This is a genomic window from Allobosea sp. NPDC055332 (assembly GCF_053645455.1).
The window spans coordinates 1,141,632-1,199,302 of sequence record NZ_JBSHMO010000002.1; the positions used below are offsets into that span (position 1 = coordinate 1,141,632).

Annotated in this window: 47 protein-coding genes (1 of these 47 only partly in view); 17 read left to right on the forward strand and 30 right to left on the reverse strand. The window is 66.8% G+C overall.

Features of this window, described 5'->3' with window-relative positions:
- Nucleotides 1–114: 114 nt before the first annotated feature.
- Nucleotides 115–1,128 carry a TRAP transporter substrate-binding protein gene (locus ACWIGM_RS14125; protein ID WP_454026553.1) on the reverse strand — a complete coding sequence of 338 codons (1,014 nt, stop codon included), beginning with the start codon at nt 1,126–1,128 and terminating at the stop codon, nt 115–117.
- Between the two features lie 160 nt (nt 1,129–1,288).
- On the reverse strand, nt 1,289–3,199 hold the full coding sequence (locus ACWIGM_RS14130) for a TRAP transporter large permease subunit (protein ID WP_454026554.1): 1,911 nt from the start codon (nt 3,197–3,199) through the stop codon (nt 1,289–1,291).
- Between the two features lie 178 nt (nt 3,200–3,377).
- Between ACWIGM_RS14130 and ACWIGM_RS14135 the strand changes: the two genes are divergently transcribed.
- From ACWIGM_RS14135 to ACWIGM_RS14145, 3 genes are read left to right on the forward strand one after another with little or no spacing between them, the layout of a single operon-like run.
- Entirely contained in the window at nt 3,378–4,241 is an 864-nt protein-coding gene (locus ACWIGM_RS14135; protein WP_454026555.1) for an IclR family transcriptional regulator, read from the forward strand.
- Entirely contained in the window at nt 4,238–5,878 is a 1,641-nt protein-coding gene (locus ACWIGM_RS14140) for an acyl-CoA synthetase (protein ID WP_454026556.1), read from the forward strand. The genes ACWIGM_RS14135 and ACWIGM_RS14140 overlap by 4 nt, the downstream gene beginning before the upstream one ends.
- A complete protein-coding gene (locus ACWIGM_RS14145) occupies nt 5,875–6,732 on the forward strand; it encodes a PCC domain-containing protein (protein WP_454026557.1) in 858 nt (285 codons plus the stop codon). Before ACWIGM_RS14140 ends, ACWIGM_RS14145 begins: the two co-directional genes overlap by 4 nt.
- A 12-nt stretch (nt 6,733–6,744) precedes the next feature.
- Here the strand turns inward: ACWIGM_RS14145 and ACWIGM_RS14150 are convergent, their stop codons facing one another.
- Together ACWIGM_RS14150 and ACWIGM_RS14155 are read right to left on the reverse strand one after the other, a co-directional pair.
- Nucleotides 6,745–11,838: an autotransporter domain-containing protein gene (locus tag ACWIGM_RS14150; protein WP_454026558.1), complete on the reverse strand. Its 5,094-nt coding sequence runs from the start codon at nt 11,836–11,838 to the stop codon at nt 6,745–6,747.
- Between the two features lie 830 nt (nt 11,839–12,668).
- Complete coding sequence (locus tag ACWIGM_RS14155) at nt 12,669–14,288, reverse strand: GMC family oxidoreductase (protein ID WP_454026559.1); 1,620 nt, start codon at nt 14,286–14,288, stop codon at nt 12,669–12,671.
- A 603-nt stretch (nt 14,289–14,891) separates the two neighbouring features.
- Here ACWIGM_RS14155 and ACWIGM_RS14160 point away from each other — a divergent pair.
- The 4 genes from ACWIGM_RS14160 (at nt 14,892) to ACWIGM_RS14175 (ending at nt 17,689) form a co-directional block, all read left to right on the forward strand.
- The gene (locus ACWIGM_RS14160; RefSeq protein WP_454026560.1) at nt 14,892–15,209 is read left to right on the forward strand and encodes a hypothetical protein; all 318 of its coding nucleotides are present in this window, start codon (nt 14,892–14,894) and stop codon (nt 15,207–15,209) included.
- Nucleotides 15,210–15,360: 151 nt separating this feature from the next.
- Nucleotides 15,361–16,416 (forward strand): hypothetical protein, encoded by a 1,056-nt coding sequence (locus tag ACWIGM_RS14165; RefSeq protein WP_454026561.1) that lies wholly within the window; start codon nt 15,361–15,363, stop codon nt 16,414–16,416.
- An 11-nt stretch (nt 16,417–16,427) separates the two neighbouring features.
- On the forward strand, nt 16,428–17,120 hold the full coding sequence (locus tag ACWIGM_RS14170) for a C39 family peptidase (protein ID WP_454026562.1): 693 nt from the start codon (nt 16,428–16,430) through the stop codon (nt 17,118–17,120).
- A gap of 8 nt (nt 17,121–17,128) precedes the next feature.
- Nucleotides 17,129–17,689, forward strand: a complete 561-nt coding sequence (locus ACWIGM_RS14175; protein ID WP_454026563.1) for a hypothetical protein — start codon at nt 17,129–17,131, stop codon at nt 17,687–17,689.
- Between the two features lie 94 nt (nt 17,690–17,783).
- Here ACWIGM_RS14175 and ACWIGM_RS14180 read toward each other — a convergent pair whose 3' ends face one another.
- The 12 genes from ACWIGM_RS14180 to ACWIGM_RS14235 form a co-directional block, all read right to left on the reverse strand.
- On the reverse strand, nt 17,784–18,653 hold the full coding sequence (locus ACWIGM_RS14180) for an amino acid ABC transporter substrate-binding protein (protein WP_454026564.1): 870 nt from the start codon (nt 18,651–18,653) through the stop codon (nt 17,784–17,786).
- A gap of 65 nt (nt 18,654–18,718) precedes the next feature.
- Nucleotides 18,719–19,789, reverse strand: coding sequence for an NAD/NADP octopine/nopaline dehydrogenase family protein (locus tag ACWIGM_RS14185; protein ID WP_454026565.1), 1,071 nt, complete (start codon nt 19,787–19,789; stop codon nt 18,719–18,721).
- 106 nt (nt 19,790–19,895) lie between these two features.
- Entirely contained in the window at nt 19,896–20,492 is a 597-nt protein-coding gene (locus tag ACWIGM_RS14190) for a helix-turn-helix domain-containing protein (protein ID WP_454026566.1), read from the reverse strand.
- A gap of 9 nt (nt 20,493–20,501) precedes the next feature.
- A complete protein-coding gene (locus ACWIGM_RS14195; protein WP_454026567.1) occupies nt 20,502–21,230 on the reverse strand; it encodes an amino acid ABC transporter ATP-binding protein in 729 nt (242 codons plus the stop codon).
- Entirely contained in the window at nt 21,227–21,883 is a 657-nt protein-coding gene (locus ACWIGM_RS14200) for an amino acid ABC transporter permease (protein WP_454026568.1), read from the reverse strand. The genes ACWIGM_RS14195 and ACWIGM_RS14200 overlap by 4 nt, the downstream gene beginning before the upstream one ends.
- Nucleotides 21,880–22,599 carry an amino acid ABC transporter permease gene (locus ACWIGM_RS14205; RefSeq protein ID WP_454026569.1) on the reverse strand — a complete coding sequence of 240 codons (720 nt, stop codon included), beginning with the start codon at nt 22,597–22,599 and terminating at the stop codon, nt 21,880–21,882. The genes ACWIGM_RS14200 and ACWIGM_RS14205 overlap by 4 nt, the downstream gene beginning before the upstream one ends.
- Before the next feature lie 269 nt (nt 22,600–22,868).
- Entirely contained in the window at nt 22,869–23,600 is a 732-nt protein-coding gene (locus ACWIGM_RS14210) for an amino acid ABC transporter ATP-binding protein (protein ID WP_454026998.1), read from the reverse strand.
- A gap of 52 nt (nt 23,601–23,652) precedes the next feature.
- Nucleotides 23,653–24,486: a transporter substrate-binding domain-containing protein gene (locus tag ACWIGM_RS14215; protein ID WP_454026999.1), complete on the reverse strand. Its 834-nt coding sequence runs from the start codon at nt 24,484–24,486 to the stop codon at nt 23,653–23,655.
- 67 nt (nt 24,487–24,553) lie between these two features.
- Nucleotides 24,554–25,195 (reverse strand): amino acid ABC transporter permease, encoded by a 642-nt coding sequence (locus ACWIGM_RS14220; protein WP_454026570.1) that lies wholly within the window; start codon nt 25,193–25,195, stop codon nt 24,554–24,556.
- An 8-nt stretch (nt 25,196–25,203) separates the two neighbouring features.
- Nucleotides 25,204–25,872 carry an amino acid ABC transporter permease gene (locus tag ACWIGM_RS14225; protein WP_454026571.1) on the reverse strand — a complete coding sequence of 223 codons (669 nt, stop codon included), beginning with the start codon at nt 25,870–25,872 and terminating at the stop codon, nt 25,204–25,206.
- Nucleotides 25,873–25,984: 112 nt separating this feature from the next.
- Complete coding sequence (locus ACWIGM_RS14230) at nt 25,985–27,070, reverse strand: Gfo/Idh/MocA family protein (protein WP_454026572.1); 1,086 nt, start codon at nt 27,068–27,070, stop codon at nt 25,985–25,987.
- Nucleotides 27,071–27,084: 14 nt separating this feature from the next.
- The gene (locus ACWIGM_RS14235) at nt 27,085–27,915 is read right to left on the reverse strand and encodes a sugar phosphate isomerase/epimerase family protein (RefSeq protein WP_454026573.1); all 831 of its coding nucleotides are present in this window, start codon (nt 27,913–27,915) and stop codon (nt 27,085–27,087) included.
- Between the two features lie 231 nt (nt 27,916–28,146).
- On the opposite strand from ACWIGM_RS14235, the gene ACWIGM_RS14240 reads away from it, so the two are divergent.
- Nucleotides 28,147–28,815, forward strand: coding sequence for a TetR/AcrR family transcriptional regulator (locus ACWIGM_RS14240; protein ID WP_454026574.1), 669 nt, complete (start codon nt 28,147–28,149; stop codon nt 28,813–28,815).
- On the opposite strand, the gene ACWIGM_RS14245 is transcribed toward ACWIGM_RS14240, so the two are convergent.
- Genes ACWIGM_RS14245 through ACWIGM_RS14270 form a run of 6 tightly spaced genes read right to left on the reverse strand, consistent with a single transcriptional unit; the run spans nt 28,812 to nt 33,903 of the window.
- Nucleotides 28,812–29,627, reverse strand: a complete 816-nt coding sequence (locus tag ACWIGM_RS14245; RefSeq protein ID WP_454026575.1) for a sugar phosphate isomerase/epimerase family protein — start codon at nt 29,625–29,627, stop codon at nt 28,812–28,814. The two genes, ACWIGM_RS14240 and ACWIGM_RS14245, sit on opposite strands and share 4 nt — an antisense overlap.
- Before the next feature lie 21 nt (nt 29,628–29,648).
- On the reverse strand, nt 29,649–30,494 hold the full coding sequence (locus ACWIGM_RS14250) for a shikimate dehydrogenase family protein (RefSeq protein ID WP_454026576.1): 846 nt from the start codon (nt 30,492–30,494) through the stop codon (nt 29,649–29,651).
- 29 nt (nt 30,495–30,523) lie between these two features.
- Nucleotides 30,524–31,207 (reverse strand): hypothetical protein, encoded by a 684-nt coding sequence (locus tag ACWIGM_RS14255; protein ID WP_454026577.1) that lies wholly within the window; start codon nt 31,205–31,207, stop codon nt 30,524–30,526.
- A 55-nt stretch (nt 31,208–31,262) separates the two neighbouring features.
- Nucleotides 31,263–32,138, reverse strand: a complete 876-nt coding sequence (locus tag ACWIGM_RS14260; protein WP_454026578.1) for an intradiol ring-cleavage dioxygenase — start codon at nt 32,136–32,138, stop codon at nt 31,263–31,265.
- Between the two features lie 44 nt (nt 32,139–32,182).
- Complete coding sequence (locus tag ACWIGM_RS14265; RefSeq protein WP_454026579.1) at nt 32,183–33,244, reverse strand: maleylacetate reductase; 1,062 nt, start codon at nt 33,242–33,244, stop codon at nt 32,183–32,185.
- A gap of 50 nt (nt 33,245–33,294) precedes the next feature.
- A complete protein-coding gene (locus ACWIGM_RS14270) occupies nt 33,295–33,903 on the reverse strand; it encodes a nuclear transport factor 2 family protein (RefSeq protein ID WP_454026580.1) in 609 nt (202 codons plus the stop codon).
- A gap of 73 nt (nt 33,904–33,976) precedes the next feature.
- Here ACWIGM_RS14270 and ACWIGM_RS14275 point away from each other — a divergent pair, with 73 nt between their 5' ends.
- From ACWIGM_RS14275 to ACWIGM_RS14310, 8 genes are all read left to right on the forward strand, one after another.
- Entirely contained in the window at nt 33,977–34,813 is an 837-nt protein-coding gene (locus tag ACWIGM_RS14275) for a sugar phosphate isomerase/epimerase family protein (RefSeq protein WP_454026581.1), read from the forward strand.
- The gene (locus ACWIGM_RS14280) at nt 34,791–35,630 is read left to right on the forward strand and encodes an IclR family transcriptional regulator (protein WP_454026582.1); all 840 of its coding nucleotides are present in this window, start codon (nt 34,791–34,793) and stop codon (nt 35,628–35,630) included. Before ACWIGM_RS14275 ends, ACWIGM_RS14280 begins: the two co-directional genes overlap by 23 nt.
- A gap of 315 nt (nt 35,631–35,945) precedes the next feature.
- Nucleotides 35,946–36,809, forward strand: a complete 864-nt coding sequence (locus ACWIGM_RS14285; protein WP_454026583.1) for a helix-turn-helix transcriptional regulator — start codon at nt 35,946–35,948, stop codon at nt 36,807–36,809.
- 153 nt (nt 36,810–36,962) lie between these two features.
- The gene (locus ACWIGM_RS14290; protein WP_454026584.1) at nt 36,963–39,140 is read left to right on the forward strand and encodes a TonB-dependent siderophore receptor; all 2,178 of its coding nucleotides are present in this window, start codon (nt 36,963–36,965) and stop codon (nt 39,138–39,140) included.
- Nucleotides 39,141–39,151: 11 nt separating this feature from the next.
- Complete coding sequence (locus ACWIGM_RS14295) at nt 39,152–40,009, forward strand: alpha/beta hydrolase (protein WP_454026585.1); 858 nt, start codon at nt 39,152–39,154, stop codon at nt 40,007–40,009.
- Nucleotides 40,006–41,145 carry an ABC transporter substrate-binding protein gene (locus ACWIGM_RS14300; protein WP_454026586.1) on the forward strand — a complete coding sequence of 380 codons (1,140 nt, stop codon included), beginning with the start codon at nt 40,006–40,008 and terminating at the stop codon, nt 41,143–41,145. Before ACWIGM_RS14295 ends, ACWIGM_RS14300 begins: the two co-directional genes overlap by 4 nt.
- A gap of 28 nt (nt 41,146–41,173) precedes the next feature.
- On the forward strand, nt 41,174–42,286 hold the full coding sequence (locus ACWIGM_RS14305) for a DUF2218 domain-containing protein (protein ID WP_454026587.1): 1,113 nt from the start codon (nt 41,174–41,176) through the stop codon (nt 42,284–42,286).
- 188 nt (nt 42,287–42,474) lie between these two features.
- Nucleotides 42,475–42,816 carry a hypothetical protein gene (locus tag ACWIGM_RS14310; protein WP_454026588.1) on the forward strand — a complete coding sequence of 114 codons (342 nt, stop codon included), beginning with the start codon at nt 42,475–42,477 and terminating at the stop codon, nt 42,814–42,816.
- 114 nt (nt 42,817–42,930) lie between these two features.
- On the opposite strand, the gene ACWIGM_RS14315 is transcribed toward ACWIGM_RS14310, so the two are convergent.
- The gene (locus tag ACWIGM_RS14315; protein WP_454026589.1) at nt 42,931–49,461 is read right to left on the reverse strand and encodes an autotransporter domain-containing protein; all 6,531 of its coding nucleotides are present in this window, start codon (nt 49,459–49,461) and stop codon (nt 42,931–42,933) included.
- Between the two features lie 216 nt (nt 49,462–49,677).
- Between ACWIGM_RS14315 and ACWIGM_RS14320 the strand changes: the two genes are divergently transcribed.
- Nucleotides 49,678–51,333 carry a tetratricopeptide repeat protein gene (locus tag ACWIGM_RS14320; protein WP_454026590.1) on the forward strand — a complete coding sequence of 552 codons (1,656 nt, stop codon included), beginning with the start codon at nt 49,678–49,680 and terminating at the stop codon, nt 51,331–51,333.
- A 351-nt stretch (nt 51,334–51,684) separates the two neighbouring features.
- On the opposite strand, the gene proX is transcribed toward ACWIGM_RS14320, so the two are convergent.
- The 7 genes from proX to ACWIGM_RS14355 all read right to left on the reverse strand — a co-directional run.
- Nucleotides 51,685–52,725 carry a glycine betaine/L-proline ABC transporter substrate-binding protein ProX gene (gene proX, locus ACWIGM_RS14325; RefSeq protein ID WP_454026591.1) on the reverse strand — a complete coding sequence of 347 codons (1,041 nt, stop codon included), beginning with the start codon at nt 52,723–52,725 and terminating at the stop codon, nt 51,685–51,687.
- Nucleotides 52,726–52,807: 82 nt separating this feature from the next.
- Entirely contained in the window at nt 52,808–53,755 is a 948-nt protein-coding gene (locus tag ACWIGM_RS14330) for an ABC transporter permease (protein WP_454026592.1), read from the reverse strand.
- Nucleotides 53,752–54,921, reverse strand: a complete 1,170-nt coding sequence (locus ACWIGM_RS14335) for a quaternary amine ABC transporter ATP-binding protein (RefSeq protein ID WP_454026593.1) — start codon at nt 54,919–54,921, stop codon at nt 53,752–53,754. Before ACWIGM_RS14335 ends, ACWIGM_RS14330 begins: the two co-directional genes overlap by 4 nt.
- Before the next feature lie 64 nt (nt 54,922–54,985).
- Nucleotides 54,986–55,300 carry an NIPSNAP family protein gene (locus ACWIGM_RS14340; RefSeq protein WP_454026594.1) on the reverse strand — a complete coding sequence of 105 codons (315 nt, stop codon included), beginning with the start codon at nt 55,298–55,300 and terminating at the stop codon, nt 54,986–54,988.
- A complete protein-coding gene (locus tag ACWIGM_RS14345; RefSeq protein ID WP_454026595.1) occupies nt 55,297–56,130 on the reverse strand; it encodes an alpha/beta fold hydrolase in 834 nt (277 codons plus the stop codon). The genes ACWIGM_RS14340 and ACWIGM_RS14345 overlap by 4 nt, the downstream gene beginning before the upstream one ends.
- 5 nt (nt 56,131–56,135) lie before the next feature.
- Nucleotides 56,136–57,221, reverse strand: coding sequence for an LLM class flavin-dependent oxidoreductase (locus tag ACWIGM_RS14350; RefSeq protein WP_454026596.1), 1,086 nt, complete (start codon nt 57,219–57,221; stop codon nt 56,136–56,138).
- 31 nt (nt 57,222–57,252) lie between these two features.
- Nucleotides 57,253–57,671 carry the final stretch of an aldehyde dehydrogenase gene (locus tag ACWIGM_RS14355; RefSeq protein ID WP_454026597.1) on the reverse strand. The gene runs 1,093 nt beyond the window's last position, so only the last 419 of its 1,512 coding nucleotides appear in the window; its start codon lies beyond the right edge, outside the window; the stop codon is at nt 57,253–57,255.

The following is a 57,671-nucleotide window of genomic DNA, read 5'->3' on the forward strand; positions in this document are numbered from 1 at the left end:
GAATAAGCTGATCTTTTTCAGCGAGCGGGGATTGGGCGCTATTTTGGGGTTGTTAAACTGTTGGGGCGCGCCCTTGGGGGCGCGCCGCAACGACTATCGGAACCGGTACTGCGATCAGGCCAGCTTGCCGCCGACCGCCTTCTCCAGGATCGCCCAGGCCTCGTCGCCGTACTTGCCCTTCCACTCGCCGTAGAAGCCGGCCTTCTGCAGCGTGGCGCGGAATTCGTCGGCCTTGGTCTGGTTGATGACCATGCCCTTCGAGGTCAGCTCCTCGCGCAGGCCGGCGTTGAGCTTGGCGACGTCGGCGCGCTCCAGCAGGGCTGCGGCGTCGATGTTCTTGGCGACGATCGTCCGCAGGTCCTGCGGCAGCCGATCCCAGGCGCGGCGGTTGGCCAGGAACCAGAAGCCGTCCCACATATGGTTGGTCAGCGAGAGGTACTTCTGCACCTCGAACAGCTTGGCGGTCGCGATGATCGCGAGCGGGTTCTCCTGGCCGTCGACGATCTTGGTCTGCAGGGCGGTGTAGACCTCGGCGAAGTTGATGCTGGCCGGGGCCGAGTCGAAGGCCTTGAACATCGAGGTCCAGAGCGGCGAGACCGGCACGCGGATCTTGAAGCCCTTGAGGTCGGCCGGGGAGTTGATCGGGCCCTTGGACGAGGTCATCTGGCGGAAGCCATTGTCCCAGATCTTGTCCATGACGTGCAGGTTCGCCTTGGCGATCTGGCCGCGGACGTAAGCCCCGAGCTCGCCGTCCATCGCCTTCCAGACGGAGTCATAGTCCGGGAAGGCGAAGCCGATGCCGCTGACCGAGGCGTTCGGCACCAGCGTCGACAGGATCAGCGGCGACAGCGTGAAGAACTCGACGCCGCCGGAGCGGACCTGGTTCAGCATGTCGGTGTCGGAGCCGAGCTGGTTGTTCGGGAAGATCTGGATGACGACCCGACCATTGGTCTCGGCCTTGATCTTCTCCATCGCCTCGGTGGCGCGGAGGTTCATCGGATGCGAGACCGGCAGGTTGTTGGCGTATTTGTAGGTGAATTCCGGCGTCTGCGCGCGGGCGATCGAGAAGGTGCCGATCGTGGCAGCGGCGGTGGCGCCCTGCAGGATCGTGCGGCGTGAGATCGACATGGTCTTTCCTCCAAGCATTCGTTGTTATCGGCGATCAGATTTCGTCGTCATTGCGAGCGAAGCGAAGCAATCCATAGGGTCTCGCGCAATCCTTCTGGATTGCTTCGTCGGCAGGGCCTCCTCGCAATGACGGCATGACAGAACATGTGCGCCATCGCGATCACAGGAACATCGTCGAGAAGGACGGGACATAGGCGATGATGGCGAGACCGGCGAGCAGTGCGAGCAGATAGGGCCAGATCGCGCCCATCGCCTCGTCCGGTTCGACATTGCCGATCTTGCAGGCGATGTAGAAGCCGATGCCGATCGGCGGCGTCATCAGGCCGATATTCATCGCGGTGACCACCACCATCGAATAGTGCACGTCGTTGATGCCGAGGCTCTTGGCGATCGGGAACATCAAGGGCGCCATCAGCACGATCGCCGGCAGGCCCTCGAGCACGCAGCCGAGGATCATGAAGACCACGACCGTCACCGCCATGAAGCTGATCCAGCCGCCGGGCAGATGCGACATCGCCGTGGCGAGGTCGCGGGCGAAGCCGGTCTGGGTCAGCGCCCAGGCCATGGCCGAGGCGGTGCCCAAAATCATCAGGATGGCGCCCGAGAGCGCCGCGGTCTCGACCAGCATGCCGTAGAAGGTGCGCCAGCTGATGCCGCCATAGAGGACGATGCCGACGATCAGCGCGTAGAGCACGGCGATGGTCGAGACCTCGGTCGCGGTGGCGACGCCGCCGCCCACCGCGCTGCGGATCAGGAAGGGCAGGACGAGCGCGGGTGCCGCGATCAGCGCCGTCTTCCAGATCGTCGCGAACGGGGCGCGGCGCACGCCCTTCAGCATCTCGCCGCGCGCCTTCCAGCGCGCCAGGATCGCGAGCACCAGCAACAGCACGGTCGCGACGACGAGGCCGTTGGTGAAGAGCCCGGCGATCGAGACGCCGGCGACAGAGCCGAGCACGATCAGCACGATCGAGGGCGGCACGGTCTCGGCCATGGCGGCGCCGGTCGAGAGCAGCGCGATCAGTTCCTTGGGCTGGTAGCCGCGCCGCTTCATCTCCGGGAAAAGCGCCGGCGCCACCGTCGCCATGTCGGAGACCTTGGAGCCGGAAATGCCCGAGACCAGGAAGAGCGAGCCGAGCAGCACATAGGACATGCCGGCGCGGACATGGCCCAAAAGCGAAGCCAGGAAGTCGACGATCGCCTTGCCCATGCCGGTGGAGTCGAGCACGCAGCCGAGCAATACGAAGATCGGAACCGAGAGCAGGATCAGGCTGGACATGCCCTCGTCCATGCGCCCGATCATCACGAAGATCGGCACGCTGGTGCTGAACGACAGGAAGCAGAGCGCCCCCAGTCCGAAGCAGAAGGCGATCGGCACGCCGGCGACGAGGCAGAGCCCGACGACACCGAGCAGGAAGATGGCGATGTTGACGTAGCCCAGCGTCTTGAACACCGGCGTCAGCAGGAAGAAGGCGGCGGCGACGAGGCCGATCACCGCCGCCGAGATCACGAGATCGCGCAGCGTGCAGGTTCTGACGGCGTATGTCAGCACCAGCGCCAGCATGGCGACGATGCCGAAGGCGATGGCGGAGACGCGCCAGCTCGAGGGAATGTTGAGCGCCGCCGAGGTGACGTAGGATTCCTCGATAACATAGTCGATGGCCGGCCAGGTCATCACCGCCAGGAAGGTCGCGACCGCGAGCAGGCCGAAGGCGTGGGCGAGGCCGCGCAGGCGCTCCGGCAGCATGCCGACGAAGAGCGTCAGGCGCAGGTGCTCGTTGCGGTCGATGGCGATGGCAGCGCCGAGCATGGCGAGCCAGAGGAAGCAGATCGAGGCAGCCTCGTCGATCCAGACCACCGGGATCGACAGGACATAGCGCGAGGTCACGCCGGCGAGCAGCAAGGTGACGATGGCGACGAGCAGGAAAGCGGCGATCATCTCGAGCGGACGCACCAGCGCCGAGCCGACACGCTTGGGGGTATGGTCGAGGCTCTCCAGGACCGCGGCGACGCCATCGCCAGCATTTGCGCTGGCATGCGCGCCGGCGGCTGCGCTCGTGCTCGTCTCGGCCATCAGGGCCGCTCCTCCCATCCGCCCGTTCTGCCGGCATCACCGATCCGACGGGTCCACATTATGGCGATTTTTCTCGCTCGTTCCGGCTGGAACATACACGGATCGCCTGCTGTTGCAATCGCCGCCAGCGCCATCTACACCTTTAAAGCAGATAAGAGGTCCGCATCATGGACCCTATATGGCAGAGGAAATGCAGCCCGAGATCATGCCGACGCCCGATCTGTCAGGCTCGCAGAGCGTCGACCGCGCCTTGCGATTGCTGGCGCTCGTCGGCCGCGAGAGCGCGTCGGGCCTGCCGCTCAGCGAGATCGTCGAGGAAAGCGGGCTGAACAAGCCGACCGTCCGGCGCCTGCTGCTGGCGCTGATGCGGGCCGGCCTGGTCGAGCAGGAGCCGCGCACAAGGCGCTACCATCTCGGCGAGGAGGCCTTCGTGCTCGGCCTGCTCTCGGGCCAGCGCCACGGCCTGCTCGACCTCGCCATGGCGAGCCTGCATGCGCTCTCGGACACGACGCAGGACACCAGCTTCTTCTCGATCCGGCGCGACCGCTTCGCCATCTGCCTGCATCGCGAGGAAGGCACCTGGCCGGTGCGCACCCACGCCCTCCAGGCCGGTGACCAGCACCCGCTCGGGGTCGGCGCCGGCTCGCTCGCCATGCTGGCGCTGATGCCGGACACCGAATCCAGCGCGATGATCGAGGCCAACCGCGCCGTGCTCGCGGCACGCTACCCGGCCTATTCGCCGGCCCAGCTGATCACCGACATCGCCCTGGCGCGTGCGCAGGGCTTCGCGCTCAACCCCGGCCGCATCGTAGCCAACTCCTGGGGCATCGGCGTCGCCGTGCGCTACCCCGACGGGCGCGTCGCCGGCGCGCTCAGCATTGCCGCGATCGATTCACGCATGCAGCCGCAGCGGCAGGAAGAACTTGGAGTGCTGCTGCGCCACGAAGCGCGGCAGGTCGAGACGCGGATCGCCAGCATGCTCGACCGGCGGCAGGGCAGGCCGGCGCAAGACGAGATCAGGACAGCGGAGACGACGCCATGACGACGAGCGCAGCGGGCGCCGGCCCGGCGGGCGGGTTGAAGCCCGTGACGACGCGGGTGATGAACCTCGCGCATTTCCTGACGCGCAATGCGCGCCGCTTCGCCGACCGGCCCGGGCTGATCTGGGGCGAGCGGCAATGGAGCTGGGGGCAGCTCGATGCGGCGACGCATGCGCTCTGCGCTGCGCTGGCCGCGCGCGGCATCGGCAAGGGCGACCGCATCCTCGTCCACTCGAAGAATTGCGACGAGATGTTCGTCTCGATGTTCGCCGCCTTCCGGCTCGGTGCCGTCTGGGTACCGACCAATTTCCGGCTGATGCCGGATGAGGTCGCCTGGCTCGCGACCTCCTCGGGCGCCAAGGGCTTTCTCTGCCATGGCGATTTCCCCGATCATGCCGCCGCCGTCGCCAGGGAGAGCAAGGCGCTCACGTTCACCTGGCGGATCGGCGCGGGCAGCTTCGGCGAGACGACGCTGACCGAGGCGATCGCCGCGCATCAGGGCGAGCGAGTTCCTGACGCCGTCGTCGACCGCGACGATCCCTGCTGGTTCTTCTTCACCTCCGGCACGACCGGCCGTTCCAAGGCGGCGGTGCTGACCCATGGCCAGATGGGCTTCGTCGTCACCAATCACCTCGCCGACCTAGTGCCGGGCTCGACGGAGCAGGACGCGTCGCTCGTGGTCGCGCCGCTCTCGCATGGCGCCGGCGTGCACCAGCTCGTGCTGTCGGCCCGCGGCGCGCCTTCGATCCTCTTGCCGACCGAGCGCTTCGATATCGACGAGGCCTTCCGGCTGATCGAAAAGCACCGGGTCACCAACATCTTCACCGTCCCGACCATCCTGAAGATGCTGGTCGAGCATCCGGCCGTCGACCAGCACGATCATTCCAGCCTGCGCCATGTCATCTATGCCGGCGCACCGATGTATCGCGAGGACCAGAAGACCGCGCTCGCCAAGCTCGGCAAGGTGCTGGTGCAGTATTTCGGTCTCGGCGAGGTCACCGGCAACATCACCGTGCTGCCGACTTATCTGCACGAGGAAGAGGATGGCCCGGCGGCGCGCATCGGCAGCTGCGGCGTCGAGCGCACCGGCATCCAGGTTTCGATCCAGAACGACGAGGGCACGGAGCTGAAGCCCTTCGAGACCGGCGAGATCTGCGTGATCGGCCCGGCGGTGTTCGCCGGCTATTACGAGAACCCCGAAGCCAACGCGAAATCCTTCCGCAATGGCTGGTTCCGCACCGGCGATCTCGGCCATATGGACGAGCAGGGCTTCGTCTACATCACCGGCCGCGCCTCCGACATGTACATCTCCGGCGGCTCGAACATCTATCCGCGAGAGATCGAGGAGAAGATCCTGACCCACCCGGCGATCGCGGAAGCCGCCGTGCTCGGCGTGCCCGATGCGGTCTGGGGCGAGATCGGCGTCGCGGTCTGCGTCGCCCGCAGCCCTGTCGACGAAAACGAGCTGGCGAGCTATCTCGCCGAGAAGATCCCGCGCTACAAGATGCCGAAGCGCTTCTTCTTCTTCGAGGAGCTGCCCAAGTCCGGCTATGGCAAGGTGCCCAAGCGCCTGGTGCGCGACGAACTGGAGAAGCGCGGCCTGCTCGACTTCGTCCGCGCGCCGGGAGCCTCGGCGTGAGGACGATCCAGCAGCCTGGCCCCGCCGAGCCGGAGCGTGTCCAATGGCTTGAGGCGCGCGGTCGCAAGCTCACGCTGGAGCTGAAGCCCGGCCTGCTGCTCGATGCGATCGCCGAGGCCTTCGCGGCGCAGGGCTTTTCCAGCGGCGTGCTGCGCCTGCCGGCCGGGCTCACCCTCGCCCCCTTCGCCTATGTCATGCCGGCGCTCTCGGCGACGCCCGAGCATGCCGCCTTCTACAGCGAGACCTTCCGGCCTGATGGCGTGACCCGGATCGAGACGGGAGCGCTGACCTTCGGCGAGCGCGACGGCGCGCCGTTCTTTCATGGCCACGCCCTCTGGCGCGAGGCCCATGGTCGGCATAATGGCGGCCATATCCTGCCGGACCAGAGCTTCCTGGCCGAAGCGATCAGCGTCGACGCGGTCGGGCTGGACGGCGCCGGTTTCGTCGCCGACCATGATCCGGAGACCAACTTCAAGCTGTTCATGCCGGCAGGGCAGCCGAGCACTGGTGCAGAGGCCGGCGGCCGGTTCTTCGTGCTGCGGCTACGGCCGAACCGCGACGTCTTCACCGCGCTGGAAGAATTCTGCGCCGAACGCGGAATTGCCCACGCCGTCATCCATGGTGGCGTCGGTTCGACCATCGGCGCGCGCTTCGTCGACGGCTGGACGATCGAAGCCTTCGCCACCGAGATCGCGATCACCGCCGGCCATATCGCGCCTGGCGCCGATGGCAGGCCGGAAGCGGCGCTCGCGATCGCGCTGGTCGACTATACCGGCGGGATGGCGCAGGGCGCCCTCAAGCGCGGCGACAATCCGGTGCTGATGACGCTGGAGCTGGTGCTGGAGGCGCAGTAGAGCGCCTCCCGTTCAGAACCTCATCTCGACCCTGCCCTTGAGGGCGTGATCGCGGGAGCGTTCGCCGATTGCCGCGGAGTAGGTCAGGCCGAGCGCCGTGGCCTGCGAGATGCGCCAGTCGAGGCCGGCCTCGGCGGTGAGCGCGTTGCGGTCGATCGGGGCGGCGAAGACCACGGCCGGGTTGGTGCCCAGCGCGAAGGCGGTGCGCGCCTGCGGGGTGAGCTCGCCGAAGCCATGGCGCCAGCCGAGCATGGCGCGCGCGAACAGCGGCATCGTCCCGAGCTGCGCCTCGGCGCGCAGGCCGAGCGTGGTGAAGCCGAGCGTCTGGTCGCTGGAGAGCACGCGCAAGGCCGCAGCCCCGCCCTGCTCGGTGCCGGCATCGGTCGAGACCCGGAGCAGCGCCAGCTGGGCGAAGGGCTCGAGCGCGAAGCCGCTGAAGGCAAAGCCATAGCCGAGCTCGGCGAAGCCCTGCAGAACCGAACCTGGACGCTGCAGGCGCAAGAGATCGCCGAAGCCGCGGATCGCGACCTGGCGGCGTATGTCGCTCTCGCTCCAGCTATAGGCCGCGCCGGCATCAAGCCTGAGCTGGCCGAAGCGGGCGCCGGCATAGAGCGCGGCATGGCCGCTTTCGAGCTTGCCGGTGGAGAGCCGGGCATCGAGATCGAAGCGCGACTGGCTGTAGCCGCCGGCGACGCCGACCTTCAGCGACGAGCCGGGCGCGTCATAGAGCATCAGGTCGGCGCCGAGCAGGGCGCCGCCACTGCGGCGGGAGAGGCTCGCGGCATTGCCGTCGGCATCGCTGTTGCCGGCGCTGCCGAAAGCCTCGCCCCAGAGCGTGTAGCGCGGCTGCGGAACCGGCGCCGGCATCACCACCGCGCCCTTGCGGCCGGGCAGGTCGGCGGTGAAGCCCGCTGCGACCTGCCCCGGAGCCTGCGTCAGCAGCGGCCCGCGCAGGCGGTTGAGAATGCTCTCGCGCACCAGCCGGCTCTCGTCGATCATCACCGAGACCGCCTGGGCATGCGCCTCGCCGGAGAGCAGGTCGAAGCCGGCCCTGGCCTCGGCCGCGGTCGCCGAGATCAGCGCGTCATAGACCGGGTTGCCGACCCCGAGCGCCTCGGCCGCATTGGCGATGAAGCCCTGGTTGCGCGTCGCCGCAACGTAGTTGCTGGACGTGCTGCCACCACCCGACGTACCGCCGCCACCACCGCCACCGCCACCGCCATCCGGGCCGAAGCCGGTGTCGTTGCGCGTCATGGTCAGCGTGACGTTGTTCGCGTCATAGCCGAGCGAGGGCGTCAGGAAGGCGAGGTTCGAGGTCACCGTGCTGAACCGGCCCGTCACCCCACCCGCGGCGGTCAGGATGGTGTAGTTCGTCGCTGCGGCGTAGTTGCCGCTCGCGGCCAGAACCTCGACCCTGCCGCCGGTGATGGTCGCCGAGCCCGAGGCGACGATCTTGTCGCCCTGGCCGGCGGCGTTGACTTCGACCTGGTAGGTCGAGCCGCTCGCGAACGAGACATTGCCGGAGACGGTGAGTGTACCGATCGAGTTGCCGGGCGCGACCGTCGCGCCGCTGCCAACGCTCACCGCCCCGACCGTGCCGGAGCCGCCGAGCGTGCCGCCGTCAAGCGTGACATTGCTCGTGATCGAGCCGTTCACCACCAGCTTGCCGGCCGTCACCTTCGTCGCGCCGGTATAGGTGCTGGTACCGGTCAGCGTCAGCGTGCCGCTGCCGCGCTTGGTGACGGTGCCAGTGCCGTCGATCGGCATGGCCAGCGTCGCCGTGTCGGTGAAGTCGGCGATGATCGCGCCATCGTTGAGGATCGCGCCGGCCGCGAGCGTGACCGAGCCGGCCTTCCCCCCGCTGCCGATATTGAGCGTGCCGAGCGACCCGATGCCGAGATCGCCGGAGGTGATGACGAGCGCGCCGCCATCGGCGACCGTGACCGAAGCAGCATCGGTCGAGCCCGAGCCGCCGATCCCCAGGCCGCCACCGCCGACCTTCCATTGCGAGCCCGTGCCGGTCACCAGCACCGAGGCAGTGGCACCGAAACCGCCGACGGCCGCGCCGGCGCCGCCATCCAAGGTCGCGCCAGCCGAGACCGTGACCGAAGCCGGAGCGAAAACGCCCATGACCAAGAGGTTGCCGGTCGTCACCAGCGTGCCGGCGCCGTCGATGCGGACGGTCGAAACCACGAAGAAGGTGGCGGGGCCGTTGTCGAGCCGGCTGCCCTCGCTGACCACCAGCGTGCCACCGACGACCTCGATATTGCTGGCGGCCGTCAGCGAGGCCCCCTGGTCGAGGACGAGCGTGCCGGCATCGACCTGGACGCCGCCGCCGAAGCTCAGCGAACCGCCGCGGATGATGAAGGAGCCGGTGCTGCAGCTGCAGATGCTGAGATCGCCGCCGAGCGTGCCGGTGCCGGTGACGATCTGTGTGCCGGAACCATCGAAGCCGAGCGAGCCATCGCCGAGGAAGGTTCCGGAGAAGGTGGCGGTCTGGTTGGTGGTCCCGGTGATCAGCGTCTCGTCGGTGCCGATCCGGACGAAGCCGGCGCCCGACAGCGAGCCGATCGTCGCGACGGTGCCGAAGCCGCCCGCCACTTCGAGCACGGCGCCGGACGCGACCGTGTAATCCGAATTCGCCGAGAAGCCGCCGGAGCTGCCGGCGATCAGGCGGCCACCGAGGACCTGTGTCTGCCCTGAGTAGTCGTTGTTGTTACCGGTCAGGACCGTGATGCCGGCGAGCTGGCGCACCGAGCCGGTGCCGGTGATCGTGGCGGAGAACCCATAGCCGACATCAGTATGGTTGAAGACGACCTTGCTCGCGCTGGTGTTCAGGGAGACGGTGTCGACGACGAGGGTGCCAGCCGTCGCAGCAGCACTGCCCTCGGCCGCGCCGATATTGATGGTACCGCCGGCACTGCCGCCGACGAGGCCGGCCTGCAGGACCGAGCTGGCGCCGGTGAGCTCGAACTTGCCGCCATCCGAGAGCGTCAGCGAGCCGGCATTGGAATGGCCGACATAGAGCTGCGTGCCGTTGCCGACCCATTGCGAGCCCGAGCCGGTGATCGTGACCGAGCTGTCGCCGCCAGCGCCGACGATGCCGACCGTGCCCCCGCCGCCGCCGGTCGTCACCGAGCCGCCATTCTCGATGCGCAGCGTGCCCGAGCCATGCTCGCCGACCCGCATCTGGCCGAAGGTCTCCCAGCTCGAGCCGGCGCCGGTGACGATCGCGGTCGCGCCGTTGCTGATATAGGCCTGCCCGCCGGCGCTGTTGCTGCCGAGCTTGCCGCCGCCCTCGATCCGCAGCGTGCCTTCGTTGACCCAGGTCCGGCCATTGTAGCCGGCCGAGCTGTCGCCGGTCAGCACGAGTGTGCCGGCGCCCTGCTTGATGAAACTTGCGCTGCCGCCGGTCGTAATCGAGCCGGTGAGTGTGAGCGTCGTCCCGGTATCGGTCTCGATCCGCCCGCCGCCATTGGCGAAGGCGATGTTGCGGTTGCTGGAAAAGCTCGCGGTCGTGCGCAGCACGGCATCGGCGCCGGTGCCCGCCCCGCCGACGATGGTCGTGTTGTTCAGCGTGATCGTGGTGCCGGCGGCGCCGAGATTGGCATCCGACGAGACCGAGACCGTACCTTGCGAAATCTGCGTCCCGCCGGTGAAAAAATTGGTGCCGGTCAGCGTCAGCGTGCCGCTTCCGGTTTTGACGATGCCGCCTGTGCCGAAAATCGCACCGCCCATGGTGAAATTCTGGCCAGCGGTCACCTCGACCGTGCCATGGGCGTTGAGCGTCGTTGTCCGCGCCGTGGTGAAGCTCGCAGTCACCTGCAAGGAGCCGCCGTTGAAGGTGAGTCCGCCGGAGGCGTTGCCGAGATTGGCATCCTGCGAAACCGAGAGAGTGCCTCCGTTGAAGGTCGTGCCGCCGGCATAGGTGTTGGTGCCGGTCAGGGTCACCGTGCCGGCCCCGTCCTTGGCGAGCGCGCCCGCGCCGGTGATCGTATTGGCGATGGTGACGCCAACACCGGCGCCCTGGTCAAGCGTCAGCGTGCCACTGGCGATGTTGATATTGCCGATGATGTTGGCGGTGCCCGCGACCGCGACGGTCAGCTTGCTGCTGCCGCTCACCTGGAGGGCATCGCCCAGAATGCCGCCGGCGCCATCGGCATCGCTGATCAAGCCGCCGGCACCAAGGACAACCGTAAGATTGTTGCCGGCGATGCCGGCTCCGTTTTCGCCCGCAGCCCCCGAAGTCGCGCCTGTGCCGCCAGCGCCTCCGAAGCCACCGACGACGGAGGCATTGACGTTGACTGTCCCACCATTGGCGACGAACACACCATGGCCGCCCGCTCCCCCAGCACCGCCGGTCCCCCCGCTGGCGCTGCCGCCCGCTCCGCCATTGCCGCCGCGGACATTGGCATCGATGGTGACGGTCGATGCTCCGCTCAGGAGCAGGCCTGCCCCGCCAGCTCCACCGCTGCCGCCCGGCAGCCCTCCCAAACCGAAGCCGCCGGCCCCGCCAACGCCGCCTTGAGCCACGCCAGAGAGCGTCAATGACGTTCCGGCTCCGCCGGTCACGGCCAGCCCGTGGCCGCCGCTGCCGCCACCGCCCCCGGCCGACACGCCGCCGGTCGAACCGCCGCCAGCGCCGCCGGCTCCACCGGTCGCCACGTTGCCGCCGCTGCCGGTCACCGAGCCAAGCGCTCCCGTACCGGTGATCACGGCTCCCCAGCCGCCGGCGCCGCCACCGCCGCCTCCGCCCAGGCCCTGGCCCTGGCCGCCGGAGCCGCCAGCGCCGCCTTGCTTGAAGCCGCTCGGCGCGGTCGCGCTCACGCTGCCATGGGCGCCGCCGCCGCCACCGGCGCCGGCCGGGCCGTCGTTGCCAAAACCGCCGAGATCTCCCGGGTTCAGCCCGCCCTGACCGCCGGCAGCGCCGGGGCTGGAACCGCCAACGCCACCACTCAGGCCGGCGCCGCCGCCGGCGCCACCGGTGACGAAGTCGCCGTTGCCGCCCACATTGCCGGCGCTATCGGGATTGTCGAGACCGCCGACGGAGCCGCCGCCAGCGCCGCCGCCGGAGCCGCCATTGGCCAGCGCCGGACCGGCAAGCACCGCGCATAAGAGCGCGAGCGCCGTGCCCGCGCACAGGCGCGACCGAAGCCGTGCAGCAGACGGCTTACCAACCTCGGCGACGCGCGCAGACCTCACGAAATCCCCCCGGACCCGCCGTACAACCTGCAGATGCACCTGCAGCGACTGCCCTGTCGTGATGCGGTTTTAACGGAAAGTAAAGATCATTGCCGGGCAACCACCACAAGAACAGGCCAGATGTTGCTGGCCAGTCATATCTTGCTCCGCCCTTGCGCCCGGAAACCGGCATCAGACGACGACACTGCTCCCCTTTCCCCAAAGGAACGGGTCGCCATCCTGGTTCGCTCGGCCAGATCACCGCGGCGGGGATAACTTCACAATCAATCCCCGCTCCCGAAATCTGTCGTATTCTCACCCCGTCCCGTCCGACCAAGGGGGCTGTCGCGAGGCATCGTGCGGCCGAGCGGGAGAGCGGTGCCCGTCTTGAACAGCCGTCGCGGGCTGGAATGGCGGAGGGGCCTCGTCGTCCGGGCCTGAGCCCGGTCCTGCCGGACCTGAAAGCTCGGCGAGGCACCTCAAAGAGAACCGCGCGCGGGGTTCGGGAGCGGCGAGCAGCGCTGCTTCGACATCTCGACATCGACATTCGACACAGCGGCGGAACGCTGCCGCATCCGGACCCCGCGCACCCCTTGGGCTCGCGCTCGCCTTTCAGACCCTCGCGGCAGGAGCCGGCGAGGCTATCGGTGCAGCTGGAGCAATTCCGCAGTTCTCCGAATCGCGGAATTGCTCCAAGCTTTTGTTTTACTGCATTTTCTTCACGCGAACCGGTGCCCACTTCGCTCGAAAATGCTCTAGCGCGCGTCCTCGCGCACCATCTGCGCGCCCTTCTCGCCGATCATCATGCTGGGCGCGGCGGTGTTGCCGGAGGTGATCGCCGGCATCACCGAGGCGTCGATCACCCGCAGGCCCGCGATGCCACGGACACGCAGGCGCTCGTCGAGCACGGCCATGGCATCGTCGTCGCGGCCCATCTTCACCGTGCCGACCGGATGGAAGATCGTGGTGGCGATCCGGCCGGCGGCCTCGGCCAGCGCCTCGTCGCTGTCATGGCCCGGCCCCGGCAGATATTCCTGCGGCCTGAAGCGGGCGAGCGGCGGCTGCGCCACGATATGGCGGGCGAGCTTCAGGGCATCGACCGCGACCTGCCGGTCCTCTTCCGTCGAGAGATAGTTCGGCGCGATGGCGGGCGCGGCGGCGGGATCGCTCGATTTGAGATGGACGCTGCCGCGGCTCGATGGGCGTAAGTTACAGACGCTGGCGGTGAAGGCGCCGAACGGGTGCAGGCCGTCGCCCCATTTGTCGAGCGAGAGCGGCTGGAAATGGAACTCGAGATTGGCGGTGGCGTAATGCGGTGCCGATCTGGCGAAAACGCCCATCTGCGAGGGCGCCATGGTCAGGGGGCCGGTGCGCCGCGCCGCATATTCCAGCGCCATCAAGGGCCGGCGCCAGAGCTTGGCATAGTCGGTGTTGAGCGTCTTCACGCCCTCGACCTTGTAGATCGGCCTGAGCTGCAGATGGTCCTGCAGGTTCTCGCCGACGCCGGGAGCGTGCCGAACCGTCTCGATGCCGAGGCCGCGCAGCCGCCCGCCGTCGCCGATGCCCGAGCGCTCGAGGATCGCGGGCGAGCCGATGGAGCCGGCACTGAGCAGCACCTCGCCCGAAACCTCGGCGAGATAGCGCTCGCCATTGCGCGTCAGAACGACGCCGGTGGTCCGGCCGTCCGCGACGACAATGCGCTCGACCATGCAGCCGAGCTCGACGCGCAGGTTGTCGCGGTCGAGCGCGGGCTCCAGGAAGGCGCGCGCCGCGCTGAAGCGCCGGCCGCGCTTCTGGGTGACCTGGAAATAGGAGGAGCCCTCATTGTCGCCGGTGTTGAAGTCGTCGATCTTGCGGATGCCGGCCGCCTCGGCCGCATCGCGGACCGCGTCGAGAATGTCCCAGCGCACGCGCGGATGCTCGACGCGCATCTCGCCGCCGGAGCGATGGAAACGGCCATCGGGGGCGATATGGTCCTCATGCTTGAGGAAGAGCGGCAGGACATCGTCCCAGCCCCAGCCGCTGAGCCCCTGCTGGCGCCAGCCGTCATAGTCGGCCGCCTGGCCGCGCATGTAGATCATCGCGTTGATCGCCGAGCTGCCGCCGACGACCTTTCCGCGCGGATAGGCGAGCGAGCGGCCGCCGAGCCCAGGCTCGACCTCGGTCTGGAACAGCCAGTCGGCGCGGGGATTGCCGATGGCATAGAGATAGCCGACCGGGATGTGGAACCAGATCCAGTCGTCCTTGCCGCCGGCCTCGACGATCAGCACTTTGCGGCGCGGATCGGCCGAGAGCCGATTGGCCAGCACGCAACCGGCCGAACCCGCACCGATGATGACATAATCGAAGCTGCCGATGCTGATCTCGTCGGCCATGAACGCCTGCCTTCCTGTCCCGCGGCGATCAGGGATAGGGCGCGGGCGGGGCTGCGGCAACGTGCGACCGGTGCGCAAAGCCGCCTCTGCCGGTGCAGCTTTGCCCGGGGGCAAGCGGTACAGGCCGGTACAGAGCTGAAGGACGACAGCACTGACCTTCGCTTCACCAGGAATTACTTGTGAATAACTTTCCTCCAGCAGGTGCTTCCGCACGCCGTATCATGCTTCCGGTCGCGCTAAACCGCTCGCGACGGAGGCAGAGCAAGCCGGCACATCGACGTCGCGAGCCTGCGCCGGGAGCGGGTCAAGACCGAATCGGCAGGGCTGGACCAGCGCACCGCGACCTCGGAACCGCCGACGGGACAAGGCGCCTCAGCGAATGTTCTCGCCGATCGGCCGCAGGCAGCGATTTTCCTCTTTAAAGTTTTGCAGCGATATTTGATCCGAGCTAAATATTTAGAGCTATAACCCGATTTAGCCGCCCTCACCCTGATTTTAAACTTTCAGTTTCGGAATTAATGTTTGACGCCGCAACGTCACCGGTGTAATCCGCTACTGTATGGTGGACTAGGTTTGCCTTACGGGGACACGCAGGGGGTTTCGATGAAGAAGTTGTTGCTCGCTTCGGCCGCAGCGCTCGCGCTCAGCGTCGCGCCGGCCGCCGCTGACACGGCGAAGATCTTCGGCAACGCCAGCGCCAAGGTGCTGACGCCGGAAGCCAACAAGAAGGTCGTCGGCAAGGGCTATTATGCCGACTTGTACGGCTATTACGGCTACGTCTACGCCTATTACGCTTATTACTACGGCTATTACGGCTATTACTACAAGAATGCCGGCTATTATTATGATGGCCACGTCTATGCCTACTACGCCTATCAGTACCTCTACGCTGCTTACGTCTATCAGTATTACAATTCCTGATCGGTCGCCGGCGTACCGGAATTTCGTGTAAGCTCAGGCCGAACCTGACCTTGCGGCCTGCCGGTGAAGAAGGAAGACGTTGTTGCGTTGTCTGACATTCGCGAAGGCGTTCGGCGCCCTTCGTCTCACAGGTCTGACGCTGACGGCCACCATGGCCGTCAGCGTTTCTGCCTCGGCGCAATCACGCGAGGAATTGCTCGAACGCCGGATCCAGCAGCTCGAAGCACGCCTAAAGGCGCTCGAGGGCGAGGTCAGCAAGCGTCCGCGCGACAGCCGGTCAGCCGGCAAGGGCCAGGGCTTCGATCCGGCGGGGCGGCAGCAGGCTGCCGCAAGCGCGCCTGCGTCCGGCGGCCCTCCCGGCGCTTCGGGACAGAGCACCCAGCAGGCGAGCACCGCGCCGCAGGAAGCCTTCATCGCGCGCGACAACATTCCGACCCTGCAGAGCAACAAGTTCGAGGTGTCGCAGAGCTTCGACTATGGCCGCGGCACGAGCTTCATCCAGAACGACCGCAGCTTCCGCGCGACCACGACCTTCCGCTACGGTATCGCCAACGATGTCGAGCTGGCGCTGTCGATCCCCTATTTCTCGTCGCAGCGTCGCACCAACGCCTTCGCCGACACGATCGTCCGCAATGTCTCCGGCCTCGGCGACATCGCGGTCCAGGCCTCCGGCAATCTCTGGAAGGAAGGCGACTGGTATCCGGGCGCGGCCCTCACCGTCGGTCTTTCCATGCCGACCGGCGACCATCCCTATGATCTCGGCAACCTGCAGGCCGGCGTCACCCCGAACGATCCGCTCTCGCTGAACCAGGCGAGCGGACACTGGGTGCCGCGCGCCGCGATCCAATTCTTCAAATCGACCGATCCGCTGATCCTGTTCTTCGGCGTCGGCATCGACTACGCGGTTCCGCGCAGCTTCGGCGACATCAAGGTCGAGCCGGGCTTCCGCTATACCTACAATATGGGCTTCGGCTTCGCCCTGTCCGAGCGCTCCACCCTCGGCGTTTCCGTCAACGGTGCGATCTCGGAGCGCCTCAAGGTCGGCGGCGTGCCGATCGCCAACTCGGTCACGGAAATGCTGTCGGCGCGCTTCACCCTGATCCAGCGCGTCGGCCAGGATTTCTGGCTCGAACCGTCGATCACAGTCGGCCTGACCGACGACGCGCCCGACGCGGCCGTCTCGCTCTCGCTGCGCAAGCGCTTCTGACGGAGGTCACGATGCGCCTGCTCGGCCGCCGCGACATTCTGGGCCAGGGCATCGCGCTGGCCGGGCTTTCGCTGGCAGCCGCGGTGCCGGGACGGGCGCAGGAGCCGGCCCAGGAGAGCTCGGTCAGGCGGCCGAAATCCTATTCGGCACGCAAATTCGACGGCGTCGTCGGCCAGACGGCCGACTTCACCTGCGGGGCGGCTTCGGTCGCGACCATCCTGACCTATTACTGGAACCGCCCGACCGGCGAGACCGAGGTACTGGGCATCATCCGCTCGCGCTATAGCGACGAGCAGTGGAAGAACCGGGAAGGCAACGGCGTCTCCTTCGACGACCTGGTCTTCGCGGCAAAGAAGCTCGGCTTCGAGGCGACGGGTGCCGAGATCCCGATCGAGGATCTCCCGAAGCTCGCAGCACCGGTGATCCTGCATCTCGACAAAGGCAAGTTCCAGCATTTCAGCGTGTTGCGCAAAGCGGCCGCCGATGTCTTCTACATGGCCGACTCGATCGTCGGCCAGATCGTGCTGACACAGAGCGATCTGCGCTCGCAATACACCGGCAAGGCCATGGCGATCGCAAAGCGCAAGGCCGATCTGGTGACCGGCTCGGCTCTGGAAGCGGTTCGCGACGGCACCTCGGTTTCGCGTATCGTCGGCGATGTCATGCTGCGAGGCTTCGAGCGCCTGCCTCCGGCTCTGCGATGAGGTTTGCGATGCAATATCGATATGGTTCCGCCCTCGCCCTTGCCTGGCTGGCCCTTCTGGCGCCGGCCGCGGCCAATGAATGCGTGCGGGTCGCCCCCGGCTCCTACAGCGCGACGCGGAGCTTCTCCGGCCCGGACGGCTCGCATCAGACGAAGATCTTCGTCTCCGGCGGCAAGCGGCGCGAGGAAGGTCCCAGCCAGGCCGGCCCGGAGGTGAAGATCACCGCGAGCCCGACCAGCGGCACGGCGGTGTTCAATCCGGAAACCCAGGTCGGCATCCGCCTGCCGCCGCCGCCGAGCGCCCGGCGCAAGGACATCAAGGCGACCACGCAGGATCGCGGCGACGGGACGGTGGTGGTGATCATCACCGCCGACGTCAACGGCCAGCAGCAGCAGATCTCGCAGGTGACCTGCCGCAAGGACGGTGTGCTCGTCGAGGCGCGCCATACCATTCCCGACGAGCAGGGCAACTCGAAGGGCACGCTGGTGATCCGTGACAGCAATGTCGTGGTCGGCCCGCAGCCGGCCTCGCTCTTCGCGGTGCCCGGCGGGATCAAGTTCGTCCGCTGACGGCCGAAAGGCCCGCAGTCCGGCCCGCGGGGGGCTTCGCACGATCTTGCGCGAAGCCCCCCGCGGGTTTTGCAGCGCTACCTCGCCGGTTGCCTCACTCGGCGTAGGACTGGGTCGCCCAGGCGGCGCGCAGCTTCGGCGAGACCTTGACGCCGAAGGGCCCGAACCATTTGTCGAACAGGGCCTCGGCCTCGCCGGATTTGAACATCTTCGCCATGGCGTGGTTGACGATCCAGAGGATGGTCGGGTTGAGCCTGGGCACCATGAAGCCCTGCGGGGCGTAGCCGTATTCCTCGCCGACCACCGCCAGGCCCTCGGGATTCTTCGACTGCCGGATCAGGCTGTAGAAGGCGCCGCTGTCGCTGAAATAGGCGTCGGCGCGCCGGGTCTCGACCGAAATCAGGGCGGCGGCGTGGTCGTCGACGTTCTGGACGCGGATGTTCAGCTTCTTGTCGGCGACCAGCTTCTTGAGGTCGGGCTCGCTGCTGCCGCCGGTCGCGACGGCGACGATCTTGCCGTTCAGGTCCTCGTATTTGGTGATGCCGGAGCTCTTCAGCACGAGCATCTGGCTCGACGAGACATAGGAGACGGCGGAGAAGTCGACCTGCTTGTTGCGGCCGAAGGTGTTGACCGTGCCACCGCATTCGAGATCGACCGTGCCGTTGGCGACCAGCGCCTGGCGGTTCTGGATGCTGACCGGGACATATTTGACCTTGAGGTCGGGCAGTTTCAGCTCCGCCTTGATGTCCTCGATGACGCGCAGGCAGAACTCGACCGAATAGCCGGACGGCTTCTTGTCGTTGTCGAGGAAGCCGTAGGGGTAGAGCGTCTCGCGGATACCCATGGTGATGGTATTCGTCTCGCGCAGCTTCTTGACGATCGCATCCACTTCCTGGGCCTGGGCCGTGGCGGCGAGGCCGAAGGCCAAGGCACCGCCGATCGCCGCAACGAGGTTCCGTCTCATCTTTCTCTCTCCCTTTCTGCCGCGATCGCTCGCGTGACTGCCCCGCGTCGTCCGGCGCGAAGGTTCTAGAAACCGGTGCTGGCCCGCTGCCGAAGCTCAGCGCTCGTCATCCGATCGAAGCCGAGCGCCGGCAGCAGGTCGTTGTCCTGCGCGAAATCCCGGCCATAGGCCGCCGAGAGCATGGTCAGCCCGGCCTCGTGCAGGAGCGCGGGGCGCCCGGCGAGACGGCCGAGCAGGACCGAGGGCAACAGGCCGAAAGGCGCATCCTCCAGCACATAGCGGCTGGCCAGCGTCGTCGGGCCGAAGGAACCATTGCCGCGCCTGTGCAGCTCGGCGTTCATCTCGGCGATGCTGGCGACGGGCAGCTGGTAGGAGAAGGCATAATGCTCCTTGATCGTCCGCACCGACACACCGAAGGCCTCGGCGATCGCGAGGCGCTCGGCATCGAGCGCCTCCATCACCCGCCCTACCGCGGGAGTGACGTTCTCAGCCTGGTCCCAGCGCTCGCCGCGCTCCATCCGCGTCAGGTTGAACAAGGCGATGGCGAGGTGGTTCTGCGGGTTGAGATTGCTGAGGGCGATCGCCAGCAACCCGTCGCGCTCGACGAAACGCTCGCCGAACAGGGCCGTGCAGAGCGCGAGCCCATCGCCGAGCGCCGCCTCCGGCACGGTCGCGATATCGATCTTGGAGCGCAACGAGTTGACAGTGACCTGCGTCGGCGAGGTACGCCGCCCGGTGGTCAAGGTCGTGCCCCAGGCGATGATCGGCGCGCGCACGCCGCGTTCGGCCAGGAGACGCGACAGATAGAGCGCGCCGAAGGAGGCGTGCGAGCTGATGATCACCGGCTGGCCCTCGCGCAGATGGGCGGCCGTCGCCTCCAGCGCCATCTTGTGCGCGTTGCCGGGCATCGCGAGCACCACGACATCCGACGCCGTCACCGCCTCCTCGGCATCGCGCGCGATGCGGGGCCGAACGCTGGCCTCGATCGCACCGACCGCCTGCAAGGGAGCGCCGGCCGCAAGCTCGGTCGTGCTGCCGCCGGACGGAGACCACAGCATCGGATCGTGACCACCGAGCGAAAGCTGGACAGCCGCGCCATAGGCGGCGGCACCAGCACCGAGAAGACTTACACGCATGAGCAAAATGCCTTTGTTGAATCGAAGAATGACGGCCGGTGACCGGCAGTCGATGAGGCGGCGAACGGCCCCGGGCACTGAGCCAATCTGCCGGGAAGAGCGGCGGTCATGGGCTTCCCCTGTCCGGCCCGGCCTCGCGATAGAGCAGGACCATCAGGCCGCGGGCCGGCTCGTCCTGCTCGTTGCCGATGGAATGCGGCACGTCGACCGGATAGCGAGCCGTCTCGCCGACCTTGACCGGATAGCGCGATGCACCGCTGGTGATCACGAGCTGCCCGGACAGAACCGTGACATGCTCGACCGAGCCGGCCGCGTGGGCGGCGCTGTCGAGGCGGCCATGGCCGGCGATCTCGACATCGTACCATTCGATCGCGCCGGCGAGGCCCGGCGGGCTGAGGATGCGCAGCTGGCAGCATCCGTCGGCGCTGCGGATCGCCGGCGTATGCTGCGAGGGCAGGACCTCGATCGCGCTGCCGCTTCCGGCGTCCTCATTGCCACGCAGAAGCGCCGCGAAATCGATCTGCAGGCCGCGCGTCAGACTCCAGAGCACGGCGAAGGTCGGATTGGCTTCGCCCCGCTCGATCTGGGACAGCATCGATTTCGACACGCCGGACAGCGCCGCCAGCTGCTGAAGCGTCAATCCTCGCGCCCGGCGCTGGCGCTGGAGCATGGGGCCGATCTCGGGGGCGCTGAGCTCGGTCATCGCCGGGACCTAATGCGTCAGGACCTTGGTCAGGAACTGCCTGGCGCGGTCCGTCGCCGGGGCAGTGAAGAACTGTTGCTTGGGCGTGTCCTCGAGGATCTCGCCGCCATCCATGAACAGCACGCGGTTGGCGACGCGCTGGGCGAAACCCATCTCATGGGTGACGACCATCATGGTCATCCCCTCCATCGCCAGCTCCTGCATCACCTCCAGCACCTCGTTGATCATCTCGGGGTCGAGCGCCGAGGTCGGCTCGTCGAACAGCATCGCCGCCGGGTCCATGGCGAGGGCGCGCGCGATGCCGACGCGCTGTTGCTGGCCGCCGGAAAGCTGGTTCGGGCGGCTCGCCAGCTTGTCGGCCAATCCCACCCGCGTCAGAATCTTCTCCGAACGGGCATCCGCTTCCGCCCGCGAGCGCTTCAGCACATGGATCTGCGCCAGGCTGACATTCTCCAGCGCGGTCATGTGCGGATAGAGATCGAAGCTCTGGAACACCATGCCGATGCGCGAGCGCAGCGCCGGCAAGTCGGTCTTCGGATCGGAAACCGAGACGCCGTTGACGGTGACCGTGCCTTGCTCGAATGGCACGAGGCCGTTGATGCACTTGATCAGGGTGCTCTTGCCCGATCCGGAGGGGCCGCAGACGACGACCACCTCGCCCTGGCGGACGATGGCCGAGCAGCCACGCAGGATCTGCTGCCTGCCATAGGATTTGTGCACGTCCTCGATGACGATCATGGCGCGCGGCCCTTCCGGTAGAGGTCGACGGCCTTGGTCGCCGTCAGGCAGATCACCAGGTAGACGACGGCGACCAGCGTATACATCTCGGTCGGCCGGCCATCGCGGGAGGCGACGATGCTGGCCGAGGTCAGGAAATCGTGCAGCGCCACGACATAGACCAGCGAGGTGTCCTGGAAGACGATGACGATCTGGTTCAGGATCAGCGGCATCATGGCGCGCAGCGCCTGCGGCAGGATGATCAGGCGCATCACCTGGCTGCGCCGCAGGCCGGTGGCGAACCCTGCCTCGCTCTGCCCCTTGCGGACGCTGACGATGCCGGCGCGGATGATCTCGCAGTAGAAGGCGGCCTCGAACAGCACGAAGGCGACCAGTGCCGACATCAGCGAGCCGACCGGCCGGCCGATCATCAGCGGCACGAGGAAGTAGAACCAGAACAGCACCAGCACCAGCGGCAGGGTGCGCATGACGGTGACGTAGGCCGCCGCCGGCCCCGCGATCAATGGATGCGGGGAGAGCCGCATCAGGGCGAGGCCGAAGCCGAGGATCAGCCCGCCGATGGTCGCGACCAGGACCAAGAGGAAGCTGAGCGCCATGCCCTCGGCGAGGAAGTGCCAGGAACGGGCGATCACGCCCCAGTCGAACTGGCTCATGTCGCGGCCTTCCGCAGAGCAGCGCCGCCGATCCGGCCATCGATGAAGCGCATCAGCCCGGTGACGCACAGGCCGATCACCAGATAGCCGATCGTGGCGAAGGTGAAGGCCTCGAGGCCCTGGAAGGTGTAGTTCTCGACATGGCGACTCTGCGCCGTCAGTTCGAGCACGCCGATGGTCAGGCTGAGCGAGGAGAGCTTGATCGTGATCAGGAACTCCGAGGTCAGCGGGCCGACGATGGCGCGCAGCCCCAAGGGCAGCACGACGAGCCGGAAAGCCTGGGCAGGGCGCAGGCCCGTTGCCAGCGCGGCCGACAGCAGCGGCCCGCCGACCGCTTCGATCCCGGCCCGGACCTGCTCGGCGACGCGCGAGCCGGCGAAGAGGCCGATGGCGACCACGGCGGTGGTGAACTCAGGAAAGGGCAGATCGCGCTTCAGCCAGAGTCCGATCGTCTCGGGCACGATCTCGGGCAGAACAAAGAACCAGAGGAAGAGCTGGACCAGCGGCGGGATGTTGCGAAAGACATCGATGTAGATGCCGGCCAGGAAGCGGACCCCGGGATTCGGCAGGCTTCTCGCGATTCCGACCGCAAGACCTACCGCCAGCGCCAACACCCAGCTCGCCAGGCTGATGGCCAGCGTCCACTGCACGCCGCTCCAGAGCCAATCCCAATAGGGATCCTGCAGGAGGATGGACCAGTTCCACCGGTAGTTCATGCGGCGGACACGCCGGAGCGCGATGCTGCAGGACGCCCCACGGTGCCCGGACTGCCCATCGAAATCTCCCCAATTCCGTTATATCGGAAGGTTGAGATCGATCACGAGCAGCTGTCAATACGCGATAACTCCAATCAAATCAGTATTCGGAATTCACATACTACCTATACGATCAGGATTTGCTTTCCCCTATGATTCAACGCGAGCCCATGACGTCGCTCGATTCCGGCGGAGCGGAAATTGGCGCCATGGAAACAAGGTCGCTGCGATCAGTGCCGCGGCAGGATCTCGCCCAGGAACTTCCTGGTGCGCTCGTGTTGGGGCGCGGCGAAGAATTCTGCCGGCGCCGCTTCCTCGACGATCTGGCCGCCCGCCATGAAGATCACGCGGTCCGCCACCTGACGGGCGAAGCCCATCTCGTGTGTGACGCAGATCATCGTCATGCCCTCCTCGGCCAGCGCGATCATGGTGTCGAGGACTTCCTTGACCATCTCCGGGTCGAGCGCCGAAGTCGGCTCGTCGAACAGCATGACTTTCGGCTCCATGCACAGCGCCCGGGCGATCGCGACGCGCTGCTGCTGACCGCCGGACAGCTGGGTCGGGTATTTCTGCGCCTGTTCCAGGATCTTGACGCGGCCGAGCAGTCGCCTTGCCGTCGCCTCGGCCTCTGCGCGGGCGATGCCGCGCGAGCGCATCGGCGCCAGGATGCAGTTCTCCAGCACGGTCAAATGCGGGAACAGGTTGAAGTGCTGGAACACCATGCCGACCTCGCGCCGGGCGGCGTCGGTGCTGCGGCGGTCTTCGCCCAACCGGACACCGTCGACGACGATCTCACCGCGCTGATAGCCTTCGAGGCGGTTGATGCAGCGGATCAGCGTCGATTTGCCCGAACCGGAGGGCCCGCACAGGACGATCTTCTCGCCGGTGCGGACGCTCAGGTCGATATCGGCCAGGACCTGAAAGGACCCGAACCATTTGCCGACGCCTCGCATCGCGATCATCGGCGGGGACGAGGCGGCGGCGGCGATCATGATCGGGCTCCGGGCATGAGCGTCAGCCGGCGATGAAGGAGATGTCGGGAACGCTGTCGGGGAAGCTCGGCAGTGGGTTGCTCATCCACTTGGGATAGATGCGCGCCAGCTCGCCATTCGCCTTGATCTTGTCGATGAAGCTGTTGACGAAGGCGTTGATCTCCTTCTCGCCCAGCCGGGTGCAGGCGCCGTTGTAGAGCTTGGTGAATTCGAGCTTGTTCTCGTAGAAATCGGGCTTCGCCTCGCTCAGGCGCGGAATGTAGAAGATGTTGCCGCCGACGGCCTGGACCTGGCCGGAGAGCAGCGCCTGGATCGCCGGCGCGTCGCCGTCATAGCGCCGGATCGTCGTGCCGGGAGGGGCGGTACGCGTGATGTCGGTGTCCTGGACGCTGCCGCGCGCGACGCCGATCGTGTACTTGCCCATGTCGGCATGGGTCTTGATCTCGGTCGTCTTGGGCGCGACCAGCGTGATGATGTTGGCTGCATAAGGCTTGCTGAACTGCACGACCTTGGCGCGCTCCGGCAGCATCGCCATGGTGGCGAAGAGCAGGTCGACCCGGCCGGAGGTCAGCGCCGGAATGCGGTTGGCGACCGTGAGCTGCACATATTCGATCGCGACATCCAGCTCCTTGGCGAAGAGCTCGGACATGTCGGAATCGAGCCCTTCCTGCTTGCCGGCCGAATTCACGAAGCCCCAGGGTGGATTGTCGCCCTGAATGCCGATGACGACCTTGCCGCGGCTCTTGATCTCCGCCGGCGTCACCGCCAGCGCAGGCCTCGTCATGATCATCGGCGCGGCGAGTGCTGCGGCGCCTGCGGCCAGGAGCTGGCGGCGGTCGAACCCGGTCTTGTCGATGCGTGTCATGGTCTCCTCCTTGGTTGGCTTGCCTGTTCTCGAGGCGTTTCCTGAGGTGCCGCCGGTCTCAATGCGCAGCCGCGGCCAGCTTGCGCTCCAGCCGCGCCCCGTAGAGCGAGAGCGGCCAGCAGATCGCGAAATAGAGGGCGCCCACGACCGCGAAGACGAGCAGGGGCTTGAAGATCTGGTTCGAGATGATGGTTCCGGCCCGGGCCAGCTCGGTGAAGCCGATGATGGCGGCGAGCGACGTGCCCTTGATCAGCTGGACCAGGAAGCCGATCGTCGCCGGCAGCGAGATGCGGATCGCCTGCGGCAGGATCACGTCGCGCATCCGCGAGACATAGCCGAGGCTCAGCGCCCTGGCGGCCTCGCTCTGGCCCTTCGGCACCGCCTCAATCGAGCCGCGCCAGATCTCGCCGAGGAAGGCGCTGGCATGCAGGGTGAAGCCGATCGCGACCGCGACCCAGGCATCGAGTTTCAGCCCGGCGAGGGCGAGCCCGTAATAGACCACGAAGAGCTGCATCAGCAGCGGCGTGCCCTGGAAGAGCGCGATATAGCCCGCCGTGCAGCGCTCCAGGATGGAGATGCCGGAGGTCCTCGCCAGGGCGACGCCGAGACCGGAGACCGAACCCAGGATGAAGCCGATCGCCGAGAGCGCGATGGTCCATTTCAGGCCGTTGAGGAGGAACAGGAACTCATCTCCGTTCATGACCGACCTCACTTCACCGGATAGCTGAAGTAACGGGCGTTGACCCGAGCGAACATCTGCATCATCCCCCATGACATCAGGAGGTAGAGCGCAGTGACCACGCCGTAGATCTCGAAGCTGCGGAAGGTGTTGTTCTCGATGACCTGGGCGACCGAGGTCAGCTCATAGGCCGAGATCGCCGAAGCGATGCTGGTCGTCAGCGTCAGCAGCACGAACTGGCTGGTCAGCGACGGGAAGATCGCGCGCAGGGCCGGCTTCAGCACGATCAATCGGAAGACCTGGGCCTTGTGCAGGCCAAGTGCCAGGCCGGCCTCGATCTGGCCCTTGCCGATCGACTGGACTCCGCCCTGGATGATCTCGATCGCATAGGCGCCGCCGTTGACGCCAAGTGCGATGATGGCCGTCGGGGTCGGATCGAGGCGCAGGCCAGCGAGCGGCAAGGCGAAATAGATGAAGTAGATCTGCACCAGGAAGGGCGTGTTGCGGATCAGCTCGACGAAGCCGATGACGAGCCAGCGCAGGCTGCGATGGCGGGAATCGCGCAAGGCGACGCCACCAATGCCGATGACCAGCGCCAGTGCCATGCCGGCCAAGGCGAGAGCCAGCGTGCCGAGGCAGCCCCACAGCAGGTCGGGCAGGCCTTCGACGACAGGGCCGAAGTCGAATTTGTAGTTCACGGCGTCATCTCCCCTCCCCGGACCTCTTCACGGGCCCGATTGGCGTTTTCGTCGTGTCGTCTCAGGCGGCCGCTCGCTCCCCTCCGTCAGGCCCGGCCATGTCTCTTCATGCTCAGGACGCCTTGAGCCGACCTTGCGAGGAGCCGAGCATGGCGTCGTAGCGATCGCGGAGATCGACACGGCGGCCGGTCGCAGCCGCCTCCGTCACCGCCAGGGTGGCGATCAGCGTGCGGGCGCCGTCGGCCACGGTCTGCAGCGACGGCGTCACGCCGCGGATTACGTCGCGAAAATGGTCGAGCTGGGCGCGATAAGGGTCGATCGTCACCCCCTGCAGGCGCTGCGCCTGGATCGGCTGGTTCCAGCTCTGCGCGCCATTGGCCTGCGACCAATGCACCAGGTTCGGGAATTCGAGCGCGCCGCGGCTGCCCATGAAGCGGTAGCTGCTCTCACCGCTGAACGGGAACTCGACGGATTCGCCGACGCCCTGCTCGGTGGTCCAGGGCGACACGGCGCTGTCGCTGGCGAAGAAGGAGCCGAGCGCACCGCTCTCGAATTCGATCAGCGCCGCCGCTGCATCCTCCACCGGGAAGCCGCGCTGGCGATTGGAGGCGATGGCACCGACGCCGACGATCTCGCCGGCGACGAAGCGCAGGAAGTCGATCTCGTGGATCAGGTTGATCAGGATCGGCCCGCCGCCGGCCTGCGTCCGCCAGGGGGCGGCCGCGAAGTAGCTGTCCGGCTTGTAGGTCGCCCAGATCGCGGACACGCCGACGAGATCACCGATCCGGCGCTCGCCCAGCAGAGCCCGCAGCGTCCTGACCTGCTGATGATGGCGCCGGTGATGGCCGACCAGCGACTTGATCCCGGCGCGGTCGACCTCGGCGATCAGTGCCGCAGCCGCGTCGAGCGTATCGGTCACCGGCTTCTCGATCAGGATATGGATGCCGCGCCGCGCGCATTCGATGCCGTTCTCGGCGTGAAGCTGATTGGGCGAGGCGATGATCACCGCATTCGGCCGGGCCTGGTCGAGAAGCTGCCGGTAATCGGCGAAAACGCGCGCGTCAGGATATTCCGCGGCGACCGCTTGGGCATTGACGTCGGCAATGCCGGCCAAAGTGAAGTCCGGATGCGCGGCGATCGTCCGCAGATGCTTGCGCCCGATCAAGCCCGCGCCGATGAGGCCGATTGAAATCGTCATACGGTTCTGATCCTTCACTGATGGGCAGAGCGAACGCGCCCGGCCGCTCGGCCGCAGCGGTCGAGCAGGCGTTGCGTCGCGGCATAGGCCGTTGCGATCCGGGCCTTCGCGTCGCGGTCCCGGGACGGCATCTCGACGCTCAAGGTCGCGTCGGCCGGCAAAGCCGCGAGCAATTCGGCCAAGGGCAAGGTGCCCTCTCCAGGCGGCAGGCGCCCTTCGCGAGCCTCGGCAACGATGTCCTCGTCCAGCTTCGGCATGACGCCGTCAGCGTCGCAGAGCTGTGCGGCGCGCAGCATGCTCGCTGGAATGGCGCGCAGATCCTCCGGCTGACCACCGGAGCGGCTGAGATGGAGTGCGTCGACGAGGATGGCGCCATTGCTGCGGCCGGCGCCGCGCACCACGGCCTCCGCCTGCCCCACCGTAGCGACCGCGCGCCAGCGCATGAACTCAAGGTCGACGCGCAACCCGTAGCGGCCGGCCAGCTCGCATAGCGCAGCGAAATTGGCCGTCAGGCGAGCGGTGTCGGGATCGTCGCCCGAGACGGTCACCGATGCGGCGCCGAGATCGGTCCCGGCCTCGAACAGGGGCTCATAGGCCCCGATCTCGATCCCGGGGGTGATCTGGATGAATTCGATCTCGTTCAGGCGCATGCCTTCGGAGCGCAGCACATGGGCGAGTTCGCGATGGCTCCAGGTGCCGACCCGCGTCGGATAGGCCGCGCCGCCGACAGTCGCAGGGTGAACGCGCAACCCGACGGAACGAAAGCCGCAGCGCGCCGCCTCGGTGATCAGTGCGCGTGGCGCCAGATCCAGCGCGGTGAGATGAGCGAGGCCGAGCGCGGTCATGGCTGAGCCCCTACGCGATCCAAGTCGGGGGCCGACGGGCAGCGGAGGCGGAGATCAGGGGCCGAGGTCGGCCGACGGCATGCCAGGACCATGAGCGCCTCCCCTTCGTGTAATTAACCCGCTGGTTAGTTACGATCTAATTATCCAACAGGATAATTGCTGTCAACTGGCTTTCCATGCGCTAGGGTTGAGGTGAAAAGGACTGCCGGAAGCGAGAGGCCGAGCTGCCTGATGAGCGATGCCAACAAGTCTGAGGCGACCAAGGCCGAGCGCGCCCCCGCCAGGCGGCGCGACCGCGAGCGGACGAAGCGCGAGATCCTGGAGATCGCCTTCGAGGAGTTCGCCGAGAATGGGCTGCTGGGCGCCAATACGGACGCGATCGCGGCCCGGGCCAAGATCACCAAGCGGCTGATCTTCTACTATTTCAACACGAAGGAAGAGCTGTTCACCGCCGTGCTCGAAATGGCCTACGGCAGAATGCGCGTCGCCGAGGGGAACCTGCATCTCGACATGCTGGAGCCGGAAGCGGCGATCCGCCGGCTGGTGGAGTTCACCTTCGACTTCCACCAGGACAATCCGCAATATGTGCGGCTGGTGACGATCGAGAACATCCATCGCGGCCGCCACATGGACGGCAGCCAGAAGCTCAAGGAGATGGTCCGGCCGGTCATCGACCAGATCGCGCGCGTGTTGACCAAGGGCGAGCGCCTGGGCGCGATCCGGCCCGGCATCAAGCCGATCGAGCTGCATATGACGCTGAACGCGCTCTGCATCTTCTCGGTGGCGAACCGGCACACATTCGAGCCGCAATTCAACTGGGACATGACCTCGCCGGCAGCAAGAAAGCAGCGGCGTACGGAGATCGCGGAGGTGCTCTGGCGCTATGTGCGCAGCGGCTAAACCGCCGGGCTCCCCGCCTCCCAGGTCGCGAGCGTGGCTTTCGTATCGGCCAGCGGGTCGGCCGAGATCACCTCGAAGATAGCGACGCCGCTGAACTCGATCTCTTCGAGCGCCTGCCTGACGCGGTCGAAGCGGACCGTGCCGAGACCGGCCCGGTCGTGCTTCCAGGAGGTCCGGGTCGCATCGGAGAGATGGACCTGCCCCAGACTGGCGCGCAGCCGCCTGATCGCCTCGCCCTGGTCCTCGCCGATGAACTCGGCATTGGCGACATCATAGGCGACCAGCAGCCGGGCATGGCCGAAGTCCTCGATGAAGGCCGCCATCGACTCGGCCGAGGCGATCGCGGTCTGGGGATGGGTTTCCAGCAGCAGGTCCTGCCCAATCTCGTCGGCGATCTTCAACAGGGCCTCGATGCTGTCGCCGAGCCAGGCGAGCGTATCGTCGCGACGCGGCGGCAGCAGGCCGGAGATTCGGCCGGGGACGACGACCACGCCGCGGCCGCTGAGCTCGGCCGAAAGCCTGAGCGCCTCGATGTACTGGCCGACAGCGTAGGCCCTTACCTCTGCAAGGCAGCTGCCGAGATTGAAGTCGAGCGCTGGAAGATTGGTGGTCTCGACCCGCAATCCGCCCCGCGTCAGCTCCTGCCGCATCTGGCGGCGCGCCGCCGTGTCGAGTTCATCCGGCCACAAATGACCTGGCGCCAGGATGACATCGAAGTCCCTCAAGCCGAGCTGGCCGATCCGCCGCATCGTCGCCAGCGCCGGCTCGCTCCACATGAAGGAAAAGGTCGTCCCGCCCAGTCTGATGCCCATCGGCACCCTCCTTCGCCAAGGCTAACCGCGCACCACGGAGGCGACGCGCCTGGCCGCCGCCGCACTGAAATCGTGCTCGCCGAGGCCCAGATGCGTAGCCATCGCCGCCAGTTGATGATCCATCATCCCGGTCCCGCCGATCGTCCTGCAGCCGAGGGTCGCAGCACGGCGCAGCAACTCGGTCTCGTGCACGATGACATCGGCGACGACGCTGCCGGGCCTGATGCGTCCGGCATCGATCGGGAGCGGGTCGTCTCCCTGCATGCCGATGGGCGAGGCGTTCACGACAAGATCAAACCCGTCGGGATCGGGCATGCCGGCCCGCGCCGGCCAGCCGAGCGCACCGAGCCGTTCCGCCAACCCCTCGCTGCGCGCGGTATCGCGGTCGTAGAGGACGAGCTCGGCCACTCCTGCTTCCGCCAGCGCGAAGGCGATCGCGGTGCCGACGCCGCCGGTGCCGACCAGCAGCGCCCGCTTGCCTGCCGGATCGGCACCATTCGCCTTGAGATTCGCGAGGAAGCCGATGCCGTCGACGATGTCGCCGAGCCAGCTGCCATCGGCTTGCACGGCGATGAAGTTGGCCGAGCGGACGATGCGGGCGCGCTCCGTCAGCTCATCGACGAGGTCGACGCTCGCCGGCTTGTGCGGGATGGTGACGATCATGCCCGCCAGGTTCCTCATACGGCGCATTCCGGCGAAGAAGGCCGCAAGATCGGCCGGCAGGACATGGTACGGCGCACACACCATGTTGAGGCCGTGCAGGTGGAACAGGCCGGTCCAGACCTCAGGAGCGCGCACCTGCACGATCGGATGGCCGACGATGCCCAGGATGCGGGTTGCGCCATCGATGACAGGGCGCCTGCTCATGGTGACGATGTCCTCTGTCATGGTCTCGGTCAGCCGGTCGGCTCGAGGCAGAAGGCCATGTCGTAGATCGCGATTTCCGCCGGATCGATTGCGAGCCGATGCGCCTCGAGCCGCGCTGCGATCTCCGGCATCAGCACCTCGAGCTCGCGACGCCCGACCGCATCGACCAGGACGACGGCGTCGAAGACATCGTCCCTGGTCATGCCGCGCAGCTCGGTCTCGCGGGTCCTGGCACCGGTCACATCCGGCCGCGCAATGCCGAGATGGACGGCATTGACGCCCTCCAGCGTCACAAGCTCGTCGGCAAGCGCCGGGGCCAGCGTCCGGAATGCATCCGCGCCGGCGCCCTCGAACGGCACGCGGAAGGTCGCCATGGCGCCGCCGACGCCGCGCCCGGCCGAGGCGGCGATGTCGCAGGCGCAGCGGATGAAATTGTAGAAGGTCGGCTGTGTCCTGAGCGTCCAGGGAGTCGGGTTGTTGAGGCGCGCGAGATAGTCCGGCGCGCCGAAGGTCGCGAGCGTCCCGCCCTCATAGAGCGTCAGGTAGCGGTGCCGGTCGCGGTTCCAGTCGACGCCGCGGCGGCCGCGCAGGAAGCCCGGCACGGCGAGCCGTTCCGGCATGTGCTCGCGCGTATGCCAGAGATGGTAGTCTCGCTCCCCTTCCGCCCTGATATCGTGCCAGACGATCATGAAGGCCTTGCCCCTGAGCGGCATGAACATCTCTCTCCTGGATGCGTCGCGGCGACGCCTTGCCGGCAAATGAACCGGCTCAGGCCGTGCGCCGCCGAGGCGCCAGCACGAAGTCGTAGTGAAGATGGCGATAGGGCCGATCGACCGAGGTGCCGTCAGGGGCCGTGCCGGCCGGCTGCTCGACGAAGGGGCGGATCAGCGAATCCTTGACCCCGAAGACGACATCGGAATCGAGATAGACGTCGCCCTCGACGAAGACATGGGTGACCAGCTCCTCGCAGCCCGGCGCCGCGATCAGGAAATGGACATGGGCGGGCCGGTAGGGATGGCGTCCCTGCGCCGCCAGCATCTGGCCGACCGGGCCGTCATCGGGGATCGGATAGGCGGCCGGCATGATCGTCCAGAAGTGGAAGGCGCCGTCCTCGGCCGCCCTGAGCCTTGCCCGCATGGCGAGACCATGGTCGTCGTCGAGCTGCTGGATGTCGTAATAGCCGTCACCGTCGGAGTGCCAGACGTCGACGGTCGCTCCGGGCAGAGGCGAGCCTCCGGCAGCGCTGACCGAGCCCGTGACGAGCAGCGGAACACCGTCCAGCCCCGGCGAGATATTGGCGCCTAGCGGCTTTTCCGGCGGCTCCTGCACATAGAAGGGGCCAAGCACGGTGGTTTCCGTCGCGCTGCCCGGCAGGCGATGATTGATCGCGTCGACGAGCATGGAGACGCCGAGCGTGTCCGACAGCAGGATGAACTCCTGCCTTGTGGCGTCGCACATCTGGCCCGTGCGGGTGAGGAAGGCGATCGCCTGCGACCATTCCTCCTGGGTCGGCTCGATCTCGCGCACGAAATCGTGGAGGTGGCGCACCAGCGCATCGCCGATCTGGCGCGTGCGCGGATCGGTCGCCTGCCCGACCCGCTCGCGGACCGCGACGGTGATCGAGCGCTCATCGAAATTCCTCACGCTACCCTCCCTGATCTCATCGCCCATCTCTTCCGGCTTGCTGGTCAGCCTTGCGGCGGCTCCCCGGCCCAGGCGCGCGCGATCAGCCCGCGAATGGCATCGCGTTCGACAGGGCGCGGATTCGGGTATGGGTTGCGGGTCGCGATCTCGACCGCCTGCTCGATGCCGCTTTCGGGCATGCCGAGATCGCGAAGCGCCTGTGGCGCGCCGAGGCGCCGGGCCAGATCATAAGCACCTGCCGCTGCCTCGTTGGCGCCCAGGGCACGCGCGATCCGCCTCATCGCGCCCGGAGCGCTCGCCGCATTGTAGGCAATCCCATGCGGCAGGATGACGGTGTGGGTCTCGGCGTGCGGCAAGTCGAAGGTGCCACCCAGCACGTGACAGAGCTTGTGATGCAGCGCCATGCCGACCGCCCCGAGGCAGGTTCCGCAGAGCCAGGCACCGTAGAGGGCGTCCGAGCGCGCCTCGCGCCCGGAGGGATCGCGAGCGATCGCCGGCAGCACCCGCGCCAGTGCCGCGATGCCTTCTTCCGCCATCAGCGAGACGATGGGATTGCCGTCCGCCGCATAGAGCGCCTCGACCGCGTGGGCGATCGCATTGATGCCAGAGGTCGCCGAGAGCTGCGGCGGCAAGGACAGCGTCAGATCGACATCATAGATCACCGTCTTCGGCAGGATCCTCGGGTTGCGCTGCGTCGTCTTAAGCCCATCGCGCGTCTCTCCGAGGATGGGGGTCATCTCCGAGCCGGCATAGGTCATGGGAATGACGACCTGCGGCAGGTCGCTGCGCAGGGCGATGGCCTTGCCGAGTCCGATGGTCGAGCCGCCGCCAATGGCGACGACACCGTCGACTGCGAGCGCTGCGACCTCGGCCATGGCGCGTTCGGTCACCTCGACCGGCGTGTGCATCACCGCCTCGGCGAAGACGCCGGCAGCGCGGGTCCCGAGCGTTGCAGCGGTCCGCTCGGCCATGCCGCGGTGGCCCGGCGTCGACAGCACGAGGACGCGCTCGAGGCCCAGCCGCTCGACCTCCTCGCCGAGGCGCAGGACCGTGCCATGCCCAAAAAGGACACGCGCGGGGAGAGCTTCGTAGACAAAGGGCTGCATCGTCACGCTCGCTAACTCAGGCTCGGGTCTTGCCCGGGCAGTACAGCAGGCTAGTCGGCAGGCCCGCCCTTCAGCCAGCCGGCACCGCGCGCGTAGAGTGCCTCGACCTCCGGCCCGACCAGGCCGGGCATGTCGCGCTTCACCGGATAGCCGATGCCGACCTGCAGATAAGCAAGATGACGATAGCCGATCGGGAAACCCATCAGCCGTTCGCGGTCGAGCACGAGGGTCGCACTCGGATCGACCGGATCGATCCGATCCTTCTCGTAGATCGGCTGGCGCAGGACCACACCCCAGCGGCCGGCCCGCTTCTCGAGGAAATCATAGAAGCGCCCGGTGCAGACGACGTCGCATTCGACGCCTTCGACCGCTGCTCTCTGGCTGATCGTCATCTTGGTCTGCGCGATGGCGCGCGTGCCGGCGAGATCGATCGAGGAACCGCCGAGGAAATGCAGGATCCGCACGCCGCGCTCGAAACCCTCGCGGCTCACCTTGATGAACGCGTCGGCGCTGCCCTGGAACCAGGTCGCCATCATGCGCCCATCATCATGCCAGACCGTCCGGAAGCGCGCCCAGTCAGCGGCATCGCGCCAGACGGCCCAGTTCTCGATCAACTCCCGGATCGCCAGCCGTTCGGCCGGCTCGATGGATGCGTCCATGATGCTTCCTCCTTGTTGTTCTCATATAAAAACTGTTTTATATTGTAAACCCACCCTCCATCAGGAAACCGCCATGCGCCCGATCTCCCTGGCCCATCTCACCGTGCTCGACGCGGATCCGGTCGGCCTGATCGAGGCGGCACAGGCAGGTGGTTTCGATGCCGTCGGCCTGCGGGTGATCCCGCCACTGGCCACCGACACGATCACCGAGATCGTGGGGGATGCACCGCTGCAGCGCCGCATCAGGCGAGCGCTCGCCGCAACGGGCCTGAGCGTTCTCGACATCGAAGCCGTCTGGCTACAACCCCAGACTGATGTCGCCGCACTGCGGCCGGCGCTCGAGCTGGGCGCGGAACTCGGCGCCCGTCATGTCCTAACCGTCGGCTTCGACGCGGAGCATGATCGTCTTGTCGACAGCTTCGGCACCTTCTGCGCGCTCGCTCATGATTGTGGCCTGTGCACCATGCTCGAATTCATTCCCTACGCCACGATCGGCACGCTGGCTGCGGCGCACGAATTGCTGCTGGAGGCGCGCCCGGCCAATGCCGGTCTGTTGGTCGACGCGCTGCATCTCAGCCGCGCCGGCGGCCATCCTCGCGACATCGCCACGTATGATCCGGCGCTCTTCTCCTACATCCATCTCTGCGACGCCGCCGCCGCGGTCCCGCCGCCCGACCAGCTCAGGAGCGAGGCACGCGGCGGGCGAGCCTATCCGGGCGAAGGACAGCTCTGGCTCGGCGCATTCCTCGATGCCTTCCCGCCGGAAACACCGATCGGAGTGGAAGCGCCGAACATTGCCCTGGCCGGCCTGCCACCGGCGATGCGGGCCCGCCGCGCCGGAGACGCGACCCGCGAACTCCTGCGCCGGCGCAGCGGCCAGGAGGCCAATGGCGAGGCCCCGACGCATTGACAGCAACGCCAGCCGTGCCAAGGGTGAGTTTACATATCGGAACTCACCAATGCCTGATGATGCGCCCACAGCCGTAAAATCCGCAGAGCGCATCCTCGATCTGTTCGAGCTGCTGGCACGCCGGAGCGACGGCCTCCCCCATATGGAGATCGCCGCTACGCTAGAGATCCCGAAGGGCAGCCTGACGCAGCTGCTGAAGACGGCGATGGGACGCGGCTACGTCACCTATACCGCAGCAGACAGACATTATCGGCTCGGCGAAGGCCTGGCGCGGCTGGCGCGTCAGACCTCGCGGGGGCAGGATCTCATCGCGCTGGCGCAACCGCTGCTCGAAGAGATCACGGCGCGAACCCGGGAATCGTCCGCGCTCAACCTGCTAAAGGACGGCGAAGCCGAGGTCGTCGCGACCGTGAACGGCCCGCAGCGGCTCGTGTCGCACATGCGGCTGGGCGACCGTGCGCCGCTCTACGCCACGTCAGGTGGCAAAATCCTGCTCGCCCAGATGGCGCAGGCCCAACTCGAGGCCTATTTCGGCACGGTCTCGTTCGAGGCGATCACGCCCAAGACCCTCATCTCGATCGAGGCCCTGCGCCGCGAGCTCGATGAAGTCCGGCGCAGAGGCATCGCCTATTCCTTCGAGGAGTTCACCCCTGGAATCATCGGCATGGCCATGGCTGTTCTGTCCAGCGAAGGCGAGGCACTGGCATCGCTGAACGTCGCCCTGCCGTCGATCCGCTACAATTCGGTGACGGACAGGCTCGTGGCGGACGCGCTGAAGCAGGCAGCCGACGAGCTCGGGCGGCGGATCGCGCCCTGATCGGAGCGCCGCCGCAAGGCCGCGCCATGTGAGGTCACCGCCCACGTCGTTCCGCAATCGGTTCCGGTCAGGCAAGCGGCGCCTTCGTACCTCTCCGAAGGCAGCAGGGATGTTTGATGCCAGAGAAACCCAATGGCCTTGCTGACCAAGCATCGGGAAGTGCCGTAAGGCCGGTCTCCAACTATGCGGCCGATCCAGCCAGTCAACGCCATCGCACTCGTTAGCGTGAAGGCAATCAACATCAGAATTATACCAAGCTATAGCTTTTAATTACGGCTTCGAGCTGCCTTCGCATTGGGCTATGATTGCGTGCCCATGTCCGTGCCATCCCCTTCTGACCCAGACGCCCTGACAGATCTCAAGCTGTTCTCCGGTCAGCTGTCGCTATCCGCCGGGCGCTTTCCCGCAACGACCGGAAAGCGTATCGCCGGGCCGATGCGGCGGGGCCTGAAGATCGCCATCCTGCTCGACGGCCGCCAGTCGCTCGAGCTCGACGACCGTCCGGCCGTCATGATCGACGGGCCGGCCCTGCTGGTCGCGGCGAACAGCGGCGATCACCTCCAGCAACGCACCAGCCTCAGCGGCGGCACGATCCGCTGCGTCCTGATGCAGTTCGACCTCGATTTCGTCGAACGCGAGTTCGCCGCGCCGATGAAGAAGCTGTTTGCGCTGGTCGGTGCGGAGGGCGCGGGGGTCTGGGTGAGGCCGGCCGATGCCCGCCTTCGCTCGCTGGCGCTCCAGATCGCCGAACAGCCGGTGGCCGAACCGCTCCGGCAGCTCTATCTCGCCGGGAAAGCCCTGGAACTGGCGGCGGTGGCGTTGAACGAGATCGTCGGCAAGGCGCCGCTGCGTCCCGCGCGACTGCCGACACGGACTCGCGAGCAGGTTCTCGCGGCGCGGGACATGCTCGTCGCCGCGATGCAGGAGCCGCCGAGCCTGGCCGAGCTCGCCCGTATAACCGGCCTCAATCCGACCAAGCTCACTTCGGCCTTCCGGGCCGAGTTCGGCACCAGCGTCTTCGCCTATCTGCAGGAGCAACGCCTGCAACAGGCGCACGCGATGATCGCCGGCGGGCACGCCAGTGTCGCCGAAGCCGCGTTTCGCGTCGGCTATACGCCGGCGCATTTCTCGGGCCTGTTCCGCAAGCGTTTCGGCCTGTCGCCGAGCGCATTGCGCTGACGCAGGCGCCCATTTCAGAGCTGGAACGGCTCGAAACTGCGCCGAAAGAAATACTGCCGCGATCGAAAGCCGATGGCGTTGCCGGCCGAGCACGCTTCCTGAAAGAACCCTGCCAACGGGTCGCCGAACCGGCGAAGGGGCAAGGGCGTTGGCATGAACGGGGTTCTCATCATCTGCAATCGCGCGGGGCTGGCTGCCGGCGTCGCCTTCGGCGCCATCGTCGCGGCCTGGCCGGGCGCCGTGCTCGCGCAGCCAAGCGACGCGATCGGCCTCGACACCATCGATGTCCAGGGCGAGCGGGCCAACGGACCGGTGAACGGCTATGTCGCCCGGCGCAGCGCGACCGCGACGAAGACCGATACGCCGATCATCGAGACGCCGCAGTCGATCTCCGTGGTGACGCGGGACCAGATGACGGATCAGGGCGCCCAGAGCGTCGGGCAGGCGCTGCGTTACTCAGCCGGCGTGCTGGCCGAAACGCGTCTCTCGGCCGGGCGCTACGACAGCGCCTTCATTCGCGGCTTCGGAGGCTCCGGCGGCAATGCCGGCTTCGTGAGCAATCTCGACGGGCTGCGCTATCTGCGCGGCGTCAATTACCTCGTGCCGGCCTATGAGCCATGGGGGCTGGAGCGCGTCGAGGTCCTGCGCGGGCCGTCTTCCGTCGTCTTCGGGCAGGTCAAGCCCGGCGGTGTGATCAATCTCGTCAGCAAGCGTCCGCGCGAGGAGGCACATGGCGAGGTCCAGCTCCAGCTCGGCAGCTATGAGCGCGCCCAGTTCGCCTTCGACATCGGCGGGCCGGCGACTCCGGACAAGACGCTGCTCTACCGCATCGTCGGCCTCGGCCGGGCCGCCGACACCCAGGTCGACCATACCCGGGAGGAGCGCCTGTTCATCGCGCCGTCCCTGACCTGGCAGCCGACCGCCGCCACGAGCTTCACCGTGCTGACCTCGTTCCAGCGCGATCCCGAGACCGGCTTCTACGGCTTCATCCCCGCCATCGGGACGGCGCTGCCCAGCCGCGCCGGCCGCATCCGCAGCGACTTTTTCCCCGGCGAGCCGAACTTCGAAGGGTATAGCCGCAACCAGGCCAATGCGGGCTACGCCTTCGAGCACCGCGTCGACGACGTCTTCACCGTGCGGCAGAACCTGCGCCTCTCGGATATGAAATCGCATTTCCGGACCGTGTCCGTCGCTGGCATCCAGGCCGATCAGAAGACGCTGAACCGTCGCGTCACCGCCTATGATGAGAAGGCGCGCACCGCCGCGGTCGACACGCAGCTCCAGGCGGATTTCCGCACCGGGCCGCTCACCCACAAGGTGCTGGTCGGGCTCGACGCATCCTGGACCGATGCCTCCTCGAACGGTGGCTTCCCCGGCGTTGTCCAGACGCTCGACTTCACCAATCCGGTCTATGGCCGCTCGCCGTTCGCGCTGTCGCCGAAGACGCTGACGACGCAGACGACCGCCCAGTACGGCGTCTACATCCAGGACCAGATCAAGCTCGACCGCCTCTCGCTCCTGGTCGGCGGCCGCTTCGACCGCGCCGAGGCCAGGACCCGCGACTTCGCCACCGGCGTGCTGACGAAGCAGGACGACACCGCCCACACCGGCCGCGTCGCGGCGATGTACAATTTCGACAACGGCTTTGCGCCCTATGCCAGCTACTCGACCTCGTTCGAGCCGGTGGCGGGCACGGCGTTCGGCGGCAGGCCGTTCAAGCCGACGGAGGGCGAGCAATACGAGGCTGGCTTCAAATACGAGCCGCCGGGCACCAATGCCTTCTTCCAGGCGGCGGTCTACCAGATCAAGCAGACCAACGTCACGACGACCGATATCGCCAATCCGGGCTTCCAGACCCAGACCGGTGAGATCACGGCGCGCGGTGTCGAGCTCGAGGCTCGCGCCACGCTGTTCGACAGCCTCGACCTGACCGCGGCCTATGCCTACACCGACGCCGAGGTGACGAAGAGCAATGGCGTCGACCTCCACAGGCGGCCGCCGGTCGTACCGCGCCACATGGCCTCGCTCTGGGCGCACTATACCTTCAGGACCGGGCTCTTCTCCGGCCTCGGCCTCGGAGCCGGCGTGCGCTATGTCGGCAAGGGAGCAGGCGACCCCAGCAACACCTTCTTCACCGACGACTACATGCTGGTCGATGCCGCGATCAGCTACGACCTCGGCCTGGCGAACGCCGCGATGAAGGGCTGGAAACTGCAGGTCAACGCCCACAACCTGTTCGACAAGGAGTACATCTCCGGCTGCTATTCCACGACCGGTTGCTCCTTCGGCCTGCGCCGCACCGTGCTCGCCACCCTGTCCTATCGCTGGTGAGGTCAGGCGCGATGTCGCGGCCAGAGCGGATTGCATTCGAGAGGCCGCTGACCTCGGCCTTCCGGCCGGTCGAGCTGTCGCATGCGCACAGCCTCGCCCTCGCCTCAGCAGAAGGGAGCGACTATCGGCTATTGCTCGCGATCCCGCCCGAACCGGCGCCGGCCGGAGGCTTTCCGGTCGTGATCCTGGTCGATGGCGATGCGCTCTTCCCGACCGCGCTGTCCACCGCCCGGCTGCAGGCGGCGCGCCCCGAGGTGACCGGCGTCGGCCCGGCCATCATCCTCGGCATCGGCTATCCGAGCGCAGCCCCTTTCGATGCCGAGCGGCGCCGGCAGGACCTCCTGCCGGCCAATGGCGGAGCCGACCGCTTCCTCGATTTCATCAGCGGCAAAATCCTGCCTCAGATCGAGCGACGCGCACCAATCGATCCGGCGCGCCTGTCGCTGGTCGGCCATTCCTTCGGCGGGCTGTTCGCCCTGTACGCGCTTTTCACGCGACCGGGCCTTTTCCGCAGCCATGTCGCCGGCAGCCCGTCGATCTGGTGGGAGGAGCGCTCCATCCTCGCAACGCGTGATCGCCTCTTGCACGGGCCTGCCGTCGCGCCGCCACCGCGCCTGCTGATCGCCGTCGGCGGTGAGGAGCAGAACGGCGACGAAGGGCGCGATCGCCAGCGCGCCGAACGCTTGCGCATGGCCCGCATGGTCGACAATGCCGCGGAGATGGCCGAGGTGCTGGCGGCCTCAGGGCGGGTCGATTGCAGGCATCTCGTCTTCACCGGCGAGAACCATATCTCGGTCGTCCCGGCCATGCTGTCGCGAGCAATCGCCTTCACGCTCGGCAACAATGAACCGGGAAAGGTCTCGCCATGATCGCCTCGCCCTTGCGGCTGCTGGCGCGGCTGCTCTTCGCCGTGACCGTGCTGCTTCCGCTCGGTTCGTCTCCAGCCAGCGCCGAGCCGATCACCGTGACCGACCTGCTCGGGCGCAGCGTCACCCTGCCCGCTCCGGCCAAGCGGATCGTGCTGGCGCAAGGGCGCCAGCTCAACGCGCTCGGCCTCGTCCATCCCGATCCCGTCAGTCTGCTGGCCGGTTGGGGCGCCGACCATCGCCGCCAGAATCCGGATGCCTATGAGCGCTACCTCGCCAAATTCCCGGCGATCGAGACTGTGCCGACCGTCGGCGACGGCGGCACGCAGGACGGCTTCTCCTTCGAGAAGGCGGTGTCGCTGTCGCCGGACCTCGTGATCCTCAGCCTGTCGCTGGCGGGCACGCGGCTTGGATCGGGCGATCTCGTCCAGCGCTTCGAAGCCGCTGGCATCAAGGTCGCCGTCATCGACTTCTACCTGCAGCCGATGCGCGACACGCTGCCGAGCCTGCGCATCCTGGGAAAGCTGATCGGGCGCGAGGCGCAGGCCGAAGCCTATATCCGCTTCTATGAGGAGCGCCGGCGCCTGATCGAGGAACGCCTGCGCGGCGCAGAGCGCCCTGCCGTCTTCATGCATGCCCATGCCGGCGGCTTCGATTGCTGCCAGACGCCGGGCAAGGGCACGTTGGACGATTTCATCAACGCGGCCGGCGGGCGCAATATCGCCGCCGCGATCCTGCCAGGCGCGAGCGGTCAGATCAGCCTCGAGCAGCTCCTCGCCGCGGACCCGGCGATCTATGTCGCGACCGGAGGCACGCATCTGAGCAAGCGCGGCGGCCTCGTCCTCGGGCTCGGCGTCTCGCGCGAGACTGCGGCGCAGAGCTTCACCACCCTGCTGGGCCAGCCGGGGATCACCGCGCTCGCTGCGGTGGGCAATGGCCGTGCCTACGGGCTCTGGCACCTCTTCAACGACACCCCACTCCATCTCGTCGCCATCGAACGGCTGGCGACCTGGTTCCACCCCGACCGCTTCGCCGATGTCGACCCGCAGGCAACGCTGAACGAGATCTCCCGCCGCTTCTCGGCGATCCCGCTCGACGGCGCGCTCTGGATCGAAGGCGCCGGCCAGGCCAGGCCCTGAATCTCGGGGCAGCGACAGGATACCGCCCATGACCATGCTTCGCGCCGAAACGCGCATCGCCCTGCCCGACCCCGCCGCCGTTCTGCGCCCGCTCTGCGAGCACCTCCTCGAACATGAGGCCGAGGTGAGCGAGACCGGGGGCGTGACGACGATAAGGCTCGACGGCAGCAGGGCGGAACTCAGCTCGGAACCGGGCGCATTGTCCGTTGTCGTCGAGGCTCCCGATCTCGCCCGGCTGCAGGGCAGCAAACTCGCGATCGCGAGCCATGTCGTCGAGTTCGCACCGGAAGGAACAGTGTCCGCGATCTTCTGGAGCGGCGACGGCTCCGAGCCGATGCTGCCACCGGATTTCCGCATCCTGACCGTGACCGGCGTCGAGCAGTTGACGCCGCATATGCGCCGCATCCGCTTCCACGGCGAGGACCTTGCCCGCTACGACTCGCTGGACGCGCTGCATGTGCGCCTCTTCATCCCGCCGCCGGGGCTGGCGGAGCCGGTCTGGCCGATGATCGGCGCCGATGGCCTGCTGCAATCCCCACCGCCGGAGCTGCGGCCGGCGATCCGCAAATACACGATCCGCGAGATCGACGTGGCGGCCGGCACGCTCGCCATCGATTTCGTGCTGCATGACGATGCCGGGCCTGGCTCGGCCTTCGCGGCCAGCGCGCGCGCTGGCGGCCGCATCGGCATGGCAGGACCAGGCGGGCGCGGGCTGAAGCAGGCCGACCGCTACGTCTTCCTCGCCGATGAAACCGGGTTGCCGGCGCTGGCTCGCATGCTGGAGAGCCTGCCGGCCGAGGCCCGCGGCCTCGCCTTCATCGAGGTCGCCGATGCCGACGAGCAGCAACCGCTCGCCATGCCGGACGGCTTCACGCTGCGCTGGCTCTACCGCGACGGCGCAGCGCCGGGCAGCACGAGATCGCTTCAGGACGCATTCGCGGCGTTGGACTGGTCCGAGGTCGATGACCGCGTCTATCTCTGGGCGGCGAGCGAGCATGCGGCCTTCCGTGAGATCCGGGCGGCGGCAAAGCAGCGCCTGCAACCCGGCATCGACGAGCATCTCGTCGTCAGCTACTGGCGCGCCGGCCTCTCGGAAGAGATGCATGCCGCGGAAAAGCGGCAGGCGGCGAAGGCGGACTGAAGGCCGAATCTTCCGGCTTCGGCATGGTCGCGGATCGCGGGCGGGGAACGATACAGAGGCCGGGCGTGCTCTGCCCGCTCGCTCGACATCAGGTCGTGTAACGGGCGCGAAGCCATCTTCAATGGTCGAGGCTTACCGGCTATCAGACACGTCCACGACAGGGCTGCAGTTGCCAGGGATGGATACCGATGATCCGGATCGCCGTTGTAGTCGCCGCCCTTATCGGAGCGGCCGGATCGGTTGCAGCCGAGCAGCTACCCAGCTTTCCGAAGGGCACGTCCTACCGGGAAGCGCGGCGCAGCCTGATCGGCCTCGGCTATGCGCCGGTGACGCTGCCCGACGCCGACAAATGCTCGAAGAGCGACGAGCGCTGCCAGGGGCGGCCGGAGATGGCCTCATGTTCGGGAACCGGGCTCGGCCACTGTCTGTTCGTCTGGAAGTCGAAGCGCGACATGCTGATCGAGGTCATTACGGTTGGCGAGAGCGAGAACACGGTGAGTGCCGTGCGCTGCCGCGCGAACTGTCGGTAGCGGACCGCTCGCCCGGCATCGGGTCTTGCATTGCTATTTTCATGATGCCCGCGTTTCGCATCGGACGCTTCGCGCCGGATCAGCCCTGTCTCTGTTCGTTCACGCCGCTTCCCATCAGAATTTGACGCTGAAGTTGAAGTGCGCCGACTGGTCGGAGATTCCCGAGCCGAACTGGGCACCATAGGAAACGCCGAGGGTGGCATTGGGCGTGATCGCATGATCGAGGCCAGCTTCGATCACCGCGGCATCGCGGGCGATCGGAACCCCGCCGATGCTGAAGGCACTGCCGCCGCCCGCAAAGCGCATGGTCGAGGTCGGCGCCACGTCACCGAACGCATGACGCCAGCCGACCATGCCCTTGGCAGTGAGCGTGGTTCCACCGGCCTCGAAGCTCGCCGAGGCACGAAGGCCGAGCGTCGCGAAGGTCGATTCGGTGTTGGCCGAGGCGCCTGACAGCGCCGCTGCGCCGCCCTGCTCGGTGAAACCGTCGGTGCGGAGGTTTACGTAGGCAAGGTTTGCAAAGGGCTCGAACCGGGCCCTGCCCGCGCTGAAGCCATAAGCGAGCTCGCCGAATATCTGCGCCGTCGCCGCGTTGTAGTCGCCCTTCAGGCTCCCGCCGAAGCCGGGGAACATCACGTTCCGGTTGGTCGAAACGTCATGCCAGGCGTAGGCGGCGCCCGCCCGGAACGCGACATCGCTCCAGTCCGTGCCACCGTAGAGTCCAACATGGTAGTTGTCGCTCAAACCGGAGGAACGGCGATCCTTCACGTCGAAGGCGGTTTGGCTGTAGCCGGCGACCGCGCCGAAGCGCCAAGTGTCGAACACCGGCGCATCGGCGCCGATGAAGAAGCCGCCGGTCCTGCGGTTGAGACGGGCGGCATTGTCGTTGCTGTTCGTGTGGCCCCACGAGCCGAAGGCCTGGCCCCAGACCGCGAAACGGTCGGTATTCGCCTGCATCGTCACAGGCTTGCCGCCGTCATAGGTCAAGACCGTGCCCGACGCGCCGACGGCATCGAAGGCCGCGCGGATGCGGTCGTTGGCGGCGTTACGGATGAAGCGGCTGTCCTCGATCAGCACGGTCCTGGCCGAGGCATGGATCTCGCCCGAGAGCTGCTCGAAGGCATGTTGCGCCTGCGAAGCCGACAGGCTCACGACCGCATCGTAGACGGCGTTGCCCTGGCCGAGGCTCTCGACGCCTCTGCCGGTGGCGATCTGGTTCGCAGTCAGGCCGACGCCCGCGAAGCCCATGTCGTTGCGGGTCATCGTCAGGTAGACATTGTTGGCGTCGTAGCTGAGCGAGGGATCGAGGAAGGCGAGATTCGAGGTCACGCCACCGCTGAATGTGCCGGTCCGCCCGCCGCTCGCGGTGAGGATCGTGTACCGGGTTTGCGCTGCGTAGTTGCCCGCCCCCGCCAGCACCGTCACCGAGCCGCCGTTGATCGTGGCAGTGCCGGTCGCGGCGATCCTGTCGGACTGCCCAGCCGCATTGACTTCGACCTCATAGGTCGAGCCCGCCGCAAAGATGACGTTTCCGGCGATGTTCAGCGTGCCGATCGAGTTGCCCGGCGCAATCGTGCCGGAGATGCTCATATTGCTCACCGCGCCGCTGCCTTGCAGGCGACCGCCAGCCAGCACCTCTACTGTACCGCCGAGCGAGCCGTTGACCGCCAGCGTGCCGCTCTCGACCGTGGTCGTCCCGGAGAAGCCGGAGGAATCGCCGGTCAGGGCGAGAAAGCCCGCGCCGGCCTTCGTGAAGCTGCCGCTGCCCGAGATCACGCCGGCATAGCTCGCGTTGGTCGACTGGTCGAAGGTGAAGGACGCGCCCGAGGCGATCGCCGCATTGCCGCCGAAGCGCTCGGCCGAGGAGGCCAGCCCGCCGGCTTCGATCGTCCAGTCGAGCGAGGAGACACCGCTCAGCGTCAGCACGCCCGTGCCGCGTTTGACCATCCCACCGCGTGTGCCGTTGAGCGCCGCGATGTCGCCGGCGAAGCTCGCATTGCCTGCCTGGTTGAAGACGACCGTGCCGGCATTGCCGATATTGCCCGAGATCGAGCTGGCATTGCCGATCAGCGTCCCTGCTGCGACGAGCGTGTTGCCATAGGCATTGGCGCCGTTGTCGAGCCGCAATGTGCCGCTGCCCTGCTTGATCAGATCGCCGCTGCCCGAGACTACGCCCGTCAGCCCGAGCTCGGTACCGCCGGCAACATCGAAGCGCCCCGTCTGCGTCAACGACACGGAGCGCGCGGTGTCGAAGCTCGCCGTGGTCGAGAGCGAGCCGCCCGCGATGGTCAGGCCGCCAGTGACTGCCCCCAGATTGGCGTCGCGCGAGACCGACAGCGCGCCGCCCGCGATCGTCGTGCCGCCGGAATAGTTGTTGGTTGCGGTCAGGATCAGCGTGCCGGCGCCGGCCTTGGTCAGCGAGGTGCCGTTCCAGCCGGTTGCAAGGTTCGCGCTCTGATCGGCCAGCACCGCCCCGACCGTGAAGCTGTCGGTGGCATTGGTCAGCGTGAAGGTGCCACTGGCGAGATTGTTGCCGGCGCTCCAGGTCAGGCCATAGCTGGCGAGATATTGCCGGCCGTCAGCCGATTTGCGGGCGGAGACGGTGAGGTAGTCCACCGTGCCTCTGAAGCCGCCGACGCTGATGCTGGCGAAGTCACCGTTGATGCCGGATGCGGTATCGATCAGCACCATGTCGAGCTGGCTCGCATCGGCGATGCCGCTGATGTTGAAGGTGACGCCGCTGCCGATCGTGATGCTGTCGGCGGAGAGCGCGGGGCTGCTCGTGCCGGCGGCGATGGACAGCGTGGTGTTGTTGCCGAAGGTCACGGTCTGCGCGACGGTCAGGGTCGCCGGCGCCTGGATCGCCAGCGTGCCGCCGGTCACGTTGATGCCGCCGGCCAGATTGATGTTGCCGCCCGATATGCCATTGCCGAGCTGCAGCGTGCCGCCGGCGATCGTGGTGCCGCCGGTATAGGTGATGGCGCCGGACAATGTCAGCGTGCCCGAGCCGGTCTTGACCAGCGAGCCGCCGTTGCCGGAGATGACGCCGCTCACCTCGGTCGAGAGATTGTTCGAGCCGACCGTCAGCTCGTTGGCGCCGAGGAGGTAGTTGCCGGCCCCGGCGATCGAACCGGCGCTCAGCTTGCGGTCGCCGTTCGGGCCGGTGCTGCCCGAGAAATCGACCGTTCCACCGGCATTGTTGACAAGGGCGGCATTGCCCGCCGTGCTGGTGTTCAAGAATTGCAGCGTGCCGTCGTTGGTGATGGTGGCGCTGCCAGCCGTGCTGGTGTCGTAGAAACTCACGAAGCCGCCGACGTGGTTGGTGATGCTGGCGCTGCCGGCCGAACTGGTGCTGTAGAAATCCAGGTAGAGATTGTTGCCGATGGTGGCGCTGCCGGCGGTGCTGGTGTTGCGGAACTCCAGCGTGCCGTTGTTGGTGACGCCGGCGCTGCCGGCCGTGGCGGCGTTATAGAAGCGCACTCTGCCGCCGGCGTTGTTGGTGATGCCTGCGTTGCCGGCCGTGCTGGTGTTGTTGAAAGTCAGCGTCGCGCCATTTTTGTTGGTGATGGTGGCGCTGCCGGCCGAGCTGGCTGCGTCGAAAATCAGGTTGCCGTGCATATTGTTGGTGATGGCGGCGCTGCCCGCCGTGCTGGTGCCCCTGAATATCAGGGGGCCACTGTTGGTGATGCTGGCGCTGCCGGCCGTGGCGGCGTTGTTGAAACTCATATCGTAGCTGGTGATGCGGGCGCTGCCGGCCGTGCTGTTGTCGACGAAATGCAGGGTGCCGTAGTTGTTGATGGTGGCGCTGCCCGCGGTGCTGGAGTTGAAGAACATCATGTAGGTGCTGCCGCCGCCGCCGTTGACGGTGATGGTGGCGTTGCCGGCGGTGCTGGTGTCGGAGAAATTCAGGGTGCCGTTGCTGGTGGCGGTGGTGATGGTGGCGCTGCCGGCACTGGCGCTGCCTGCGTAGGTCAGAGTGGCCGTGTTGGTGACCGTGCCCGATGCAATGCTCCCTGAAATCACGAGCGTTCCGGCACTCACCGTGGTTGCGCCGGTATAGGTGTTGGCCCCCGACAATGTCAGCGTGCCCGTGCCGGTCTTGACCAGCGAGCCGCCGTTACCGGCGATGACGCCGCTCACCTCGGTCGACAGGCCGTTCGCACCGACCGTCAGTTCGTTGGCGCCGAGCGCAAAGGTGCCATTGCCGGCGATCGAGCCAGCGCTGAGCTTGTTGTCGTTGTTCGGACCGGTGCTGTTCGAGAAATCGAAAACGGCGCTGGTGCCGTTGTTGAGCAATTGCGCATTGCCGGCCGTCGAGCGGTCAATGAAAGTGACGGTGCCGGCGTTGGTGATGCTCGCATGGCCTCCGGTGCCGCTGTTGCGGAACTCGATCGTGCCGCCGGCATTGTTGGTGATCGTCGCACTGCCGGCCGTGCTGCTGTCCTGCAGGTAAAGGTTGGCGTTATTGATGATCGTCGCGCTGCCAAGAGAGGCCGTGCCTGTGGTTCGAATGGTGTTGCTATTGGCAATCTCGGCATTTCCGGCTGTGCTCGCGCCGTAAAAATTTAGCAATCTGGTGTTGTCGATCGTAGCGTCGCCCGCCGTACTGGCGTCAAAGAAAGAAAGACTACTGTTGTTGACGATGGCGGCGCGGCCTGCCGTGCTGGCATTATTGAAATCCAGGATGCCGTTATTGTTTATAGCGGCTTCGTTCGCCGTGCTGGTGTCATAGAACTGTAGCCAATTACTGTTGACGATGGTGGCGCTGCCTGCCGTGGTGGTGTTGAAGAATCGCAGACGGCCGCTGTTGGTGATGTCGGCGCTGCCGGCTGTGCTGGTGCCGTAGAATTGTACAAAGCTAGAGATGTTGTTGCTGATCGTCGCGCTGCCCGCCGTGCTGGCGTTGAAGAACTGCACGATGCCGTCATTGCTGATGACGGCGCTGCCGGCCGTGCTGGTGTCGTAGAAATTCAGATAGCCGGCACTGTTGTTGGTGATGGTGACGCTGCCCGCGCTGCTGGCATTGTGGAAATAGGTGAGACCATTGTTCGAGATCGTCGTGACGCCGCTCATGTCGGCGTTGACGACATCGAACGCGCCCCCGTTCACGACGGTGACCGCCCCCAGGATGCTGCCGACACCACCGGCTTTGCCGAGCTGCAATGTACCGCCATTGATGGTGGTGCCGCCGGTATAGGTGTTGGCGCCCGCCAGGGTCAGCGTGCCCGTGCCGGTCTTGACCAGCGAGCCGCTGCCGGAGATGACGCCGCTCACCTCGGTCGAGAGATTGTTCGAACCGACCGTCAGTTCGTTGGCGCCGAGCATGAAATTGCCGCCCCCCGCGATCGACCCCGCGCTCAGCTTGCCGTCGCCGTTCGGGGCGGTGCTGCCCGAGAAGTCGACCGTGCCGCCGGCATTGTTGATAAGCGCGGCATTGCCTGCGGTACTGGCGCCGTTGAATTTCAGGAGACGGTTGTTGGTGATGGTGGCGCTGCCCGCAGTGCTGGCGCTGTTGAATCCCAGAATGTAGTTGTTGGTGATGGTGGCGCTGCCAGCCGTGCTGCTGCCGACGAAATGCAGAGTAGCGTTGTTGGTGATGGTGGCGCTTCCAGCTGTGCTGTTGTCGCGGAATTGCAGGGAGTTATCGTTGGTGATGGCGGCACCGCCAGCCGTGCTGCTGTTGAAGAAATACAGATTAGCGTTGTTGGTGATGGTGGCGCTTCCAGCCGTGCTGGCGCCGTAGAATTCCACAACGCCAGCGCCGTTGTTGGTGATGGTGGCGCTTCCAGCCGCGCTGGTGTCGCGGAATTGCAGGGTGCCGCTGTTGGTGATGGCGGCAGTTCCGGCCACGCTGGCGCCGTAGAAATTCAGAAAGGCGTTGTTGGTGATGGTAGCGCCTCCAGCTGTGCTGGTATCGTAGAAAAACAGATTGTGATTGTTGTTGGTGATGGTGGCACTGCCAGCCGTGCTGCTGCCGTTGAATTTCACAGTGCCACTATTGTTGATGATGGTGGCGCTGCCCGCTGTACTGGTCCCGTAGAATTCTATGAAGAAGCTGCTGTTGATGGTTGCGCTGCCCGCCGAGCTGTTGTCGGAGAATTGAATGGCGCCGCTGTTATTGATCGTGGCGCTGCCCGCCGTGCTGCCATGGTAGAAAAACAGCTGGCCGCCGCCGATGTTGTTGATGGTGGCACTGCCCGCCGAGCTGGCGTTGAAGAAGATTATTTCTTCGCTGTTGTTGATGGTGACGCTGCCGCCATTGACGATGATGCCGGCCCCCATGAAATTCTGGGTTGCCGTGACAAGCGACGTGACATTGAAGGTGTAGTTCGAAGCCCCCGCGTCGAATGTCCAGCCGCTGTAGCTACCGAAGGTGCCCAGCGTCAGCGTCGTCGTGTTCGAGGCACCGAAGGTGGCCGTGCCGTTCGGCACGCCTGCGCTCCAGTTGGTCGCGTTGAAGAAGTTGCCCGAGCCCGGATTGGTCAGCCAGGTCGAGTTCTGCGCCCGCGCCGGACCTGCGGCCGCGAACAGCGATGCCAGCGCCAGAGCCGTCGAGGCCAGCAAGGCATTTCGCGATCGGCCGCCCACGACGCCGCGCAGGGACGTGACGCCGCGCGCCGCAGTCGAAGCTGTTCTGGTGTCCATGGTTCCCCGGCCCACAGAGAAGCGCGCGACCGCCGGAGACCGATTCACCCTTCGCCCGCGTTGTTGTTGCCCATCCTTGCCATTGCAGGCCGGGAACGTCCTGAATCGGCGGGCGCGATGTTCTGAACGTTTCCGTTATTTTCTGAATGGGCCGCGCTTTGCCGCGCTTTATGGTAATCGGAGCCAGGTTTTGCCGTTCGGGGGCTAAGCTGCGGCGTGTTGCGGTTTTTGGGATTTGAGCTGGATCAGCAGCGGGCCGAACTGCGCGGGCCGGATGGCGCCCTCATCAGAATCCGGCTGAGAAGCCTCGAAATGCTGAAAGTCTTCGCCACCAATCCGGGGCGGGTTCTCAGCAAGCAGGAGCTGATGGAGGCAGTCTGGCCGGATATCCATGTCGGCGAGGACAGCCTGTTCCAGTCCATCCGCGAGCTTCGCACCGCGCTGGGCGACGAGCAGCGGCAGATCATCAAGCTGATGTCCGGCCGTGGCTATCTGTTCGCAGCCGCAGTGTCGGGCGGGGCGGATGCGGGCGCCACCGGAGATGCGCACCCGCTAATCGGAGTCGATACGAACGAACCGGCACCGCGCCGGCACGGTGTCAGCGTGCACCGCCGCGCCGCACTCGTCGCCATAGCCGGGCTCGGCATATCGGCCCTGGCAGCTGCGATATGGCGCCCCCGGCTCTTGACGGGTTCGCCCGCGACCGTCGCCGTGATGCCGATGACGGCAGCGACCGATGATCCGCTGGCCGCCCGGATGGCTGCGGGTGTCACCCGCGACCTGACCGATGGGCTGGCGAAGATCGAGACGATCCGCGTGATGCTTCCGTCCGGCGCAGCCAGAAGTGCTGATTACGTCGTCAGCAGTGAACTGGAGAACAGCGAGACCGCTTGGACCTTGCGCGCGCGCATGACCGAGGCGGCAACCGGCGCAGTCAAGTGGACAACGTCGCTATCCGTTGCTCGGGTAGACAGCGATGCGCAACTTCAGCAGACCCGCCTGACCGCCGGCATAGGCCACCCGCTGGCGCTGCGCCTCAACGCGCTGCTGAAAGCAGGCGAGCGTGCGGCCGAAGGCGCGCCGACCGGCACGGCCAGGGTCGCCATTGAACAGGCGACGGCCTCGATCAACCACACGACGCTGGAACGCTTTCGCGCCGCGCAGGCGATCCTGGAGAAAACGCTCGCCAACGATCCCGACAATGTCGACCTGCAAGTCGCGCTGGCGGCGTTCCAACTGCGCGGGGTTCAGATGGCCTGGTTCCCGACCGCCGAGCGCGAGACGCTCGAGAACAGCGTCGGCGCGATCATGGCCCGCGCGCTGCGCGCCCGGCCCGACTACATCCCGGTGCTGGAAACGCAGTGCCGGTTGCTGTCGGCGACCAACCAGTTCATCGAAAGCCTGGTGGCATGCGGCAAGGTGCGCGCCCACGATCCGTGGAACGGGATCGCGCTGTACCTCATCGGACTGTCCCAGATTTTCCTCGGCCGCTTCGACGACGCGCTCGCCTCGTTCAAGCAGGCAGACCGGTTCGATACCCCCCAGGTCGCACGCTGGACATGGGCGATCGGCACGGGCTGGACGTATCTTCTGATGGGGCGCACCGAGGAGGCCTTGCCCTGGCTGCAGCGATCGATCGCCATCACGCCAGCCAGCGGACGCACGCATATGCTGCTGGCGGCGGCCTATCAGGGATTGGGCCGGGCCGACGACGCCAGGGCGGCCATGGCGGCGGCGCTGGAGCTGCGGCCCGGTTCGACCGCGGTCAACGTCATGCCGCCGACCGAGAACAACAGCGCGGTTTTTCTCAAGGCATCCGAACGTGTCGTGAGCCTGATGGTCGCCGCCGGGTTGCCTGATAGCCCCGGGTAGATGTGACCGCGGCGACGGCGCGGGCAAACTCTGATCGTCGGATCAGCCCGCCTCTCGCTGTGCGTGGTCGAGCGGCCGTCGGCGCATCAAAGGCAGAACAGGGCACCGGCCGCGTTTTCGTAAGCCCTGAATCCGCTGGCCGGTATGATCGGCGCCAGGCGCGGGCTCCGCGCGCCAGCTCGAAAGCCGACATTTTGTCTGCCAGATCAGGCTCAGAAAAATGTCGAGGCAGTTTGCCAAGTCCAGGCAACGACCATTGCAAGTCCTCGATCCGTCGACGGTCGCTGACGCCGCCCGGGATCTCGGAAAGCCGATCCCCCCGGGGGACCGGCTTTCCGCGGAGCTCGCCGCTCAGACGGCGTCGCTGCCGCTCTTCACCCAGCCGTCGAAGGTCGCCTTGTTCTGGCTGATCCACTCCTCGGCCATGCGGTTGACGTTGGCGCTGCTCGCGCCGTTCTTGTTGATGCTGAATTCCCAGGCCGACCAGGTTGGCAGCGGGAACTTGATCTGCTCGATCAGCGCCTTGACCGCGGGGTTGGCGGCGACGAACTGCTTGTTGGCGACGGACGCCCAGTTCCAGGATGCCATCGCCATGCGGCAGGGATCGGCCCCGCCGGCACAGCCCTTGACGCCGGCGACCTGGGCCGAGCCGCGATTGGGCACGTTCGGCGGCAAAGCGTCCTCGGGCGTCGGCAGCCAGACGACGTCCTCGCCCGGGATCAGCGCGTTGTTCACCCAGGACGGGCTCCAGGCGTAGAAGAAGGCCGGCTCGCCGCGCTTCACGCGCGCCACCGCCTCGACCATCAGCGTCTCGTACTTGCCGCGCACCGAGCGCACCGTGTCCTTCAGGGCGAACTTGTCGAGCTGGAAATCGACGACGTCGCCGCAGCTCCAGCCGGGATCGCAATTGATCAGGTCGGCGCGCCCGTCCTTGCCGAACAGGGCGGCGAGCTTGGGATCCTTCATCTGGGCAAGGCTGGTGATGTTGTGTGCCGTCGCCGTCTTCTTGTCGATCAGGTAGCCGTTGACGCCGCCACCGACGATCATGCCGTTGCCGATGAGCTCGGCCTGCTTCTCGACGGCTCGGAAGGCCGGTTCGCGCTGGGGCATGTTGACGTCGGTCGCCAGATCGAGGTCGCCCTGCGCCGCGGCCTGGAAGAACAGCGTCGTGTTGAGTGTCGAGATCTTCACCTCATAGCCGAGCTCCTTCAGCGCCCGGCTGACGATCTGGGCGGTGACGTAATTGGCGCCGAGGCTGTCGCTCTGGGCGTAGCGCACGGTCTTGCCCTTGCCCGGCAGGGCTTGCGCGAAGGCGGCGCCTTGCAGCGTGGCGGCAGCGAGCGCCGCTGCGGCAAACGTCTTGACGAAGGTCTTGGCTGACAGGCTGATCATCGCGTTCTCCTCTTTGATTATCGCTTCTTGTTGTCCCCACCCGCCTGAATGGCGGGATGTCTTGCCCCGCTGGCTGCGGCGTCTATGCGCCCTGCCGGGAGGCCTCGCCCGGCGGCAGGGCGGCGATCTCCTCGCGCCGCCCGCCACGCAGGAAGCGCAGTGCGAGCTGGAACAGCGACGGGCGCTGGCCGCTCTTGGCCTCGGCGAGCTTCTGGGTGATCCGGTCCAGCATCATCGCCAGCAGCACGATGGCGATGCCGCCGACCGCGGCGCGGCCGACATCGAGCCGTCCGAGCCCCTGGAGCACGACGAGACCGAGGCCCTCGGCGCCGATCATCGCGACCACGACCGACATCACCATCGCGGTCAGCACGGTCTGGTTGAGGCCGCCGAGGATGGTCGGGATCGCGAGCGGCAGCTGGATTTCCCAGAGCAGCTGGCGCCGGTCCGCACCGAAGGCGAGGCCGGCCTCGACGATCTCGTGCTCGACCATGCGGATGCCGAGATTGGTGAAGCGGATCAGCGGCGGCGCGGCCGCCGTGACGACCGCGACTTCGCCTGGCACCGTCCCGACGCCGAAGAGCATCACCACCGGCACGAGATAAACGAAGGTCGGCGTCGTCTGCATGATGTCCAGGATCGGACGCACCACGTTCCAGACCCGGTCGCTGCGCGCGCAGAGAATGCCGATCGGAATGCCGATCACAGCGCAGAAGACGATGGCGGTCGCGATCAGCGACAGGGTCGTCATCGCCTCGGCCCAGACGCCGAGCATGGCGATCACGACCAGCGAGACGACGCTGAAGATCGCAACCCCCACACCGGCGCTGCGCCAGGCGATCAGGCCGATCAGCAGCAGCATCGCCGGGAACGGGATGGCGTGCAGCACCCAGTCGTTGAAGCCGAGCAGGCTCTCGACCGGCCATTTGATCGCCTGGAAGAGCGGGCGCAGGTTCAGCGCGAGCCAGCGCACCCCGTCCTGAATCCACTGGTCGACGGGGAAGACGGCGAGATCGTCTGCTTTGATCATGACTCGCGCTCCCGGGTCGGCAGGCTGGCGATGCGGGCGAGGATTTGCTCGGCGCCGAGCAGGCCGACGAGCCGGCCGGCATCGTCGATCACGCCGACGGCACGATCGGTGCGATAGCTGCGGGCGACATCGATGAGCTTGGCGGCCTCCGGCACGCAGATCGGGGCGGCCTGCCCGGCCGGCAGCGTCCCGGTCTCCTGCAGGCGGGCGATCTCGGCGCCGTCCAGCCCCGCGACGACCTGCTCCTGCTGATCGAGCAGGAAGCCACCCTCCGGTCCACCGACGACGATGCCGGCCGGCCCGCGCCAGAGCACCGCCGGCACCTTCATTACCGAGCGCGCGTCGAACAGGCGCGCCCGATCGACCTCGCGGGTAAAGGCCGCGACATAGTCGCTGCCCGGCTCGAGCACGATCGACTGCGGCGTGCCCTCGCGCACCAGCCGCCCCTCCGACATGATCGCGATGCGGGTGCCGAGCTTCAGCGCCTCCTGGAAATCATGGGTGATGAACAGGATGGTCTTGTTGAGCGTGCGCTGCAGGCGCAGCAGCTCGTCCTGCATCTCGGTGCGGATCAGCGGATCGAGCGCGCTGAAGGCCTCGTCCATGATCAGGATGTCGGCATCGGTCGCCAGAGCCCGCGCCAGGCCGACGCGCTGGCGCATGCCGCCCGAAAGTTCGTGCGGCAGATGGTAGCCCCAGCGCCCGAGCCCGACGACCGAGAGCACCTCCTCGGCGCGGCGGCGGCGCTCGGCCGGCGCGACGCCGCGCAGCTTCAGACCGAACTCGACATTGTCGATGACGCGCTTGTTCGGCAGCAGCGCGAAATGCTGGAACACCATCGAGATGCGCGTGCGCCTGACCTCGCGCAGCGCCTTCTCGTCGAGCGGCACCAGGTCCTGCCCGTCGAGCAGGATGCGGCCGGCGCTGGGTTCGTTCAGCCGATTGATGCAGCGCGCCAGGGTGGATTTGCCCGAGCCCGACAGTCCCATCACCATGTACATGGCGCCCGAGGGCACGGCGAGCGAGACATCGTCCAGGCCGACGACATGGCCGAGCGTCTCGAAGACGCTGTCCTTGGTGCCGCCCTTGCGCAGGATCTGCAGGGCAGGTGCCGGATCCTTGGCGAAAACCTTGTAGAGGTTCTCGATACGCAGCCTCTCGCTCACTGCAATCCTCCTCATGTGATCGTGCGGGGCGGCGATCGCGCCTTGTCACCCGCGCATGCTGCGCTCAGCGCAGCGGCGAAAAATCCGTCGGCAGCAGAATGCGGTTCTCGGCCTGCTCGATGTTCTCGGCCAGCTTGGGCAGGAAGGCCTGCCAGCGCGGATCGTCGGCAAGCTGCTGGCGCCGCACGCGGCGGTCTTCGAGGTCGGCATAGGCCCATAGATGCGTTACCTGGCTCAGCACCCCGATCTCGGTGGTGAAGTAGCCGACGAGCTGCCCGAGGATCGGCTGCTGGATGGCGAGCCCCTCCTCGCGCACGAGCTGGAGATAGCGGCCCATCCGTCCGTTGCGGATGCGGTAGATGCGTTCCTCGACGATCACGCCGCGTCCTCCATGAGAAACTCGCCCATCAGCGCCGCGACGCGATCGGGCGCCTCGTTCAGCAGGGAATGGCGCAATCCCGGCAGGATATGCAGGCGCGAGCCGGCAATGCGCTCATGCATGAAGCGCGACATGCGTGGGTTCGAGCCCTGGTCATGTTCGCCCGTCGCGATCAGCGCCGGGATCCGGATCTGGTCGATCAGCCCGCCGAAATCGGTCTCGGCCAGGACGCGGTAGGCGGCGGCATAGCAATCGGGATCGTTCTCGGCGTTGCGCCGCCGCAGCTCCGCAATCAGTTCGGGATTGCGTTCCTGGAACTCCTCGGTCAGCCAGCGCGACAGCGAGGCGTCGTAATGCGAGCCGCGATCGCCGGCCTTGAGGGCTGCGAGCCTGGTGAGCACACGCTCGCGCTCCTCGGGCGTCCGGCCGGATACGGTCGAGAGCAGTACGAGCCGCCGCAGCCGCTCGGGATGCGTGAGTGCGAGGCGCTGCGCGATCAGCCCGCCGAGCGAGAAACCCGCGAGATCGAAGCTGGCGAAACCGACGTGATCGGCGAGGCCGAGCACGTCCCCGGTGAAGTCGTCGATCTCGTAGCGTCCCCTCACCCGTTCCGAATGGCCATGGCCGCGCAGATCGAAGCTCAGCATGCGGAAGCGGTCGGAGAGCCGCGCGATCACCCCGTCCCAGGCCTCGCGATAGGAGCCGACGCCGTGGACCAGAACGAGCGGCCGAGGCCCCTGGCCGCTCAGCCGGTAGTTGAGCGCGACACCGTCGCGGACGAAGGTTCCGGCGATACCCGGCTCGGTGACTGGCGCGGAAAGGCCTGCCATCTCAGTCAGGCTCCAGCGGCGGCGAAGCGAGGCTTCGCTGCGTCGCGCCCGCGGGCGGCGAAATGCGGCATCACCTCGTCGATGAACAGCCGGAGCGTCTTCATCTGCAGTTCGAAAGGCAGGTTGTAGGACAGGCCGAGGCAGAACTGGTCGACGCCGGCGGCCTCATAGACCTCGAGCTTCGGGATCACCTCGTCGGGCGTGCCGAAGACGAGGTTGTCGCGGATCGCGCGCGGATCGTAATTGCCGCGATTGGCGACGGTCTCGAACGGCACCGCTTCGGGGAAGCCGTTGGTCACCGCGCCGATATTCTGCATCAGGTTCTCGAAATAGCGGCCGTAGTCGACGCTGTAGCGGACGATCTGCTCCCAATCCTGCGAGCGCTCGTAGACGCAGGAGCGGCGCTGCATCATGAATTTCGGCCGCGGGCGCTCGGGGTGGTCGGCGCAGGCCTTGCGGAACTTCTCGGCGAGAACGCCGATCTCGGCGACAGGCGCTGACAGCGGCGTCGAGAGGATGCTGGCGCCGATGCCGACCGCCCAGTCGAAGGTGCCGGGATCGCGCGCCGCCACCCAGATGCGCGGATGCGGGTTCTGCAGCGGCTTCGGCACGGAGGTGGCGAGCGGAAACTGCCAGTACTGGCCCTCATGCGCATAGTCGCCGGCCCAGAGCTTCTGCACGGCCGGCACGAGCTCCTTCATATAGGCGACGCCCTCCTGCTGAGGCATGCCGCCGGCCATGCGGTCGAACTCGTACTGATAAGCGCCCCGTGCGATGCCGAATTCGAGGCGGCCGCCGGTGAGGTGGTCGCAGAGCGCCGCCTCGCCGGCCAGCCGGATCGGCGACCAGTAGGGCGCCACCAGCGTCGCTGTGCCGAGCCGGATGCGATCGGTATGCTGGGCGAGCCAGGTCAGCGTCTGGAAGGGATTGGGCGAGATCGTGCATTCGATCGTGTGGTGCTCGGCCGTCCACAGCGTCTCGAAGCCGCCTTCATCCGCGACGCGGGCGAGCGCCAGCATCTGGGACATGGCGTCCTGCATCGACGCCTCTGGCGAGAAACGCTCCAGATTGATCGAGAGTGCGAACTTCATGGATGCCTCCGTGGAGCAGCGGGACGGCGCGTCAGCGCAGCCGGATGACGAACGGGTCCTGCATGGCGCCCGAGTAGTCGATGACGACGTTCTTCAGCCGCGAGAATTCGCGCATGACCTCGAAGCCGCCGCGGCGGCCGTAGCCGCTCTTTTTCGTGCCGCCATTGGCGGACATGAAGGCGGCCGAGCGGTAGGTGTTGATCCAGACCGTGCCGGCCTCGACATTGCGGGCGAAGCGCATCGCCCGGTCGATGTCGCGCGTCCAGATGCCGGAGGCGAGGCCGTATTCGGTGTCGTTGGCCAGCGCGATCATCTCTTCCTCGCTGGAGAAGGGCACGACTCCGACCACTGGCCCGAAGATCTCGTGGCGCATGAAGCTCATCTGGTTGTTCGCTTCGGCCAGCACCGTCGGCTCGTAGTACCAGCCGCGCGCCAAGGCCTCGTCCTGCG

Excerpts from the sequence above, each read along its gene's own strand:
- ACWIGM_RS14190 (WP_454026566.1), bottom strand. The coding sequence starts at position 20,492 with ATGACCGAGCTCAGCGCCCCCGAGATCGGCCCCATGCTCCAGCGCCAG.
- ACWIGM_RS14200 (WP_454026568.1), bottom strand. The coding sequence starts at position 21,883 with ATGAGCCAGTTCGACTGGGGCGTGATCGCCCGTTCCTGGCACTTCCTC.
- ACWIGM_RS14270 (WP_454026580.1), bottom strand. The coding sequence starts at position 33,903 with ATGGACGCATCCATCGAGCCGGCCGAACGGCTGGCGATCCGGGAGTTG.
- ACWIGM_RS14245 (WP_454026575.1), bottom strand. The coding sequence starts at position 29,627 with ATGGGCATCAGACTGGGCGGGACGACCTTTTCCTTCATGTGGAGCGAG.
- ACWIGM_RS14160 (WP_454026560.1), top strand. The coding sequence starts at position 14,892 with ATGAAGAAGTTGTTGCTCGCTTCGGCCGCAGCGCTCGCGCTCAGCGTC.
- ACWIGM_RS14210 (WP_454026998.1), bottom strand. The coding sequence starts at position 23,600 with ATGATCGCGATGCGAGGCGTCGGCAAATGGTTCGGGTCCTTTCAGGTC.
- ACWIGM_RS14140 (WP_454026556.1), top strand. The coding sequence starts at position 4,238 with ATGACGACGAGCGCAGCGGGCGCCGGCCCGGCGGGCGGGTTGAAGCCC.
- ACWIGM_RS14315 (WP_454026589.1), bottom strand. The coding sequence starts at position 49,461 with ATGGACACCAGAACAGCTTCGACTGCGGCGCGCGGCGTCACGTCCCTG.
- ACWIGM_RS14285 (WP_454026583.1), top strand. The coding sequence starts at position 35,946 with ATGTCCGTGCCATCCCCTTCTGACCCAGACGCCCTGACAGATCTCAAG.
- ACWIGM_RS14240 (WP_454026574.1), top strand. The coding sequence starts at position 28,147 with ATGAGCGATGCCAACAAGTCTGAGGCGACCAAGGCCGAGCGCGCCCCC.
- ACWIGM_RS14135 (WP_454026555.1), top strand. The coding sequence starts at position 3,378 with ATGGCAGAGGAAATGCAGCCCGAGATCATGCCGACGCCCGATCTGTCA.
- ACWIGM_RS14275 (WP_454026581.1), top strand. The coding sequence starts at position 33,977 with ATGCGCCCGATCTCCCTGGCCCATCTCACCGTGCTCGACGCGGATCCG.
- ACWIGM_RS14345 (WP_454026595.1), bottom strand. The coding sequence starts at position 56,130 with ATGGCAGGCCTTTCCGCGCCAGTCACCGAGCCGGGTATCGCCGGAACC.
- ACWIGM_RS14195 (WP_454026567.1), bottom strand. The coding sequence starts at position 21,230 with ATGATCGTCATCGAGGACGTGCACAAATCCTATGGCAGGCAGCAGATC.
- proX (WP_454026591.1), bottom strand. The coding sequence starts at position 52,725 with ATGATCAGCCTGTCAGCCAAGACCTTCGTCAAGACGTTTGCCGCAGCG.
- ACWIGM_RS14350 (WP_454026596.1), bottom strand. The coding sequence starts at position 57,221 with ATGAAGTTCGCACTCTCGATCAATCTGGAGCGTTTCTCGCCAGAGGCG.
- ACWIGM_RS14165 (WP_454026561.1), top strand. The coding sequence starts at position 15,361 with ATGGCCGTCAGCGTTTCTGCCTCGGCGCAATCACGCGAGGAATTGCTC.
- ACWIGM_RS14330 (WP_454026592.1), bottom strand. The coding sequence starts at position 53,755 with ATGATCAAAGCAGACGATCTCGCCGTCTTCCCCGTCGACCAGTGGATT.
- ACWIGM_RS14125 (WP_454026553.1), bottom strand. The coding sequence starts at position 1,128 with ATGTCGATCTCACGCCGCACGATCCTGCAGGGCGCCACCGCCGCTGCC.
- ACWIGM_RS14155 (WP_454026559.1), bottom strand. The coding sequence starts at position 14,288 with ATGGCCGACGAGATCAGCATCGGCAGCTTCGATTATGTCATCATCGGT.
- ACWIGM_RS14235 (WP_454026573.1), bottom strand. The coding sequence starts at position 27,915 with ATGACCGCGCTCGGCCTCGCTCATCTCACCGCGCTGGATCTGGCGCCA.
- ACWIGM_RS14310 (WP_454026588.1), top strand. The coding sequence starts at position 42,475 with ATGATCCGGATCGCCGTTGTAGTCGCCGCCCTTATCGGAGCGGCCGGA.
- ACWIGM_RS14290 (WP_454026584.1), top strand. The coding sequence starts at position 36,963 with ATGAACGGGGTTCTCATCATCTGCAATCGCGCGGGGCTGGCTGCCGGC.
- ACWIGM_RS14295 (WP_454026585.1), top strand. The coding sequence starts at position 39,152 with ATGTCGCGGCCAGAGCGGATTGCATTCGAGAGGCCGCTGACCTCGGCC.
- ACWIGM_RS14250 (WP_454026576.1), bottom strand. The coding sequence starts at position 30,494 with ATGAGCAGGCGCCCTGTCATCGATGGCGCAACCCGCATCCTGGGCATC.
- ACWIGM_RS14280 (WP_454026582.1), top strand. The coding sequence starts at position 34,791 with ATGGCGAGGCCCCGACGCATTGACAGCAACGCCAGCCGTGCCAAGGGT.
- ACWIGM_RS14305 (WP_454026587.1), top strand. The coding sequence starts at position 41,174 with ATGACCATGCTTCGCGCCGAAACGCGCATCGCCCTGCCCGACCCCGCC.
- ACWIGM_RS14300 (WP_454026586.1), top strand. The coding sequence starts at position 40,006 with ATGATCGCCTCGCCCTTGCGGCTGCTGGCGCGGCTGCTCTTCGCCGTG.
- ACWIGM_RS14180 (WP_454026564.1), bottom strand. The coding sequence starts at position 18,653 with ATGAGACGGAACCTCGTTGCGGCGATCGGCGGTGCCTTGGCCTTCGGC.
- ACWIGM_RS14175 (WP_454026563.1), top strand. The coding sequence starts at position 17,129 with ATGCAATATCGATATGGTTCCGCCCTCGCCCTTGCCTGGCTGGCCCTT.
- ACWIGM_RS14220 (WP_454026570.1), bottom strand. The coding sequence starts at position 25,195 with ATGAACGGAGATGAGTTCCTGTTCCTCCTCAACGGCCTGAAATGGACC.
- ACWIGM_RS14265 (WP_454026579.1), bottom strand. The coding sequence starts at position 33,244 with ATGCAGCCCTTTGTCTACGAAGCTCTCCCCGCGCGTGTCCTTTTTGGG.
- ACWIGM_RS14170 (WP_454026562.1), top strand. The coding sequence starts at position 16,428 with ATGCGCCTGCTCGGCCGCCGCGACATTCTGGGCCAGGGCATCGCGCTG.
- ACWIGM_RS14130 (WP_454026554.1), bottom strand. The coding sequence starts at position 3,199 with ATGGCCGAGACGAGCACGAGCGCAGCCGCCGGCGCGCATGCCAGCGCA.
- ACWIGM_RS14205 (WP_454026569.1), bottom strand. The coding sequence starts at position 22,599 with ATGAACTACCGGTGGAACTGGTCCATCCTCCTGCAGGATCCCTATTGG.
- ACWIGM_RS14255 (WP_454026577.1), bottom strand. The coding sequence starts at position 31,207 with ATGCCGCTCAGGGGCAAGGCCTTCATGATCGTCTGGCACGATATCAGG.
- ACWIGM_RS14185 (WP_454026565.1), bottom strand. The coding sequence starts at position 19,789 with ATGCGTGTAAGTCTTCTCGGTGCTGGTGCCGCCGCCTATGGCGCGGCT.
- ACWIGM_RS14230 (WP_454026572.1), bottom strand. The coding sequence starts at position 27,070 with ATGACGATTTCAATCGGCCTCATCGGCGCGGGCTTGATCGGGCGCAAG.